At 73.6% G+C, this 45,530-nt stretch carries 36 protein-coding genes and 1 pseudogene; 21 read left to right on the top strand and 16 right to left on the bottom strand.

Annotated features, from left to right (window positions below):
• Positions 1-202: 202 nt before the first annotated feature.
• From KJS59_RS22795 to KJS59_RS22775, 5 genes are all read left to right on the top strand, one after another.
• On the top strand, positions 203-358 hold the full coding sequence (locus KJS59_RS22795; RefSeq protein WP_213455004.1) for a hypothetical protein: 156 nt from the start codon (positions 203-205) through the stop codon (positions 356-358).
• The gene (locus tag KJS59_RS22790; RefSeq protein ID WP_213455003.1) at positions 355-822 is read left to right on the top strand and encodes a RidA family protein; all 468 of its coding nucleotides are present in this window, start codon (positions 355-357) and stop codon (positions 820-822) included. Before KJS59_RS22795 ends, KJS59_RS22790 begins: the two co-directional genes overlap by 4 nt.
• Before the next feature lie 132 nt (positions 823-954).
• Complete coding sequence (locus tag KJS59_RS22785) at positions 955-1,749, top strand: MBL fold metallo-hydrolase (protein ID WP_213455002.1); 795 nt, start codon at positions 955-957, stop codon at positions 1,747-1,749.
• A complete protein-coding gene (locus KJS59_RS22780) occupies positions 1,746-5,441 on the top strand; it encodes an adenylate/guanylate cyclase domain-containing protein (RefSeq protein WP_213455001.1) in 3,696 nt (1,231 codons plus the stop codon). The genes KJS59_RS22785 and KJS59_RS22780 overlap by 4 nt, the downstream gene beginning before the upstream one ends.
• 2 nt (positions 5,442-5,443) lie before the next feature.
• On the top strand, positions 5,444-6,988 hold the full coding sequence (locus KJS59_RS22775) for a serine/threonine-protein kinase (RefSeq protein ID WP_213455000.1): 1,545 nt from the start codon (positions 5,444-5,446) through the stop codon (positions 6,986-6,988).
• Positions 6,989-6,998: 10 nt separating this feature from the next.
• On the opposite strand, the gene KJS59_RS22770 is transcribed toward KJS59_RS22775, so the two are convergent.
• The 5 genes from KJS59_RS22770 to KJS59_RS22750 all read right to left on the bottom strand — a co-directional run bounded on the left by KJS59_RS22770 (position 6,999) and on the right by KJS59_RS22750 (position 14,091).
• Positions 6,999-9,020 (bottom strand): acetyl/propionyl/methylcrotonyl-CoA carboxylase subunit alpha, encoded by a 2,022-nt coding sequence (locus KJS59_RS22770; protein ID WP_213454999.1) that lies wholly within the window; start codon positions 9,018-9,020, stop codon positions 6,999-7,001.
• 7 nt (positions 9,021-9,027) lie between these two features.
• Positions 9,028-10,608: an acyl-CoA carboxylase subunit beta gene (locus KJS59_RS22765; protein ID WP_213454998.1), complete on the bottom strand. Its 1,581-nt coding sequence runs from the start codon at positions 10,606-10,608 to the stop codon at positions 9,028-9,030.
• Between the two features lie 199 nt (positions 10,609-10,807).
• Positions 10,808-11,929: a S8 family serine peptidase gene (locus KJS59_RS22760; protein WP_213454997.1), complete on the bottom strand. Its 1,122-nt coding sequence runs from the start codon at positions 11,927-11,929 to the stop codon at positions 10,808-10,810.
• Complete coding sequence (locus KJS59_RS22755) at positions 11,926-13,077, bottom strand: hypothetical protein (RefSeq protein WP_213454996.1); 1,152 nt, start codon at positions 13,075-13,077, stop codon at positions 11,926-11,928. Before KJS59_RS22755 ends, KJS59_RS22760 begins: the two co-directional genes overlap by 4 nt.
• Before the next feature lie 336 nt (positions 13,078-13,413).
• The gene (locus KJS59_RS22750; protein ID WP_213454995.1) at positions 13,414-14,091 is read right to left on the bottom strand and encodes a Crp/Fnr family transcriptional regulator; all 678 of its coding nucleotides are present in this window, start codon (positions 14,089-14,091) and stop codon (positions 13,414-13,416) included.
• Between the two features lie 229 nt (positions 14,092-14,320).
• On the opposite strand from KJS59_RS22750, the gene KJS59_RS22745 reads away from it, so the two are divergent.
• From KJS59_RS22745 to KJS59_RS22715, 7 genes are all read left to right on the top strand, one after another.
• Positions 14,321-15,019 (top strand): adenosylcobinamide amidohydrolase, encoded by a 699-nt coding sequence (locus KJS59_RS22745; RefSeq protein WP_306345193.1) that lies wholly within the window; start codon positions 14,321-14,323, stop codon positions 15,017-15,019.
• 82 nt (positions 15,020-15,101) lie between these two features.
• Complete coding sequence (locus tag KJS59_RS22740) at positions 15,102-16,295, top strand: CapA family protein (protein ID WP_213454993.1); 1,194 nt, start codon at positions 15,102-15,104, stop codon at positions 16,293-16,295.
• 123 nt (positions 16,296-16,418) lie between these two features.
• Positions 16,419-17,171: an endonuclease III gene (gene nth / locus KJS59_RS22735; protein WP_213455008.1), complete on the top strand. Its 753-nt coding sequence runs from the start codon at positions 16,419-16,421 to the stop codon at positions 17,169-17,171.
• 209 nt (positions 17,172-17,380) lie between these two features.
• On the top strand, positions 17,381-17,995 hold the full coding sequence (locus tag KJS59_RS22730; protein ID WP_213454992.1) for a TlpA family protein disulfide reductase: 615 nt from the start codon (positions 17,381-17,383) through the stop codon (positions 17,993-17,995).
• Complete coding sequence (locus tag KJS59_RS22725) at positions 17,992-18,651, top strand: NUDIX hydrolase (RefSeq protein ID WP_213454991.1); 660 nt, start codon at positions 17,992-17,994, stop codon at positions 18,649-18,651. Before KJS59_RS22730 ends, KJS59_RS22725 begins: the two co-directional genes overlap by 4 nt.
• Before the next feature lie 116 nt (positions 18,652-18,767).
• On the top strand, positions 18,768-19,946 hold the full coding sequence (locus tag KJS59_RS22720) for a MarP family serine protease (protein ID WP_213454990.1): 1,179 nt from the start codon (positions 18,768-18,770) through the stop codon (positions 19,944-19,946).
• Positions 19,937-20,167, top strand: coding sequence for a hypothetical protein (locus KJS59_RS22715; protein ID WP_213454989.1), 231 nt, complete (start codon positions 19,937-19,939; stop codon positions 20,165-20,167). Before KJS59_RS22720 ends, KJS59_RS22715 begins: the two co-directional genes overlap by 10 nt.
• On the opposite strand, the gene mycP is transcribed toward KJS59_RS22715, so the two are convergent.
• Entirely contained in the window at positions 20,164-21,483 is a 1,320-nt protein-coding gene (gene mycP, locus KJS59_RS22710; protein ID WP_249714733.1) for a type VII secretion-associated serine protease mycosin, read from the bottom strand. The genes KJS59_RS22715 and mycP overlap by 4 nt on opposite strands.
• Before the next feature lie 76 nt (positions 21,484-21,559).
• Positions 21,560-25,439 (bottom strand): annotated as a pseudogene (eccCa, locus tag KJS59_RS22705) (type VII secretion protein EccCa).
• A gap of 111 nt (positions 25,440-25,550) precedes the next feature.
• Between eccCa and eccD the strand changes: the two are divergent.
• On the top strand, positions 25,551-26,873 hold the full coding sequence (gene eccD, locus KJS59_RS22700; RefSeq protein WP_213454988.1) for a type VII secretion integral membrane protein EccD: 1,323 nt from the start codon (positions 25,551-25,553) through the stop codon (positions 26,871-26,873).
• Here the strand turns inward: eccD and KJS59_RS22695 are convergent, their stop codons facing one another.
• Complete coding sequence (locus KJS59_RS22695) at positions 26,874-27,377, bottom strand: inorganic diphosphatase (RefSeq protein ID WP_213454987.1); 504 nt, start codon at positions 27,375-27,377, stop codon at positions 26,874-26,876. It lies immediately after the preceding gene.
• Positions 27,378-27,599: 222 nt separating this feature from the next.
• Between KJS59_RS22695 and dacB the strand changes: the two genes are divergently transcribed.
• From dacB to folE, 7 genes are all read left to right on the top strand, one after another.
• Positions 27,600-29,333 (top strand): D-alanyl-D-alanine carboxypeptidase/D-alanyl-D-alanine endopeptidase, encoded by a 1,734-nt coding sequence (gene dacB / locus KJS59_RS22690; protein WP_249714731.1) that lies wholly within the window; start codon positions 27,600-27,602, stop codon positions 29,331-29,333.
• A gap of 45 nt (positions 29,334-29,378) precedes the next feature.
• Positions 29,379-30,443 carry a zinc-dependent metalloprotease gene (locus KJS59_RS22685; protein WP_213454985.1) on the top strand — a complete coding sequence of 355 codons (1,065 nt, stop codon included), beginning with the start codon at positions 29,379-29,381 and terminating at the stop codon, positions 30,441-30,443.
• A gap of 10 nt (positions 30,444-30,453) precedes the next feature.
• The gene (tilS, locus tag KJS59_RS22680; RefSeq protein ID WP_213454984.1) at positions 30,454-31,437 is read left to right on the top strand and encodes a tRNA lysidine(34) synthetase TilS; all 984 of its coding nucleotides are present in this window, start codon (positions 30,454-30,456) and stop codon (positions 31,435-31,437) included.
• A gap of 1,177 nt (positions 31,438-32,614) precedes the next feature.
• The gene (locus KJS59_RS22675; protein WP_376771240.1) at positions 32,615-33,166 is read left to right on the top strand and encodes a C39 family peptidase; all 552 of its coding nucleotides are present in this window, start codon (positions 32,615-32,617) and stop codon (positions 33,164-33,166) included.
• A 148-nt stretch (positions 33,167-33,314) separates the two neighbouring features.
• Positions 33,315-33,887, top strand: a complete 573-nt coding sequence (hpt, locus tag KJS59_RS22670; protein WP_213454983.1) for a hypoxanthine phosphoribosyltransferase — start codon at positions 33,315-33,317, stop codon at positions 33,885-33,887.
• Positions 33,888-34,374: 487 nt separating this feature from the next.
• Positions 34,375-36,414, top strand: coding sequence for an ATP-dependent zinc metalloprotease FtsH (gene ftsH, locus KJS59_RS22665; protein ID WP_213454982.1), 2,040 nt, complete (start codon positions 34,375-34,377; stop codon positions 36,412-36,414).
• A gap of 190 nt (positions 36,415-36,604) precedes the next feature.
• Entirely contained in the window at positions 36,605-37,222 is a 618-nt protein-coding gene (gene folE, locus KJS59_RS22660; RefSeq protein WP_249714735.1) for a GTP cyclohydrolase I FolE, read from the top strand.
• Positions 37,223-37,335: 113 nt separating this feature from the next.
• Here folE and KJS59_RS22655 read toward each other — a convergent pair whose 3' ends face one another.
• The 6 genes from KJS59_RS22655 to KJS59_RS22630 all read right to left on the bottom strand — a co-directional run bounded on the left by KJS59_RS22655 (position 37,336) and on the right by KJS59_RS22630 (position 43,529).
• Positions 37,336-38,556 carry a hypothetical protein gene (locus tag KJS59_RS22655; RefSeq protein WP_213454980.1) on the bottom strand — a complete coding sequence of 407 codons (1,221 nt, stop codon included), beginning with the start codon at positions 38,554-38,556 and terminating at the stop codon, positions 37,336-37,338.
• Entirely contained in the window at positions 38,553-38,858 is a 306-nt protein-coding gene (locus tag KJS59_RS22650; RefSeq protein ID WP_213454979.1) for a hypothetical protein, read from the bottom strand. Before KJS59_RS22650 ends, KJS59_RS22655 begins: the two co-directional genes overlap by 4 nt.
• 13 nt (positions 38,859-38,871) lie before the next feature.
• Positions 38,872-39,969, bottom strand: a complete 1,098-nt coding sequence (locus KJS59_RS22645) for a hypothetical protein (RefSeq protein WP_213454978.1) — start codon at positions 39,967-39,969, stop codon at positions 38,872-38,874.
• Between the two features lie 111 nt (positions 39,970-40,080).
• On the bottom strand, positions 40,081-40,341 hold the full coding sequence (locus KJS59_RS22640; RefSeq protein WP_213454977.1) for a hypothetical protein: 261 nt from the start codon (positions 40,339-40,341) through the stop codon (positions 40,081-40,083).
• Positions 40,342-40,357: 16 nt separating this feature from the next.
• Entirely contained in the window at positions 40,358-41,011 is a 654-nt protein-coding gene (locus tag KJS59_RS22635; protein ID WP_213454976.1) for a hypothetical protein, read from the bottom strand.
• Between the two features lie 79 nt (positions 41,012-41,090).
• The gene (locus KJS59_RS22630) at positions 41,091-43,529 is read right to left on the bottom strand and encodes an FtsK/SpoIIIE domain-containing protein (RefSeq protein WP_213455005.1); all 2,439 of its coding nucleotides are present in this window, start codon (positions 43,527-43,529) and stop codon (positions 41,091-41,093) included.
• An 868-nt stretch (positions 43,530-44,397) separates the two neighbouring features.
• Between KJS59_RS22630 and KJS59_RS22625 the strand changes: the two genes are divergently transcribed.
• Positions 44,398-44,898: a hypothetical protein gene (locus KJS59_RS22625; RefSeq protein ID WP_213454975.1), complete on the top strand. Its 501-nt coding sequence runs from the start codon at positions 44,398-44,400 to the stop codon at positions 44,896-44,898.
• Here the strand turns inward: KJS59_RS22625 and KJS59_RS32330 are convergent.
• Both KJS59_RS32330 and KJS59_RS22615 read right to left on the bottom strand, forming a co-directional pair.
• Positions 44,828-45,181 carry a group II intron maturase-specific domain-containing protein gene (locus KJS59_RS32330; protein ID WP_213454974.1) on the bottom strand — a complete coding sequence of 118 codons (354 nt, stop codon included), beginning with the start codon at positions 45,179-45,181 and terminating at the stop codon, positions 44,828-44,830. The genes KJS59_RS22625 and KJS59_RS32330 overlap by 71 nt on opposite strands.
• The coding region (locus KJS59_RS22615) for a reverse transcriptase domain-containing protein (RefSeq protein ID WP_249714727.1) at positions 45,129-45,530 on the bottom strand (402 nt) is incomplete at its 5' end. The genes KJS59_RS22615 and KJS59_RS32330, both read right to left, overlap by 53 nt.

The raw sequence follows: 45,530 nt of genomic DNA, 5'->3' as shown, positions 1-45,530 counted from the left end.
GGCGAACAGATTTGTCGGGGGCGGATGGGGCCGGCAGCCCCCTGTGGATGTGGGTTGTCCTAGATCAGAGCAGCTGCGCGATTCTCGCGGTATCGCCCTATCCGACCCCATTCAACCTGCGGAAAGCCGAGTCGATCTTGGGGGCAAAGCCGGCAAAGCGGGCGGCGATCACCCCCTTCGGCGGTCACGCTAGGGTGCGCTCATGCAGAAGTGGGAGTACGCCACCGTGCCGCTGCTGGTGCACGCAACCAAGCAGATCCTGGACACCTGGGGCGAGGACGGCTGGGAGCTGGTCGCCGTGGTGCCGGGGCCCGGCGCGGAGCAGCTTGTGGCCTATTTCAAGCGGCCGAAGTCATGACGGCGGTCGATCCGTTCGGGCGCCTCGAGGCGCTCGGTCTGCGGCTGCCGGAGGTGGTGCCGCCGGTCGCCGCGTACGTGCCCGCGGTGCAGTCCGGGAACCATGTCTACGTTTCCGGGCAGTTGCCCATGATCGAGGGGAAGCTGGCCGCGACCGGCAAGGTCGGCGCGGAGGTCGACCCGGACCGCGCCCGCGAGCTGGCCGCCACCTGCGCCCTGAACGCGCTCGCCGCGATCGACGCGCTGGTCGGGCTGGAGCGGGTGGTCAAGGTCGTCAAGGTGACGGGCTTCGTCGCCTCGGCGTCCGGCTTCACCGGTCAGCCCGCCGTCATCAACGGCGCGTCCGAGCTGTTCGGCGAGGTGTTCGGGGAGGCCGGCCGGCACGCCCGCAGCGCCGTTGGCGTCGCTGAGCTGCCGCTCGGGGCGCCGGTCGAGGTCGAGGTCATCGTCGAGATCGGCGACTGAGGCCGGCGACTGAGCTCGGCGGTCCGGCGCCGCGCGGGTGCGGAACCGACCGGTGCGGGCGCAGGGCGTACCGGGCCGGGTCGGGCGGCCGGCCGAGCCGGGTTGTCACCCCCCGGCCGTACCATCGCAGGCATGGTGAGGAGCGGGGGGCCGGCGCACGTCACGGCACCGGCGGCGGCGCTCGCCGACCAGCTGCCCGGTTGGGTCGAGCTGGTGCGCGCCCCCAATCCCGGCCCGATGACCCTGGACGGCACGAACACGTGGGTGCTGCGCGCGCCCGGCGCCGCCGGCGCAGTGGTGATCGACCCGGGTCCGCTCGACGAGGGGCACCTGGCCGCGGTCGCCGCCCGCGGGCCGGTGCTCGGCGCGCTGCTCACGCACGGCCACCCGGACCACGCCGAGGGCTTCGCCCGGTTCCTGGAGCTGACCGGCGCCGCCACCGACCGGGTCGCGGGCTCGGGGCTGGCGGTCGAGGTGCTGGATACGCCCGGGCACACGGCCGACTCCCGCTGCTTCGCGGTGACGGTCGGCGGCGAGCGGGTGATCTTCACCGGCGACACGATCCTCGGCCGGGGTACGACCGTGGTCGCCCACCCGGACGGCGACCTCGGCGCGTACCTGGCCAGCCTGCGCACGCTGGGCCGGTACGAGAACGTGCCGGCGCTGCCGGGGCACGGCCCGGCGCTGGCGGACTGCGCCGCGGCGGCGCGGTTCTACCTGGCGCACCGCGAGGCCCGGCTGGAGCAGGTGCGGGCGGTGGTGGCGGCCGGCGTGACGGGCGCCGCCGAGGTGGTCGCCCGGGTCTACGCGGACGTGGACCGGTCGCTCTGGCCGGCGGCCGAGATGTCCGTCGCCGCCCAACTCGCCTACCTGGAGTCGGCGGAGCGGGAATTCCCCGGCCCTCCGGTGAGTTGGGACACACCGTGACCTGCCCCGTGTGCGGAACCGTGCTCGTGCCCGGCGCGCGGTTCTGCCACCACTGCGGCGCCGCGCTCCAGGCGGCCGCGACCCTGCCGGCGACCGAGCGTCGGGTGGTCACCGTCCTCTTCGGCGACCTGTCGGACTTCACCGCCTGGGCCGAGGATCTGGACCCGGAGCGGGTCGGCGCGGTCACCGACCGGGTCATGGCGGCACTGGCCGGCGCGGTCAAGACGTTCGGCGGCCACGTGGACAAGCTGACCGGCGACGGCATCATGGCGGTGTTCGGTGCGCCGGTCGCGCACGAGGACGATGCCGAGCGGGCGGTCCGGGCGGCGCTGTCCATGCAGCGGGCGGTCCGCCGGGTGCTGGACGACGAGCGCGGCGGCGGTGCCCCGCTGGGCCTGCGGGTGGGGCTGAACACCGGTGACGTGGTCGCCGGGGTGCAGGCCGCGCTGGAGTACACCGTCATCGGGGACACGGTGAACACGGCCGCCCGGCTGGCGGACGCGGCGGCGATCGGCGCGGTCTACGCGGGCGCGCGGACCAGCGCCGCCACCCGGCACGTCGCCTCCTGGCGGCAGTTGCGGCCGCTGCGGCTGAAGGGCAAGCGGGCCCCGGTCGAGTCGTACGAACTGCTCGGCCTGCACGACGCGCCGGGCACCCGGTCCGGCCTGGGCGACGAGGCGCCGTTCGTGGGGCGCGAGGCGGAGCTGGGCCGGATCGCCGGCCGGCTCGCCGAGGTGATCGACCGGGGCGAACCGCAGGTGCTGCTGATGACCGCCGAGGCGGGGATCGGCAAGACCCGGTTCGCCGCCGAGGTGGAGCGCTTCGCCGCCGGCTACGACACGGGCGCCGGGCGGTACGCCGCGCACAGCGGCGCCCGGGTGCTGTCGGTCCGGTGCGCGGCCTACGGCGAGCGCCGCCGGCTGGCGCCGCTGGCCGACCTGGTCCGCACCGCGATCGGCCTGCCGGCGGAGGCGGCCAGCGGCGGCCGGCAGGTGGCCGAGGAGCGGCTGCGCCGGCTGGCCCAGCGGCTGTCCCGCTCCGGCCCGGACGCCCCGCCGATCGCCGTCGACCTGCTGCTGGCCCTGCTCGGGTACGGGGAGCTGCCCACCACGCACGCCGGGCCGGGCGCCGCGCTGGAGTGGACCGGCACCGGCCCCGCGCCCCAGCCGGACACCGAGGCGGTGCCGACCGCCGTCGCCGACCTGCTGACCGGCCTGGCCACCGAGGCGCCGACGCTGGTGGTCGTCGACGACCTGCACGACGCCACGATCGAGACGGTCAACGCGCTGGGCGTCACCCTGGCCAAGCTGATCGGTCCGGTGCTGGTGCTGCTGCTGGGCCGGCCGGAGCTGGTCCGCACCGCCGGTGCGCTGACCCGCCTGGCCGACGCCGAGGTGCTCGCCCTGCAGCCGCTGCGCGGTGCCGACGCCGCGCGGCTGCTGACCTCGTACCTGTCCGGCGGCCGGCTGTCCCAGTCGGACGAGGACCGGCTGCTGGCCACCGCGCAGGGCAACCCGTTCTACCTGGCGGAGCTGGTCACGCTGCTGCTGGAGCGGGGCGCGCTGACGCCCGCGGTCGGCGTCACCAAGAGCGGGCAGTGGCGGCTGGCGCCCGGCTCGCTCGGCAGCCGCCTGCTCTCCCGGGACCTGGCGGCCGTGCTCGCCGCCCGGATCGACGCGCTGCCGGTGGACGCCCGCTCGGTGCTGCGGGACGCCGCCGTGGTCGGCGACACCGTGCCGGCCGGGGCGCTGGAGGCGCTCCGCGAGCGGCGTGCGGGTCGCGGCGGTCGCCCGGCCGCGGTCGCCGCCGTGGAGCTGGAGCGCGCCCTCGACGAGCTGCTCCAGCGCCGTATGCTGCACCGGGTCCGCGGCGGGTACGCCTTCGCCACCCCGCTGATGCGGGAGGCCGCCTACGCCGGCATCGGCCGGGCCGACCTGGCCGATCTGCACGCGTTCCTGGCCGGCTGGGCGGCGCAGGCCCGCCACGGGGACCGGGCCGACGCGGTCCCGACCGTGCGCACCGCCGCCGCGCCCCCGCTCACCGCCACGCCGCCCCGCCAGCTCTGGGACGCGTTCATCGCCGAGCACGTCGAGCGGGCGGCCAAGCTGGCGGACGCGGTCGGCCTGCGCGCCGATGCCGAGGCCCGGGCGGTGGCGCCGCTGGGGGTCGCGGCGCTGAGCCGGGCGGCCCGGCGGGCGGTGACCGCGGGCGAGCCGGCGCTCGCCGTGGAGTACGCCGAGCGCGCCGCCAAACTGGCCGGCGAGGCGCTGCCGGCGGCGGACCGGCTGGTGCACGCCCAGGCGCTGCTCCAGCACCGGCGCCCCGCTGAGGCGCTCGCCTTCGCCGAGAAGATCAATGCGAACGCCGGGGACGATCGGCTGATCCGGGCCCAGGCGCTGATCGTGGCCGGCCAGGCGCACTCCGTCGTGGGCGACCAGCCGCACGCGGTCGCCGCCTGGACCGAGGCCCTCCAGGTCGCCGCCGACGCCGACCTGCCGGCCGAGCGGGCGGACGCGATGCGTCGGCTCGGCATGGCCGACTACCTGGCCGGGCGGCTGTCCGAGGCGGGCGGCCGGTTCGCCGAGTCGTACCGGGTGGCCTCCGAGGTGGGGGACCGGCGCAGCCAGGCGTGGTCGCTGCAGAACCTCGCCTGGGTGACCACGGCCCGGGGCGACTTCGCGGGCGCGGACGCCGCCCTGGGGCGCGCCGCACGGCTGTTCGCCGAGCTGAACGACCCGATGGGGCGCGCCTGGCTGCGCGGCACGACCGCATTCACCCGGCTGCTGGCCGGCCGGCTCGCCGAGGCCCGGCGGCTGGCCCGGGTGTTCCTGCCGTTCGGTGAGCGGGTCGGGGAGTCGTGGGCGGTGGGCACGCTGCGCGCCGTGGAGGCGTTCGCCTCGGCCGAACTGGGCGAGCTGGCCGAGGCCGACCGGGAGGCGCGGCGGGCGTACCGCGAGTTCGTGGCCGCCGCGGACGACTGGGGTCGAGGGCTGGCGCTGGTGGTGCGCGGCTTCATCGCCCGCGGGCTGGCCGAGCCGGAGCACGCGATCGACCTGCTCACCGACGCGCTGGGGCACAGCGAGCGCACCGGGCACCCGCTGCTGATCGGGATGGCCCGCACCGCGCGGGGGCTGGTCAACCTGGAGCAGGGCGCGGTCGAAGCCGCGGAGGCGGAGGCGCAGGCGGTGCTGTCCGTGGTGCAGCCGCACGAGGTGCTGGCCGCCACCCAGGTCGGCCCCCGGGTGCTGCTCGCCGGTGCGCGCCTGGCCGCCGGTGAGCCGGGCGCCGCCGTCCGGCTGCTGGCACCGATCGCCGAGCAGGCCGACGGTCCGTCCATGCTGTACCCGCGCCGGCAGGCGGTCGCCGCGTACGCGGAGGCGCTGCTGGCCGACGGCCGGGTGGAGGAGGCGGTGGGCTGGGCCAGCCGCGCGGTGCAGGCACCGGCGGAGGACGTGCGCAGCCGGGTCCGGGCCTGGCGGCTGCTGGCCGAGACCCGGGCCGCCGCCGGGCTGGGCGAGCAGGCCAGGCAGGCGGCGGGCGAGGCGGTGCGCCTGGCGTACGCCACCGAGCAGGTCTGCGAGCGTGCGGCGGCCGACGCGGTGCTGGCGTCCCTCGGCGGTTGCCGGGCCGGCGACTCGGGCAGCGTACCCATCGAGACAGTGGTCCGCCTCGACGGTGAAGTACCTTCGTAACCGTGAGCGGTGAGCCCCCGAGCCTCCGGCGACCGGCCGTGCCCGGTCTGTCCGGGCTGTCGGTGCTCGCCCGCGGTGGGTACGCCACCGTGTTCCGCGCGGTGCAGGAGTCGGTCGGCCGCGAGGTCGCGGTCAAGGTGGAGAATCGGACCCTGGACAGCGAGCGGGACCAGCGCCGTTTCCTGCGGGAGGCCCGGGCCGCCGGTCGCATGTCGTCCCACCCGCACGTGGTGGACCTGTTCGACGCCGGGGTCACCACCGACCAGCACCCGTACCTGATCATGGAGCTGTGCCGGGGCTCGTACGCCGAGCGGATGCGCACCCGGCCGCTGGGCGCGGCGGAGACGCGCGACGTCGGCATCAAGATCGCAGATGCGCTGGCCGACGCGCACGCGCTCGGCGTCCTGCACCGGGACGTGAAGCCGGCGAACATCCTCTACTCCAACTTCGGCGAGCCGGCCCTGGCCGACTTCGGCCTGGCGATCCTGGCCGAGGCCCGGGACGCCTCGATCACGCTCGAGGTGCTCACCCCCGCGTACGCGCCGCCGGAGATGTTCGGCCACAGCGACCCGTCGCCCTGCGCCGACGTGTACGCCCTGTCCGCCACCCTGTACGCGCTGATGCGTGGCAAGCCGCCGCGCTGGAACGACGACCGGGCGCCGAGCCTGATCACGCTCATGGAGATGTTCAAGGAGCCGATCCCGGACCTGCCCGGCGTCCCGCCGGAACTGCTCGACGTGCTGCGCGCCGGCATGGCCAACGACGCGGATGCGCGCCCGACCGCGGAGCAGTTGCGCGACGCGCTCGTGGGCCTGCCGCTGGAGCCGTTCCCGGCGCCGCCGGCCTCGGGGCCGCCCGGGCCACCCGTACCGTCCTACGGCGGCCAGCCCGACGACCCGGCGATCCCGAATCATCCGACCCGCCCGCTGAACGTCGCCGCACCGTCGCCCGCCACGCCAGTGGAGCTCGGGGGCGGCAGCGCATGGCGGATGCGGCTGCGCTGGTTTCTGGGCGGCCTGGGCGCGGTCCTGCTGCTCGCCGCGGCGGCCGGCGGCGGCTGGGCGGTCGGCGTCAACGCCAACCGCGGCCGCCCCACCCCGCCCACGGCGCTGGCGACGCCGAGTCGCGCGCCCACGGGCCGGGCCGGCGGGCTGGCGGCGCCACTGCCCGGTTGCCTGGTCGCGCTGCCGTCGGGCGTCCGCTGCCCGTCCACGGTCGACTGCTACGACGAGGTGGCGGTCGCCGGCGGGGTGGCCCGGGCCACGCCGGTCCGCTGCGACAGCGCGCACACCTGGGAGGTGTTCGCGGTCGGCGACCTGCCCGCCGGCATGCGCTCGATGGCGGTCGCGGCCGTGCACGCGGCGACGCCGGTCACCGAGGCGTGCACCCGGCAGACGTTCCTGCTGACCACCCTGCAGATGAGCGAGGGCTGGAGCTTCGACGTGCTGCCGCCCACACCGGAGGCGTACGCGGCCGGCGACCGTCTCTTCCGCTGCCTCGCCGGCCGGGGTCCGGGCTCCCTGACCGCCCCGACGCTGGCTCGCTGAGCGCCCCCGATCAGCGGGCCTCGCCGGCGAGGACGACGAGGACGGCGCCCGCGTCGACCAGCGAGCCGGGCCGGACCGGCAGGTCCGCGACGACGCCCGCCGCGGGCGCCTGGATCGGGTGCTCCAGTGTCATCGCCTCAACGGTCATCAGCACCTCGCCGGCACCGACCCGCTGGCCGGGCGCCACCATGATCCGCCCGACCGCGCCGGGCAGCGGCGCCCGCAGCGGGCCCGGTTCCGGCGCCGGGCGGGGGAAGCGGGGCAACTCGGTCAGGGCCATCGACCCCTCCCGGCTGTCCACGTAGGAGACCGCACCGACCCGGTGCACGTTGAACGCCAGCCGGATGCCGGTCACGTCCAGCACCACCCTGTCCCGCTGCGCGGAGACCACCGCGACCGGCGGGTGGTCGTCCGTGGGTTGCACGTGCCCGAGGCCGGCGAGGTCCAGCTCGTCCGGGTCCACGGCGCGGACCCACCAGTGCGCCAACTCGCCGGCGCGGTCCAGCCGGTACCCGACCTCGACGGGGCCGGCGGGTCCGTCGTACACGGTGGTCTGCGAACCGGCGGGCACATTGCGCCACCCCGACGGCAGTGACCGCAGGACCGGCGCCGTGGCCCGCCGCTCCGCCGCGCCGGAGAGGGCGGCGGCCAGACACGACAGCCGGACCGCGTCCACCGAGGACAGCAGCGGCGCGTAGACCTCGGGGTGCCGGTCGAGGAACGCGGTGTCCACGTCGCCGGTGAGGAAAGACGGGTGGCGCAGCACCCGGACCAGCAGGTCACGGTTGGTGGCGACGCCGTGCACCTCGGCCCGCACCAGCGCACCGGAGAGCAGCCGGGCCGCGTCGTACCGGCTGGGCGCCCAGGCGATCAGCTTGGCGAGCAGGGCGTCGTAGTGCACGCCGATCACGTCGCCCTCGCCGACCCCGGCGTCCAGGCGCAGCCCGGGCTGCGGGAGCGGCCGGAACTCGCCGGCGATCTCCGGCACCGAGAACCGGTGCAGCACCCCGGTCGCGGATCGCCACGCGTACGCCGGGTCCTCGGCGCACAGCCGTACCTCGATGGCGTGGCCGCGCATCGGCGGCGCGGCCGGGTATGGCAGCGGTGAGCCCTCGGCGACGAGCAGCTGGAGCCGGATCAGATCGACGCCGGTGACCAGCTCGGTGACCGGGTGTTCGGCCTGGATGCGGGTGTTGAACCCGGAGAGGTAGAAGTCGCCGGCCGGGTCGAGGAGGAATTCGACCGTACCGACGCCGACGTACCCGACCGCGCGGGCGGCGGCGACCGCGGCTGTGCACAGCTGCTCGCGCAGCGCGGGCGGCACCACCGGCGACGGGCTCTCCTCGACGATCTTCTGGTGCCGCCGCTGCACCGAGCACTCCCGCTCACCGAACGTGAGCACGCTGCCCTGCGCGTCCGCGACGACCTGCACCTCGATGTGGCGGGCCCGGTCCACGTACGGTTCGCAGTAGACGGTGCCGTCGCCGAACGCCGCGGCCGCGTCCCGCCGCACCGCCGCGACCGCCTCCGCCAGCGTCTCCGGCTCCCGCACCAGCCGCATGCCGCGCCCGCCCGCCCCGGCCGCCGCCTTCACCAGCACCGGGTACTCCTCGACCAGTTCGGGCTCCGGGTAGCCGGGCAGCACCGGCAGGCCGGCCTCGGCCAACCGTGCCTTCGCCTCGATCTTCGAACCCAGCGCCGCGATCACCTTCGGCGGCGGCCCCACCCAGGTCAGGCCGGCGTCGGTCACCGCCGCGGCGAAGTCCGCGTTCTCGGCCAGAAACCCGTAACCCGGGTGGATCGCGTCCGCGCCCGACTTGCGCGCCGCGGCCAGGATCAGGTCCCCGCGCAGGTACGTGGCTGTCGGCGAGTTCCCCGGCAGGTGGACCGCGTAGTCGGCCTCCGTCACGTACGGCGCGCGCGCGTCGGCGTCCGAGTGGACGGCCACCGTCTCGATGCCGACCGCGCGGCAGCTGGCGAAGACGCGCCGGGCGATCTCGCCCCGGTTGGCTACGAGCAGGCGTCGAATCACGATGACCTCACATCCGGAGGACGCCGTACCCGCCAGCGCCCTCGATCGGTCCGCTGGCGATCGCGGACAGGCAGATCCCGAGGACCGTCCGGGTGTCCCGCGGGTCGATCACGCCGTCGTCGTACAGCCGCCCGGACAGGAACAGTGCCCCCGACTCGGCCCCCATCCGCTGCCGGACCAGCGTGTCGGAGCCCGGCTCCCCGCCGTCCCGTCCGGTGTCCTGGGACAACGCGGAGAGGAGGGCGGAGACCTGGTCGGGCGGCATCGCGGCGGTCCGTGCGTTCGGCCACCGGAACAGGAACCGCGGCTGGAACGACCGCCCCGACAGCGCGTAGCTGCCCACCCCGTACGCCGCCCCGACCTGCACCGCCAGGTGCGGCACCGTCGAGTTCGCCACCGCGCTCAGCAGCAGCGCACCGTGCTTGACCGCTCCGCGCCGCTCCTGTTCCGCCCCGGCCAACTGCCCGGCCGAGTTCTGCAGGAACAGCAGCGGCGTCTCCGACGCGTTCGCCAACTGCACGAAATGCGCCGCCTTCTGCGCCTCCGCCGACCCCAGCAGCCCGCGCGCGTTAGCCACCACGCCCACCGGATACCCGTGCAGTTCGCCCCAGCCGGTCACCATCGCCTCCCCGTAGCCGGGCTTGAACTCATCGAACTCGCTGCCGTCCAGCACCCGCGCCAGCACCTCCCGCGGGTCGAACGACGTCCGCAGATCCGCGCTCGCGATGGCCAGCAACTCATCCGGGTCATACTTCGGCGGCTCCGGCAGCGGACTCCGCGGCCCCGGCCCCAACTTCCGCCAGTTCAGCCGCCGCACACACTGCCGTGCCAGCCGCACCGCATCTCGCTCGTCCTCCGCCAGAAAATCCGCCAGCCCGCTCGTGTTCGCGTGCATCTCCGCCCCGCCCAGCGACTCGTCATCCGGCCGCTCCCCGGTCAGCGCCGTCACCGTGGCCGGCCCCGCGAGCGACACCTTCGCCTGGTTCCGCACCATGACCGTGCAGTCCGCCACCCCGGGCAGGTACGCGCCGTCACCCACCGCATTCCCGAACACCACCGCCACCGACGGCATCCGTGCCGCCGACAACCGCGCCACATCCCGGTACAACCCACCCACGGGCACGTACGCGTCCAGGTCGGCCGGCGCCTCTCCGTCGTCGGACTCCACCAGCGCCACCAACGGCAACCGGTTGGTCAGCGCGATCCTCGCCGCCCGCCGCACCTTCGCCGCCGCATACGGATTCGCCGCCCGACCGGGCACCGTCGCATCGTCGGCCACCACGACGCACTCGACGCCCTCGATGACCCCCAACCCGGTCACCACCCCGGCCCCGACCGGGTACCCGGTACCCCAACCCGTCACTGGTGACAGCTCCAGAAACGGCGAATCCCGGTCCACCAGCAACTCGATCCGTTCCCGCGGCAACAACCGCCCCCGCGCGTGATGCCGTGTGACGTACCGCTCCCCGCCCCCGGCCCGGGCCGCCTCCAGTGCCTCCGCCAGCTCCGTCAACCGGTGCGACATCGCGGCCGCGTTGTCCGCAAAAGATGGAGTGCGTGGGTCCACGGCCGTGTCCAGGACCGTCATCGCCAGTCTCCCCACCGCTGTCCGCTGAACGTGTTCATGATCCCCATCGGGCCGCTGCAGATGATCGCCACTGGCGTAACGAGCGGTTCCCGCCAACCGACACGGATCTTCGTCAGCACACCGCGAAGTCCCAGCTCACCGCATTGCTGTGCGGGCGGAGACGCAGCCTGCGACCGCTCTCTCGCGTTGCTTGCGAGGCCTAAGCGCGGCGGAAGTAGAAGATTGCAGCCGCTGCGGCGGTGATGGTGAGCAAGGCGCAGCCGGCGAGCAGGATCATCAGCGGACGGGGCCGCGCGGGCCCGGCATCGGTCTCGGGCGGGGGCGCTACCGCGGCGGTGGGTGCTTGCGTGGGCAAAGGCGGGACGGTGGCGGTCAGGGCAGCGACGAGGTTGAGGGCGCCGTAGCCGTATTGGTCATCCCGGCCGGGTGGTCCCTTGTCTATGGCGGTTGCCGTGAGGCGATGGACAACCTCGGCGGCCGGCATATTGGGGTATCTGGATCGTATGAGAGCGGCGGCGCCAGCGATGATAGCGGTGGCGTCGCTAGTGCCCGTACCTTGTCGGTAGCCACCGCCGGTGTCGGTTGAGACGATGTCAACCGCCGGCGCGGACAGGACTACGGCTGTGCTGGTCACGGATATGGAAGCGTGGTTGCCCTTCCGGTCAAGGCCTCCTGCGGCGAGGACGCCTGGATATGCAGCCGGAAAGCCGGCATGGTCAAACATTGGCCGATTTCCCACGCCAGCGACGACCACAACGTTCGAACTGATGGCATCTGTAATGGCCGTACGAAGGCTCTCATCTGACTGCGAGTCGGCCATAGCAATGCATAGCACCTGGGCGCCCTGAGCAACTGCCCACCGGATTCCAGATTCCAATCCCGTTCCGCCAAGATCGATTCCATGCACCTTCACCCGGACGGGGAGGATTCGGGCGTCAGGGGCGATGCCAAGGACCCCCTTGTCAGAGCTAGGGTTGCCGCCGGCAATCAGACCGGCCATCGCGGTGCCGTGACCGTCGAGGTCATTTTGTCCTCGACCTTCACTGGTCGTGTCGCCTGTAAGATCGATTCCTTGAAGGATTTTGCCAAAAAGGTCCGGATGTTTGGCGTCGACGCCAGAATCAACGACGGCTACGGTTATTCCAGCGCCACGGTTAAGTCGGTGAGCATTTGTCACGTCGAGGCTGCGTAGATGCCACTGTTGGTCACGTACCCAATCGGCTTTGGCGGGCAAGCCGGAGACGCCAATCAGTCCTCCGGTCAGGGTAACCACAAAAGACGCGGCGAGCGCGAGTCGGATGATCTGGCGTCGATACTTCAATGATCGATGCCTATCACGCTGGGTCCCGGGCCGTGGTATGGCTCATCAATACTCGGTTCGATCACTGGCGGTACGCCTTGCCGGGTTGTCCATTCCTCCTCTATTCGAACCCGGTGGCGCCTGCGTTGGTTCCCTCTCCCTGTGCTCATTCCGTTGATTGGGCCGCCGCTAATCGAATCTCCATGCGCGCCTCGCGTATTGGGAACATCACCTATCGGTTCAGTGATACGTGCACTGCCTATCGGCCGGTACTCTCTTGGCTGGGCAACTTGCTTGACGATCGAATGATTCGGCCTGATCGTCGCGCCGTCAAACTTGGTGCTTCTTCCCAAAGCGGTCGATGGTGACCATCCGTCAACGGCATTGGGGTTCCGGGAGCTGTCAGGGGCGGGAGGGTTGTTGGGTGCTACGGGATGATTGGGGGCAGAGGGGCTTCCCGCCAATGCGGGACCCGCGTCCTGCCGTGAATTAGGGACGTCTCCTGGCGCGAGCGGGGCGGGTGGATCGTGCTGAATTGGTGGAAGCGAGTTGGTGTAGGTACCTCTGATCTGGCCACCACCTGAACCGGCATTTGCGGCGTCGCTGTCTCCGTGATTATCGCCCATACGCGGAGGCGGATCCAGAGGCGTCCCGCCGTCGATCCTTGAGGGTTCTCGGTACTTCTGAGGGATCCGGATCATGGCGGCATAATCGATGATTTCTCGGTCCGTGTTTGTCATGATCGCTCGGGCTTGCCGGTTGAGTGGTTCCTGGTCCTTGAAGAGGAACTCGGGCTTCCAGTCGTTGGCGACTCGTTGCCACTCTTCGTGGATCGGCTCGATCTGTGCCTTCGCCCGTGCGAGCGCGTGCATGATCCCGCTCAACCCGCGTGCTGTGCTTGCCGCAGCCTTGGCGGTCTCGTCCATCGAGTCGATCAGGCCGCTCAGGTACTCCACGAACAGGCGGGCGGCTTCGCTGTGTGTCGGCGGCCACCTGTGTTCGAGTGATCGCCGGCACTCCACCAGTCGTTCTCGCTGCGCGTCGGTCGCCGACTGGAGGCGGTACCAGGCCGTGACCTGGGCCCAGCCGCGTTCGTCGTTCTCCCCGGCGACCATCTGCCAGATTCGTGGCACGTCGTAGACGCCCCAGTTGATGCACTCGACAGCCACTGCGTACCTCCCCAGGACACCGGCCCGAGCAGGCAGAAGGTTACCGTCCCACCACGCACCGCAACAGCCCCTGTGGCTAACGCAGCGGGAGCGGTGCATAGAGGTCGCGCCGGGGCAGCCGACGACGCGGGGCCACGGGTGCGGTTCCTGTCCTTCGCCTTGGCGGGGAGTGTGGGTCGGGTTACCTAGCGCTGTTTCAGAGGGGCATGGTCGGCCGCGCCGGCCGCAGACGACGATCTGTGGCGTTGCCGGATTACCCGGACATAAGACTGTATCCGGACAATCCGCCGCCTAGGCGGTCTCCCGCGGCTCGACCAACCCTTCGGAAGCAGGGCGCTAGACGCGGGCGCGGCGGGCGAGGCGCTCCGGGTCGAGGATGATGATGGACTTGCCGTCCAGGCGCAGCCAACCGCGGGACGCGAAGTCCGCCAGCGCCTTGTTCACCGTCTCGCGGGAGGCGCCGACGAGCTGGGCGATCTCCTCCTGCGTCAGGTCGTGGGTGACCCGCAGGACGCCGCCGTCGCGGGTGCCGAAGCGGCCGGCGAGCTGGAGCAGCGTCTTGGCGACCCGGCCCGGTACGTCGGTGAAGATGAGGTCGGCGAGGTTGTCGTTGGTGCGGCGCAGCCGGCGGGCCAGCACGCGGAGCAGTTGCTCGGAGATCTCCGGCCGGTTGTGCAACCACGGGCGGAGGGCCTGCTTGCGGAGGCGGGCGAGGCGGCTGTCGGTGACCGCGGTGGCGGTGGCGGTGCGCGGACCCGGGTCGAACAGGGACAGCTCGCCGAGCATGTCGGACGGGCCCATCACGGAGATGAGGTTCTGCCTGCCGTCGGCGGCCCGGCGGCCGAGCTTGATCTTGCCGGACAGGACGATGTACAGGCTGTCGCCGGGCTCGCCCTCGTTGAAGAGGACCTCACCCTTGCGGATCTCCAGCGTCTCCATGTCCTTGGCGAGCGCCTCGGCTGCCTCGGGCTCCACACCCTGGAAGATTCCGCTGCGGGCCAGTATCTCGTCCATAGCCGCACCTCCACCTGCGCATATTCCGCGCGTTGTCAGTCTAGGCGCATCCGGTGCGGTACCGATCGGCCACCCCGCTGTCCCTCGCAGCCGCCCGTGCCCCAATTGCCGACCGAAGGGTACGTCGTGGATCCGGCGGTTGACGAGGCGTATGGCCGTAGGCTCTGCGGCCATGCACACCCTGGTGCCGCAAATAAGGTATCGCCCGGAGGGTGTTCGCTCCGCGCCGATGCTGATCTGGCGGCTGCCGCGGCCGCGGTTGGCGATCGCCTCCGGGCCGTTGGGGGGCGGCCTGGGTCTCCGGTACTGGGTGCTGAACGCGACCGTGCCCATGTCGTACCGGCGGGACGACCCGGCGGTGCACCTGGCGGAACTGGCCGACGGCCTGGGGTTGCGCGGGCCGGGCGCCGGGCTGCTCACGGGCGTCGACGTGACGGAGGTGGTCACCATGGCGGACGAGGGCGTCACCGCCTGGGCGACCGTTGGCCTCGGCCTCCCGACCTGGGCCGCCGAACCCGCCACCCGCCTACCGCGGCCCGGCCGGAGTCTCGACGTGGGCGAGCGCGTCGCGGGTGGGGCCGCCGAGGGCGAGGCCGCCGCCAATTCGGCCGCTTCGATCGGGACCCATCGGATCGGGACGATCAACGTGGTACTGGACATTCCGGCGCGACTGGCGGACGCGGCGCTGGTCAACCTGGTGGCCACGGTGGCTGAGGCGAAGGCGCAGGCGCTGCGCGACTTGGATCTACCCGCCACCGGGACGCCCACCGACGCGGTGGTGATCCTGTGCGACCCGGACGGCCCCCGCGCCGAGTACGGCGGGCCACGGTCGGTGTGGGGGGCGCGGGTGGCCCGGGCGGTTCACCAGGCAATCGTGGCCGGCGATGGCACGGTCCCCTGGTCGGAGAAGCAGACCGTAACGAACTAATCGGTCAGAGGTTGCGGCCGCTCCGGTGAAGTGTCGGACTATGGGCTGCCGGGGCGGGCGTCCCACATGTATCGTCGCGGCGATGTCCCAGGGGGTTTACGCGTCCAATCGCCACCGGTCCGCGGTCCGGCGACGCCTCGTCGTGGTCGGTGCGGTGCTCGCGATCCTGGTCGGTACGGCGGTGGCCGGGTACGCGGCGGTGATCCGCGGCGACGGAGGCCCCGGGCATTGGCAGGCCGCGCCGACGGACGCGCCGGGCGGTACCGGCGGCGCCACGCAGGCCGCGCCGACCGAGGATGCCGCGCCGGACCAGGTGATCACGCTCTCGGCCACCGGCGACATCGTGATGGGCAACGCCCCGTCGCGGTTGCCCCCGAACGGCGGGCAGGGCTTCTTCGACGCGGTGCGCGAGGCGCTCAAGTCGGACCTGCCGATGGGGAACCTCGAGGAGCCGCTCACCAACGACACCGGGGTCCGCAAGTGCGGCGCGAACTCCACCGCGTGCCACCAGTTCCGGGCGCCGCCGGAGTACGCCAAGCACCTCAAGCAGGCCGGGTTCAAGCTGCTTAACCAGGCCAACAACCACGGGTACGACTATGGCGCGGCCGGGTACGAGAACACCCAGCAGGCGCTGGAGGCGCAGGGCCTGAAGCACACCGGGGCACCGGACCAGATCACGGTCGTGGAGGTCAAGGGCGTCAAGGTGGCGGTGCTGGGGTTCTCCTCGTACCGGTGGTCCAACAGCCTGATCGACCTGGCGGCCGCGAAGCGCGTGGTAGCGCAGGCGGCCAAGCAGGCGGACGTGGTCGTGGTCCAGGTGCACATGGGCGCGGAGGGCTCCGACAAGACCCGCGTCAAGCGGGGCACGGAGATGTTCTCTGGGGAGAACCGGGGTGACCCGATGGCGTTTTCCCGCGCGGTCATCGACGCCGGTGCGGACCTGGTGGTCGGGCACGGGCCGCACGTGCTGCGGGGCATGGAGTTCTACAAGGGCCGGCTGATCGCGTACAGCCTGGGCAACTTCGCCGGCGGCCAGGGCACGCTGAGTAACAGCGGGCGGCTGGCCTGGGGTGGAGTCCTGCACGTGTCGCTGCACTCGGACGGTACCTGGGCCGGTGGCGAGTTCCGGTCCACGTACATGAACGGTTCCGGGCGCCCCACGCCGGATCCGGACAACCGCGGGCTCAAGGCGCTGCGCGACCTGTCCCAATCCGACTTCGGGGGCAGCGCGGCGACGTTCGGAAGCGACGGGGAGATCAAGCCGCCCGCCGCCTGAGACCGGATCCGGCGCGGCGCCGGGGCGTCGGTGGCGCGACGTAGGCTGATCGTCGTGAGCCGTACCCCCGCCGCGGTCTATGCCGCCGAGACGGACCTGGGCCGCAAGCGGCGCGCGCGCCGGATGGCCCGGGTCCTGGCCGAGACGCATCCCGACGCGCACTGCGAGCTCAACCACGGCAACCCGCTGGAGCTCGCGGTCGCCACGATCCTCTCCGCGCAGTGCACGGACCAGCGGGTCAACGAGGTCACACCGAGACTGTTCGCCCGGTACCCGGCCGCCGCCGACTACGCGGGCGCGGACCGGGCCGAGATGGAGGAGCTGATCCGGCCGACCGGGTTCTTCCGGAACAAGACCGACTCGCTCATCAAGCTCGGGCAGGCGCTCACCGAGCGGTACGACGGGCAGGTGCCCGGCCGGCTGGAGAATCTCGTGACCCTGCCGGGCATCGGGCGTAAGACGGCCAATGTCATCCTTGGCAACGCGTTCGGGGTGCCCGGCATCACCGTGGACACGCACTTCTCCCGGCTCGTCCAGCGCTGGCGGTGGACCGGGGAGACCGACCCCGTGAAGATCGAGTTCGCGGTCGGGGCGCTGATCGAGAAGCGCGACTGGACGATGCTGTCGCACCGGGTGATCTTCCATGGCCGGCGGGTGTGCCACGCCCGCAAGCCGGCCTGCGGCGCCTGCACGCTGGCCTCGATGTGCCCCGCCTACGGCACCGGGCCCACCGAGCCGGCCGCCGCCGCCAAGCTGCTGCGCGGCCCGCGCCCGGGTGAACTGGCCGCGGCCGCCGGCATCGACCCGGCCCTGGCCCCCTCGCCGGCCGTAGCCGCCCGCGCCGAGACGCCATCCGCCGAGGTCGCGACGCCGTGAACCGCCTTCGCCACCTACGCCGAAGCCCCGGCCGTGGAGGCGCCGGAGATCTCCCCCCACGCCGAGATCGAGGCCGCGGAACCATGCACCGCCGGCTTCGCTACTCGCGCCAAGATCCCGGCCGCGTTAGCGTCCCGAATCTGCTCCGCCGCGATCCCACCGCCCTGGATCCCGGCCGACGGGTCGGCAAACGGTTGCGAGGGGCCGCCTTGCTGGCGGTCGTCGCGTTGGTCGCCGGCTGCACGGCGGAGGCGGGTGGGAGTCCTTCGGCCCAGGCCACCGGGGCGAGCACGACACCGGCCGCGCCGTTCGCCGCGTGCGACGGGCTCACGGCGGTACCGCCCGACGCCGGGCGGGATACGGCCGGTGCCGACGCGCCCGGCGGCGGGCCGACACAGCCGCCCAGGCCCCTTCCGGCGGTCGAGTTGAATTGCTTCGCGGGTGGGCCGGCGGTCCAGGTCAGCGCGGTGCGCGGGCCGGCCTTGATCAATTTGTGGGCGTCGTGGTGCTCGCCCTGCCGCCGGGAGCTTCCGGTCTTCGAGCGGTACGCCAGGCGCGCGGCGGGTCAGGTGCACGTCGTGGGGGTCGACACCAAGGACGACCGGGAGGTCGCCGAGGATCTCGTCCGCGAGCTGGGAATCACGTTCCCCACCCTGTATGACCGGGAGCAGCGCCTGCTGTTCGCGATGTCGCGCACCGCGCTGCCGGTGACGCTGTTCGTGGACCGGTCCGGCCAGGTGCGCTTCGTGTACGCCGCCGAGGCGTTGGACGAACCCACCCTGGCGCGGTACGCGAAGCAGTACCTCGGGGTCGTGGTGCCGTGACGGCTCCGAAGCTGCCGGCCTGGTGGGAGCCCCTGCTGGGTCGCGTGCGGGGCGCCAGCGCGGAGGAGTTCTTCCGGGTGCGGGCGCCGGACCGGGCGGCCCGGCCGAGCGCGGTGCTGGTGCTGCTCGGCGAGGAGGACGGGGCTGGACCGGACGTGCTGATGCTCCAACGGGCGGCGACCCTGCGCACACACGCCGGCCAACCCGCGTTCCCCGGTGGCGCCCGCGACCCGGGCGACGCGGACGCCGTCGCGACCGCGCTGCGCGAGGCGTACGAGGAGGTGGGCCTGGACCCGACCTCGGTGACCGTGCTGGCCACCCTGCCGCCGCTGTGGATCTCGGTGAGCAACTTCCTGGTGACCCCGGTACTGGCCTGGTGGCACCGGCCGCACCCGGTGCACCCGCGGGAGCCGGCCGAGGTGGCGCACGTGACCCGGCTGCCGGTCGCCGAGTTGGTCGACCCGGCGAACCGGCTGCGGGTGCGGCACCCGAGCGGCTACGTGGGCGCGGCGTTCCAGGCGCGGGGGATGCTCGTCTGGGGCTTCACCGCCGGCGTGCTCTCCGCACTGCTTGACATGGCCGGATGGAGCCGGCCGTGGCCGACCGACCGGGTCGAGGATCTACCGCCGCAGCCCGAGCCAACCCCGACCCCCTGACGCCCCGCCGGGCTGCCGCGACGGTCGCCGCGGAGCCACCGGGGCCGGCGGAACCACCCCCGACCCCGTGACCCGGTGCCGGGCCGTGATCGCCGGGCGCCCGTACCCTAGGTCGCGTGTCCATCGTCGATGCGGCCCTCGTGCTGCTGATGCTGCTGTTCGCGGTGACCGGCTACCGGCAGGGCTTCCTGGTGGGTGCGCTGTCCTTTCTGGGGTTCTTCTCGGGCGCGCTGATCGGCCTCCAGGTCGGGCCGCTCGTCGCCCGGCAGTTCGCCGACGAGGGGATCCGGGTGGTGGTATCGCTCATCGCGATCTTCGGCCTGGCGGTGCTCGGGCAGACGCTCGCCGGCTGGCTGGGTGCCCGGATGCGGCACGCCATGCACAGCCGCGCGTTGCAGACGGTGGACGACATCGGCGGCGCGCTGGTCTCCCTGCTCGCCGTGGTCCTGGTCGCCTGGCTGGTGGCGGTGCCGCTGGGCGCTTCGTCGCTGCCGTGGGTGGCCCGGTCGGTCCGGGACAGCGCGTTGCTGCGCGGCATCGACACGGTCATGCCGACCCAGGCGCGGGCGCTGTCCGAGGCGCTGCGGGACACGGTTGACACGCGCGGCTTCCCGGACGTGTTCGGCGGCCTGACCCCGACCCGGGTGCCCAACGTCGAGGCGCCGGACCCGCGCCTGGCCAACTCGCCGCTGGTCCTCCGGGCGCGGCAGTCGGTGGTGAAGGTGCTGGGCAACGCGCCGAGTTGCTCCCGGCGCATCGAGGGGTCTGGCTTCGTCTACGCGCCCGGCCGGGTCATGACGAACGCGCACGTGGTCGCGGGCACGGAGGACGTCTCCGTCGAGCTGAACGGCGACCGGCACGGCGGGCGGGTCGTGCTGTACGACCCGAAGCGCGACCTGGCGGTCATCCACGTTCCGGGCCTGGACGCGCCGGTCCTGCCGTTCACCAGCCAGCGCGCGGACACCGGGGACGACGCGGTGGTGGTCGGCTTCCCGCTGGACGGGCCGTTCAACGCACAGAGCGCGCGGATCCGGGACGGGCGCCGCATCACCGGTCCGGATATCTACGACTCGACCAACGTGACCCGGGACATCTACACCATTCGTGCGCTCGTCCGCAGCGGCAACTCGGGCGGCCCGCTGGTCGGATCCGGCGGCTCGGTGATCGGAGTGATCTTCGCGGCGGCCGCGGACGACCCGAACACCGGCTTCGCGGTGACCGCACAGGAGGCGGCGCCGGTGGCCACAGCCGGCCGGGAGCGTACCCGCGAGGTCGCCACCGGCAAGTGCGCCTGATCCCGGCGCCGCACCCGCGCCCCGCTCACCGCGCCGCCGCGCCGCACGACCGCGCCGCGTCGCGCCGCACCACCGCACCGCCGCGTCGCGCCACCGCGTGGCACCGCACCGCACCGCGCCGCGTCGCGCCGCACCAAAGCATCGCGGCACCGCCGCGCTGCGCCACCGAGCCGCTGCGCATCGCGGCACCGCCGCCGCGCACCAACAACCGGGCCAGCTAAGGGCGCAGGGGGCGGCGGAGGGCCAGGTAGCCGCCGGCCGCGATGAGGCAGATCAGCGCCACGCCGAGCAGGCCACGGCCCGTGTCGTGGCGCTGCTCGGCCGCGAGGTGGTGCTCGGCGCCGGCGCCGGACGGGTGCTCGACCGGGGCGGCCGGATCGGCGGCGTGCAGGGCCGCCGAGGTCGGGTCGGTGGCGGCGACGCCGGGCGCCGGGCCGAAGCGGGCCACCCCGGGCGGCGGTTCGGTGTCCAGCGGGTTCCCCTGCACCGCGGGGACCACCTCGGTGAGGGCGGCGACCGGGTCGACCAGCCCGTAGCCGTACGTGGCGTCCCGGCCCACCGCCCCGAGGTCGCGCGCGGTGCTGATCAGCCGGTTGATGACGTTGCCGGCGGACATCTGCGGCCAGCGCGCCCGGACCAGCGCGGCGGTCGCGCTGACCAGTGGCGCGGCGAAGCTTGTGCCCTGTACCCGCCAGTACCCGCCGGGCCGGGCACCGGTCAGGCCGGTCGCGGGGGCGGCGAGGACGGTCTGCGGGCCGGTGATCGCGCTGCTCCACAGGGACGCGCGGGGCCCCTGGTCGAGGCCGGTGACCGCGATGACGCCGGGTTCGCGGGCCGGGTACCAGATCTCGGTGTCGGCGGCGCTGGTGATGTTGCCGGTACAGGCGACGATCACCACGTCCTTGGCGAACGCGTAGTCGATGGCCTCGGCGAGCGCCGCGCTCTGCCCGAGCCCGCCGAGGGAGAGGTTGAGCACCCGGGCGCCGTGGTCGACCGCCCAGCGCACGCCCTGCGCGATGATCATCGCGTCGTCGTAGCGGTTGTCGGCGTCCAGTACCCGGACCGGAAGGATCTTCGCGTCCGGGGCGAGGCCGACGATGCCGTCGTCGTCGTCCCGGCCGGCGATCAGCGAGGCGACCGTCGTGCCGTGGCCGACCGGGTCGCGCCGGCCGTCGACGCCGCCGCTGACCAGGTCGACGCCGGGGAGCACCTGGCCGGCGAGGTCGGGGTGGCGACCGTCCACCCCCGAGTCGAGGACGGCGACGGTCACGCCGAGGCCGGTCGAGTGCCGCCAGGCGGTGCCGGCGTGCAGCAGCGTGAGCTGCCACTCCGCCTCCCGCACCGCGTCGGCGCGCAGCCGCAGCCCGCCGGAGCCCGCGAGCGCGCCGACCCCGCCGGGAGGCGGCGCGGGCGCCGAGGGCGTGGCCGGCGCGGGCGACCCCGGGCCGGTCAGGGCGCCCACAGTGACCAGCGCCGCCACGGCAAGCCGCGCGGCGCTGCGACGAAGATCCGGTGGCCGATCCGATAGCCAGGTCACGCCACGACCGTTCTCATCTCGTCATCGGGTGCGCAAATACGGTACTACTCATTCCGCCCGTCCGGGCCGGCACAACTCACGGCGCGGGCCGGTAACCGAGTTGGATCAGCCGGTTGCCCTCCTTGCGGGTGACCAGCCAGCCGCGTCCCGGCGGCAGCGGCACCGGGCGGACCGAGCCGACGAGCGCGCCCTCGTCCCGGTCCCCGGACAGGACCAGGCCGGCGGCGGACAGTTCGCGCAGGCGCTGGATGACCGGCTCGTACAGGGCGCGGGCGGCCCCGCCGCTGCGCCGCGCGACGACCAGGTGCAGGCCGATGTCGCGGGCCTGCGGGAGGTACTCCAGAAGGGGGAGCAGCGGGTTGGCCGGCCCGGTGGCGACCAGGTCGTAGTCGTCGACCAGGACGAACAGCTCCGGGCCGGTCCACCAGGAGCGTTCGCGCAACTGCCGGGCGGTCACGTCCGGGCCGGGCAGGCGCTGCTCCAGGTACCCGGCGGCGGACTCGATCAGCTCGGTGGTGTGCGCGGCGCTGGTCCCGTACCCGATCTGGTGCTCGGATTCGACCGCGCCGAGCAGGCTGCGCCGGAAGTCCACCACGATCAGCCGCGCCCGCTCGGGGGCGTTCTGGGCGGCGATGGCCCCGGCCAGCGCCCGCAGCAGCGAGGACTTGCCGGACTCGGCGTCCCCGAAGATCAGCAGGTGCGGCTCGGCGGCGAAGTCGAGGGCGACCGGGCCGAGGTCGGACTCGGCGATGCCGATCGGCACGGTCAGCCCCTCGCCGGGTTCCAGCTTGTCGGAGGGGAGTACCTCGGGCAGCAGACGCACGGCGGGCGCGGGCGGCCCTGCCCAGGCCGCGGCCACCTCCGCCACCAGGTTCGGGGACCCGGACAGGCGGGGCTGGGCGGCGAGGAAGTGCAGCCCGTCCGTGGTCAGGCCGCGTCCGGGCGTCCGTTCGGGGACGTTGCCGGCGGCGCGGCGGCCCACCTGGGAGTCGGACGGGTCGCCGAGGCGCAGTTCCAGCCGGGAGCCGAACAGGTCCCGCAACGCGGGCCGGAAGTCCATCCAGCGGGACGCCGCGGCGATCACGTGGACGCCGTAGGACAGCCCCCGGGTCGCGATGTCGGTGACCATGGACTCCAGATCCTCGTACTCGCCGCGTAGCGTGGCCCAGCCGTCCACCACGAGGAACACGTCACCGTGGCGCTCCTCGGGCGGCCGGTCGGCCCGGTACGCGGCGATCGAGTCCACGGCGTGGGCGGCGAAGCGGCGCTCCCGGTCGGCGAGGACCGCGGCGACCTCACCGACCGTGCGCCGGACCTCGGTGGCCGCCTGCCGGCCGCAGACGCCGCCGACGTGCGGCAGGTCCCGCAGCGCGCCGAGCGAGCCGCCGCCGAAGTCCAGCACGTACGCCTGGACCTCCGCCGGCGTGTGGGTGAGCGCCAACCCGGCGATGATCGTGCGGATCAGGCTGGACTTGCCGCTCTGCGGCCCGCCGACCACGGCGACGTGCCCGGCGGACGCCTCCAGAGCCAGCCAGAGCAGCTCCCGCCGCTGGTAGAGCGGCTTGTCCACGAGCGCCACCGGCACCTGGAGGGCGCCGTGCAGCTGCGGGTTCGCGACCGTCAGCCCGCGGTCCGGCCACGGTGCCGGCGGGCCCAGCAACTCGTCCAGGGCCGGCGCCTCGGCGAGCGGGGGCAACCAGACCTGGTGCGCCGGCAGGCCGTGCCCGGCGAGCCGGTCGACCACGGTGTCGAGCAGGCTGGCGGCGGATTCGGTATCCCCGGTAGCCGGCGCCGGGCCCACCGGTACGAGGTCGGTACCGAACTCGAAGACCCGCCGCCCGCCATCCGCTGCCCCGGTCGCCGCGCCCGACCGCCGCCGGAAGCGCCCCGACACGTACGCCGCCTTGAAGCGCACCAGCGGCTCGGTCCCGTACTTGAGGTAGCCGTGCCCGGGCGAGCGGGGCAGTTCGTAGGCGTCCGGTACGCCGAGTACCGCCCGGGACTCCAGCGCGGAGAAGGTGCGCAGCCCGATCCGGTACGACAGGTGGGTGTCCAGGCCGCGCAGCCGGCCCTCTTCCAGGCGCTGGGAGGCGAGCAGCAGGTGCACCCCGAGCGAGCGCCCGACCCGGCCGATCTGCACGAACAGGTCGATGAAGTCGGGCTTGGCGGAGAGCAGTTCGGAGAACTCGTCGCAGACGATCAGCAGGGACGGCAGCGGCGCCAGCGGCGCGCCGCCGGCGCGGGCGTGCTCGTAGTCGCGGATGCCGGCGAAGTTGCCGGCCCGGCGCAGCAGTTCCTGCCGGCGGACCAGCTCGCCGTTGATCGCGTCCACCATCCGGTCGACCAGCGGCAGGGCGTCGGCGAGGTTCGTGATGAGCGCGGCCGTGTGCGGCAGCCGGTCCAGCGTGGCGAAGGTGGCGCCGCCCTTGAAGTCGATGAGCACGAAGTTCAGCATCTCGGACGGGTGCGTCGCGGCCAGCCCGAGCACGAGCGTGCGCAGCAGCTCCGACTTGCCGGAGCCGGTAGCGCCGATGAGCAGCCCGTGCGGGCCCATGCCGTCCTGGGCGGACTCCTTCAGGTCCAGTTCCACCGGGGTACCGGCGGTGCCCACCCCGATCGGCACGCGGAGCCGGTCGCGGGCCGGGGCGGGCGGCCCACGCGGTCGCCGGTTCCAGCCGCTCCGGGTCGGCGACGCCGAGCAGTTCGGCCGGGTCCAGTTCGGCGGTGAGCGGCGCGTCGGCCGGGGCGGCCGAGGCCAGCCGCAGCGGCGCCAGCCGGCGGGCCAGCGCCTCGGCGGCGGCCGGGCCCAGCGCGTCGGGCACGCCCGCGTCGGCCGGGCCGTCCAGCGAGTCGGTGTGCAGCCGGCCGTCCGCGGTGACGGTGAGGACCACCGTGGAGCGTTCGGGGAGCCGGGGTGGCGGGCCGTCCAGGTCGAGCAGGGTCATGCCGGCGATGCCGCGGTCCGCGCCCAGCCGGCCCGCCGCGCCCGGTTCGGCGCCGTCCAGGACCACCAGCAGGTGCGGTACCTCGGTGCCGGACGGCGTGAACCGGGGCCGCTGCGCGATCAGCGCGCCGATCAGGCCGGTCAGCTCGGCCGCCGAGCCGGCGACGAGGCGGACGCCGCCCAGCGCGTCCACCCGGGTGGGGTGCTGGGCGTGCGGCAGCCACTTCACCCATTCCCAGGCCGGCCGGCGCGCGGCGCCGGCGCAGACCGCGACGACCAGGTCGGTGGGGGCGTGGAACGCCACGAGCTGGGCGAGCAGCGCGCGGGCCAGCGGTCGGGGATCGCCATCGGGGCCCTCGGCGCGCAGGTGCACCCGGGCGAAACCGCGCAGCGACAGCGCCACCGGCAGGTCCGGCACCACCGAATGCACGTCCAGGAAGCGTCGCAGCGCGCCGGCGGTGAGCGGCTCGAGATCCTCCCAGGGGCGGGTGACCGGCGCGACCAGCGGGGTGGCGAGCCGCTGCGGACCCCGGCCGACCCGGACGACGGCGAAGTCGCCGTCGGTCGGGCGCCGCTCCCAGAGCCGGTGACTGGCCACCGTGGACCACAGCTGCCCCGGCTCTGGGTGCCGGTAGGCGAGCCCGGTGCGCTGGCGTTCGGCGGCCCGGCGGGCCCGGCGGCGCACCCCGGACAGGTGCCGCAGGTACTCGCGCCGCGCCGCCATCATCTCCGAGCGTTTCGGTGTGCCGCCGGCACCCCAGGAGGTGGCCAGCATCGCCACCGAGGAGATGCCGAACAGTCCACCCACGACGTACGCGTAGGCGCCGCCGCCCTGGCCGAACATCAGCGCCATCGCGAGCGTGCCGCCGAGCATCGGCAGCGCCATCAGCGCCTGCGCCCACCGGCTGCCCGTGATCGCCGGGATCTCCGGAGGCGGCTCGACGCCCAGCTCGCCCTCCGGCAGCTCGGGCGCGGGGCGGCGCGCAGCGCGCCGGACCGGCACCGTACCCATCGCGGACCTCCCCAGGCCGTACCCGCACGGGTCATCAGATCTGGCCCATCGTAGGTAGAGTGCGTGCGCTGTGCCACGCCCCGTTCACGGACAGATACCGGAGGTGGGGTCATGACCGCGCTCGCTCGGCTCACCGTGCACGGCCCGCGACGCCGCGTCGATGTCGCGCTGCCCGAACACGTCCCGCTCGCCGAACTGCTGCCCGAACTGCTCGGCCACGCCGGGGCGGGGCTGCCGGACGAGGGCGAGCGGCACGGCGGCTGGCTGCTGCGCCGCACCGACGGCGCCCCGCTCGCCCCCGAGCTGGGCCTGTCCCAGCAGGGCGTCCGGGACGGCGAGGTGCTGCACCTGGTACCGGCCTGGCAGGGCTGGCCGGAACTGGAGTACGACGACGTGGTCGAGGCCATCGCCGCGGCGGCCCGCCGGCGCGGCGCCGTCTGGGGTCCGCGCGGCACCCGGGTCGCCGCTCTCGTCGTGGCCGGGCTGGTTGCCGGCGCGGCGCTGCTCGCGGTGGTCCGGGCCGGCGCCGGGCCCGCCGGCCTTGCCGTGGCCGCGCTGCTCACCCTCTGCGCCGCGCTCGCCGCCCGGGGGTACGGGGACGCCGTCGCGGGCGCCTGCCTCGGCGGGTACGCGATGCCGTTCGCCTTCGCCGGGGGAGCCCTGCTCACCGGGGGCGGTGCCGGGGTGCCCGCCGCGCTGGCCGGCTCGGCCGCCCTGCTGCTGGCCGCCGCCCTGGGCGCCGCCGGGGTGGCCGCGTACCCGGCCGTGTTCGCCGCCGGGGTCACGGCCGGCCTGCTCGGCACGGTGACCGCGCTGATCGGGTACCGGGTCGGTGCGGCCGGCGCCGCGGCGACGCTGACCGCCGCCCTGGTGTGCGGGGTGAGCGCGCTCCCGCTGGTCGCCGTCCGGCTGGGCAGGCTGCCGGTACCGGCGGTCGCCGAGGAGGGCGCCCCGGAGTCCGAACCGGCGCGCCTGCCGGCCGCCGTGGCGCGCACCGACGACCTGCTCAGCGGCCTGTTCGTCGGGCACGCGACGCTCACCGTGGTGGCCGGCGCCGTGCTGGTCCTGACCGGCGGGGTCGCGGGCCGGCTGCTCGCCGGGCTGGCCGCGCTTGCCGTGCTGCTGCGGGCGCGACTGTTCGCGCCGGTCCGCCAGCGGCTGCCGCTGCTCGGCGCCGGCCTGGCGGTCCTCGCCGCCCTGTCCGCCGCCCTGGTGCTGGCCGCGGACCGACCCCGGCTGCTGGCCCTCGCCGCCGTCGGTGTCGGGCTGGCCCTGGCGGTGGTGGCCGCCGGCGGCGCCTGGTCCCGTCGGCCGCCCTCGCCCTACCTGGGGCGCGCCGCGGACCTGCTGGAGGTGGCGATCGTGGTCTCGGTGGTCCCGGTGGCCTGCGCGGTGCTCGGCGTCTACGCCGGCATCCGCGACCTCACCGCGTGATCAGTCCTCGGGCGCGTGCTCGTGGGTCGCCTCGTGCCGGCGGATCGAGGCCCGGATCTCCGCCTCGGCTTCCACCCGGCCCGCCCAGGTCGCGCCCTCGACCGACTTGCCCGGCTCCAGGTCCTTGTAGACCGTGAAGAAGTGCTGGATCTCCAGCCGGTCGAACTCCGGGACGTGGTGGATGTCCCGCAGGTGCTCCTGGCGCGGGTCCTCGAAGGGCACGCAGAGGACCTTGTCGTCGCCGCCCTTCTCGTCGGTCATCCGGTACATGCCGATCGCCCGGCAACGGATCAGGCAGCCGGGGAAGGTCGGCTCCTGGATGAGCACGAGCGCGTCCAACGGGTCGCCGTCCTCGCCGAGTGTTCCCTCGATGAACCCATAGTCGGCCGGGTACTGGGTAGCCGTGAAGAGGGTCCGGTCGAGCCGGATCCGGCCGGTCACATGGTCGACCTCGTACTTGTTACGGTGACCCTTCGGGATCTCGACCGTGACGTCGAAGTCCATTCTCGCGCTCCCTTGGCTCGCCCAGGCTGACCGGCGGCAACTAGTGTCGCGTAGGCCGTTTGACGACGGGATAGGAGGGGCCGGGTGGGGAGGGAATATTCACACTACGGTCCGGGTGACGAGGGCGCGCCGGATTCCGGGTCGGGCGTAGGGCCACCCCATGAATCCAGGCAGAACGGCCCATCCGGGGGCTTCGAGGGCCAGTCCCGGGGCTACCCGCGGATGACCCGGCGGGACGACGCCCCGGGCGGGCCGGCGCCCGGCGGGTCACCTCCTAGGGGTGAGCCCGGTAACCGGCCGCAGGGCTCGCCGCCCCCGTTCGGCCGGGCGCAGGTGCCACCGAACGCCGCCCAGCGCCCCCGGCCGCCCGAGCCGCCCTCGGCCCCACGCGCCTCCCGGGTACCGGGCCCACCGCCGCCCCAGGTCGCGCCGCGCAAGCGGCGGCCGGGGCTGCTGGTCCTCGGCGTGCTGGTGCTCGTGCTGGCGGTGGCAGCCGGCGCGGTGGCGCTCATCCGTCCCGAACCCGTGCGCCGGCTGTTCGGGTCGAACCCGGTGCCGGCGGCGAGTGAGGCCGCCGGGCTGACCGGCGACCCACCGCCGGGCGAGGTGCTCCCGCCGGCCAGCGCGGACGCGCCGATGCCCACCCCCGCCGGCGTCGCCAGGGCGGTGGACCCGCAGATCAAGGGTGGCCTCGGCAGCCACTTCGGCATCTCCGTCATGGATGTGGCTACCGGGCAGACCCTCTACGGCAACAACGCGAACGTCCCGGTCACCCCCGCGTCGACCACCAAGCTGGCCACCGCGGCGGCCGTGCTCGCCTCGGTGGACCCGTCCCGGCGGCTGCCCACCCGCGCCGTCGCCGGCGACCGCGCCGGCGAGGTGGTGCTGATCGGCGGCGGTGATCCCACCCTCTCCGCCGGCCGGGAACAGGCGTACCCCGGTGCCGCCCGCCTCGACCAGCTTGCCGACCAGGTCACCAAGGCCCTCGGCGGTGCGCACCCCACGTCCGTGGTGGTCGACTCCACCCTGTTCACCGGCCCGGTCTACGGCCCCGGCTGGGACTCGGACACCCCGGGCGGCGGCTTCGCCTCCGCCACCGTCGCGCTGGCCACGGACGGCGCCCGGACGGACCCGCGCAGCGGATCCGGCGGCACCCGGTATCCGAAGCCGGACCTCGCCGCGGGGCAGGCGTTCGGGCGGCTGCTCGGGGTGGCGCCGTCCGCCGTGCGGCTGGGCAAGGCGCCCGCCGGCACCGCGCCGGCCGAGGCGGCGGCCCCCGCCGGCGCCGCGTCCGGGGCGAGCGGCGGGGTGGCCCCCTCGGCCAACGGCTCACCCGAGAACGCGCCGGTACCGCCCGACGGGGCCGGCCGGCCCCCGGCGCCCGGCACGGAACTGGGGCGGGTGGAGTCCCCGCCGATGCTGCGCCTGGTGGAGTGGATGCTCTCGATGAGCGACAACGTGATCGCCGAGGCGCTCGCCCGGCAGGTGGCGATCGCGCGCGGCCAGCCCGCCTCGTACGACGGCGCCTCGGCCGCGATCCGCGACACGCTCGCCGGGCTGGGCCTGCCGGCCGGCGAGCTGTCGGCCGCGGACGGCAGCGGGCTGTCCCGCAGCAACCACTTCACCGCCGAGGGTCTGGCCAAGCTGCTGGCGGTCGCGGCGAACGGGTCCCAGCCGAAGCTCCAGCCGATCTTCAGCGGGCTGCCGGTGGCGGCCTGGTCGGGCACGCTGGCCAACCGGTACCGCGGTGCGGACTCCGGCAAGGCGGGCGCCGGCCTGGTCCGGGCGAAGACCGGCACCCTGACCAAGGTGAACGCGATCGCCGGCGTGGTGGTGGACGCGGACGGCCGGCTGCTGTCCTTCTCGATGCTGGCCGACAAGGTACCCAACGGCTGGCTCGCCCCGATCACCATGGACCGGATCGCCGCCGAACTGTCCCGCTGCGGCTGCCACTGAATCCTTCGCCGGGGCGGGCGGGACAGGCCCGGGTACGGTGGGGTGATGGCGCAGTTCGTCGACTGGGACCTGGCCGCCGCGACCGCGGGCACGCTCAGCAAATCCGGCCCGAGGGTGGGTTACGACGAGGCGGTGGCGGTCGTGGCCGACCTGCGCCGGCTCACCGACGAGGCGGCCGGCCACGTGTCCGCGTACACGGGGCTGGTCGCGCAGATGGAGCATCCGCCGGTGCGGGTGGTGGACCGGCGCGACTGGGCGGCGGTGAACGTCGCCGGCCTGCGCGACGTGATCGCCCCGCTGCTTACCCGGATCACCGGCGACCGGCAGCCCGGCCCGATCACCGACGCGATCGGCTCCCGGCTGACCGGCGTGCAGGCCGGCACCGTGCTGGCGTACCTGTCCGGCCGGGTGCTCGGCCAGTACGAGGTGTTCAGCGGCGAGCCGGGGCAGTTGCTGCTGGTCGCCCCGAACATCGTCGAGGTGGAGCGCAAGCTCGGCGCCGACCCGCGCGACTTCCGGCTGTGGGTCTGTCTGCACGAGGTGACCCACCGGACGCAGTTCACGGCGGTGCCCTGGATGCGTGGGCACTTCCTCGGCGAGGTCCAGGCGTTCGTGGACGCCTCCCAGATCGGCGGCGACCAGTTGGCGGACCGGTTGCGGCGCGGCGTGAGCGCGCTGGCCGACGCGGTCCGCGACCCGGAGAGCCGCACCTCGGTCCTGGAACTGGTGCAGACGCCCGCCCAGAAGGCGGTCCTGGACCGGCTCACCGCGCTGATGACCCTGCTCGAGGGGCACGCCGAGTTCGTCATGGACGGGGTGGGCCCGGAGGTCATCCCCTCGGTCGAGGAGATCCGCGCCCGGTTCAACCGGCGCCGGGAGGCGGGCAACCCGCTGGAGAAGGCGCTCCGCAGGATCCTCGGGATCGAGATCAAGATGCGCCAGTACGCCGAGGGGCGCAAGTTCGTGCACGGCGTGGTGGAGCGGGTCGGCATGGCCGGCTTCAACAAGGTCTTCTCGTCGCCGCTGACCCTGCCCCGCCTGGCGGAACTGGGCGACCCGGACGCCTGGGTGGCCCGGGTACACGGCCCGGTCCCGCCGGCGGCCGGCTGACCCCGCCGCGATGGCCGCCCTCGCGCCGCCGGTCGCCGCGGTCCGTGGCGCCGTCCGGCACGCCCTGGCGCCGCTGGCGCAGGCCGGCGGCCCGGTGCTCGTCGCGTGCTCCGGCGGCCCGGATTCGCTGGCCCTCGCCGCCGCGACCGCGTTCGTGGCCCCCCGCCTCGGGCTGCGTGCCGGGCTGGTGACCGTCGACCACCAGTTGCAGGCCGGCTCGGCCGAGCGGGCCAAGGGCGTCGCCGACTGGGGCTTCGCGAACGGCCTGGAGCCCGTGGAGATCGCCACGGTCGACGCCACCGGCCGGGGCACGGGGCCGGAGGCGGCCGCTCGCGAGGCCCGGTACGCGGCGTTGGGGGAGGCGGCCCGGCGGCTGGAGGCGGTAGCCGTCCTACTCGGCCACACCCGGGACGACCAGGCGGAGACGGTGCTCCTGGCGCTGGCCCGGGGCGCCGGCCCGCGCGGGCTGGCCGGCATGCCGCCGAGCCGGACGGTCGACGGGGTCACCCTGCTGCGCCCGCTGCTCGACGTCGGCCGCGACGAGACCGTCGCCGCCTGTGCCGCACTCGGCCTCAAGCCCTGGTCCGACCCCCACAACACCGACCCCGCGTACGCCCGCTCCCGGGTCCGGTCGGCGGCGTTGCCGGCCCTGGTGGCGGCGCTCGGCCCGGCCGTGGTGGACAATCTCGCCCGCACCGCCCGGCTGCTGGCCGCCGACACGGCCGCCCTCGACGCGCTCGCCGGGCAGGCGCTGGCCGGTGCCCGGTCGGGCGACGGCCTTTCGGTACCCGCGCTGGCGGCGCTGCCCGAGGCGGTCCGCACCCGGGTCCTGCACGCCTGGTCCCGTGAACTGGGGGCCAGCGGCGCCGCCCTGGCCCACCGGCACGTCGCCGCGCTGGACGCGCTCGTCACCGGCTGGCACGGGCAGGGGCCGGTGCACCTGCCGTCTGGGGCGTTGGTGGTGCGCCGGGGCACGCTGCTGCGTCCCGGGTGATGAAACTGGATAGGTGGACGCGCACGGATGCCGCTGTGTGCGGCTGAGGCTGCCGTGGCGACCAGTCACCCCCTGGCGGCCGCCACCGGTCTGCACACGCTGCGCCGCGGCGGTACGGCTGTGGACGCCGCCGCCATCGCGCTGACCATTCTCCAGCCCTATCACGGCGCTGCGGCGGCAGCGCTGGCCTCGTACGCGGAACGGACCGGTGGCCTGCTGACCGCGGCCGATCTCGCGGAGCACGCCTCGACCTGCCACCGCCAGGGCCCTGGCTGCGTTGCTCGCGCTCGGCATCCTGGACAGGGTGGAGCCGGCTGAGATTACGGACGATCCGGGCGCATTCGGGTACGGTCCACCCATCTGGCGGTTACCGGACAGTGGTGTACGTTGCCGGCTCTGAACCACGGGCAGACGGCGCCGTGCTCGGATACTGACCCCCGAACACCGAGGTCATTGGGGCCTCTGGTGCGCATGTGGCCCTTGAGAACGGCATGCCGGAATGCCATGGGGGCCCGGGTCGTTACACATACGGATGCCCGAGCAGTAGTCACCGGGCGTTTTCCAGACGGTGTACCCGGCCTCTGAACGCCGGAATGTCGGGTGGCCGCCCGTCGTTACACCCCCGGATGCCCCGCGCCGTCGCGCTGGGCGTCTTGTCTGCGGGGCTGGCGTCGCCGGAATGCTCGGCCGCCGCCCGTCGTTACACCCCCGGATGCCTGCGCGGTCGCGCTGGGCGTCTTCTGTGCGGGGCTGGCGTCGCCGGAATGCCCGGCCGCCCCCCGCGGTTACACCCCCGGATGCCCGTGCGATCTTCCCGGGCGTTCTCTTCCGCGCGGTTGGCCAAGCGAGTCACGGATGGGTCCCCGCGCTTCGCTGCTGAACACGCCGTTCCGAGTTCTTCGGGCGGGCGTGTCGCAGCGACTCCCGAACCCCCTGCGATCCCGCGGGCGGGGTCTCTTCCCAGCGGGCGTGCCCGGTTAGCGGCGGGCCCGCACCCACGACCGAAGGGTAGCTAAACGTGAAGACCAACTTCCGCCGTTGGCTCCCGGCCATGGCGCAGACCTTCGTGACCAAGAGCGCGCTCGCCACCGCCGGCGTGGCACTCGTGGGCGGCATGGCCGCCGCAGGCGACGCGACGCTGACCCGGCACCACGAGCCCACGACCGGCGCGGGCGTGGTGAGCACCGCCCCGGCGTCGGAGCGCAAGCTCGTCGCCACGCCGGCGAGCAAGGAAGTCCGGTACGAGTACCAGTCGCAGCCGAACTTCTTCTACTGCGGCCCGGCGTCCACCCGAATCGCGCTGACCAGCGTGGGGCACCCGCTGTCGCAGGACGACGTGGCCAAGGCCCTGGGTACGACCGAGGACGGCACCAACTCGGCCGTGGACATCACCCGGGTGCTGAACAGCAGCGGGGGCAAGGACGCCTACGAGACGACCTCGATCCCGGGCCCGGCCGCCAAGCCGGCCGATGTCGAGCGGCTGCAGACCAACGTGACGCAGGCGAACGCGCAGAACCGCGCGGTGGTCGCGAACATCGCGGGTACCGCGGTGGACACCGACGGCATGGCGCACTCGTACGAGGGCGGCCACTACCTGACCGTCGTCGGCTACCGGGACCAGGGGCGCACGGTGAAGATCGCCGACCCGGCCAACCCGAACGTCCAGTCCTACTGGATGAACACCAGCGACCTGGCGAACTGGATCGCCACCCGCGGTTACTCCGCCTGACGATCCGCACAACCACGAGAGGCCAGCTCCCACCGGGGGCTGGCCGCTCGGCGTTTCCCGATCCGTAACCGAGCGTCACCGGTCGGCCCGCCCGCGTTCCGGGCCGCCCCGGCGCCGAGCCGCAACCGTCGTACGGCAGGCTTAGGCCATGGCCGAGGGCAGCTGGTACGACGCCGACATCGCGCGCGTGATCATTAGCGAGGACGAGATCCGCGAGAAGACCGACGAGCTGGCCAAGCAGGTGGCAGCCGACTACGGCGACACCGAGGGGCTGCTGCTCGTCTGCGTGCTCAAGGGCGCGGCCATGTTCATGGCCGACTTCGCCCGGGCGCTGGGCCGGTACGGTCCGCCCGCCGAGCTGGAGTTCATGGCCGTCTCCTCGTACGGCGAGGGCACCACGTCGTCCGGCGTCGTGCGGATCCTGAAGGATCTCGACCGGGACATCGCCGGGCACAAGGTGCTCGTGGTGGAGGACATCGTCGACTCCGGGCTCACCCTGTCCTGGCTGCTGAAGTACCTGGAGTCGCGCTCGGCGGCGAGCGTGGAGGTGGTGGCCCTGTTCCGCAAGCCCGAGGCCGTCAAGGTCAACATCCCGGTCCGGTACGTCGGCTTCGAGATCCCGAACGAGTTCGTCGTGGGGTACGGGCTCGACTACGCCGAGCGGTACCGCGAGGTCCCGTACGTCGGCGTGTTGAAGCCGGAGGTGTACACGCGCGGATGACGCCGTCCGCGACCGGGCCGCGGGGCTGTGCGATGCGTCGCTCAAGTCTCGCTTGAAGACAGGCCCCTCCCATGCTCGCGCGCTGCCCGGGTCGGTCCGTGGCCGCCTACGGGGTTTACCGGCGGTGCCCGCCGCGCCGGTAACCGGCGTGTTACGCCAGCAGCGGAATGCGGCGCTTTGGACGGGGATGACTCAGCGTTCCCACAGCAACCGCAGGTAGCTTTGCCGGCGACCGGGCAGAGCGGCGGCCGGGGACCTCGGCCTCGTGTCCAGTTTGTTGGCATTCCGGGCTCGACGCCGGATACCGCAGCCGCCGCTTCGCGGATACGGTGTACCTTCGAATGACCGATGGCGCCGTCTCGACGACGCCCGGTGCCACGATGGTTTACCAGCCAGCGCGGCGGCCGCCACCCTCCGGGGGCGGTTACCTGTAGAGACGGTCGGACATCGATCAGGAGGATCCGGGCGCCAAGCGCTCGACAACAGCATGGAACGTACGCGTTTCTTCCGCCGGCCGGTGGTCTGGATCATCCTGGTGATCATCGGTGCGATAGCGCTCAGCTCCCTCTTCACCGGTGGGCCCAGCTACCACCGGGTGGAGACATCGGTGGCCCTGGAGCAGCTTGCCAAGGGCGGCATCACCAAGGTGGTCCAGCAGGACAAGGAGCAGACGCTCCAGATCGACCTGAAGGACCCCGCCAAGTTCGGCGACACCACTACCAACCGGATCCAGGCCCAGTATCCGTACGAGGTCGGGCAGAATATCTGGAACACGGTGCAGGAGGCCAAGGCCGCGGGCCGGATCAGCGGCCCGGTCGACACGAAGGTGTCCCAGGACAGCGTCTTCCTCACCCTCCTGCTGAACCTGCTGCCCATCGCGGTGCTGGTCATCCTGCTGCTGCTGTTCATGTCGCAGATGCAGGGCGGCGGCTCGCGGGTGCTCAACTTCGGCAAGTCCAAGGCGAAGCTGATCTCCAAGGACATGCCCAAGACCACGTTCGCCGACGTGGCCGGCGCCGAAGAGGCCGTCGAGGAACTGCACGAGATCAAGGACTTCCTGCAGAACCCGGCGAAGTACCAGGCCCTCGGCGCCAAGATCCCGAAGGGCGTGCTGCTGTTCGGCCCGCCCGGTACCGGCAAGACGCTGCTGGCCCGCGCGGTCGCCGGCGAGGCCGGGGTGCCGTTCTACACGATCTCCGGCTCGGACTTCGTCGAGATGTTCGTCGGCGTCGGCGCCAGCCGGGTTCGCGACCTGTTCGAGCAGGCCAAGGCGAATGCCCCGGCGATCATCTTCGTCGACGAGATCGACGCGGTCGGCCGGCACCGCGGCGCCGGCCTGGGCGGCGGCCACGACGAGCGCGAGCAGACGCTCAACCAGCTGCTCGTCGAGATGGACGGCTTCGACGCCAAGGGTGGTGTGATACTGATCGCCGCCACGAACCGCCCGGACATCCTCGACCCGGCGCTGCTGCGCCCCGGCCGCTTCGACCGGCAGATCGCCGTCGACCGGCCGGACATGGAGGGCCGCAAGGCCGTCCTGCGCGTGCACGCCAAGGGCAAGCCATTCGCCCCCGACGTGGACCTGGACGCCGTCGCCCGCCGCACCCCCGGCTTCACCGGCGCCGACCTGGCCAACGTCATTAACGAGGCGGCCCTGCTCACCGCCCGGCAGAACAAGCGCGCGATCTCGAACGACGCCCTGGAGGAGTCGATCGACCGCGTGGTGGCCGGCCCGCAGCGCCGCACCCGGGTGATGAGTGACCACGAGAAGAAGATCACCGCGTACCACGAGGGCGGGCACGCCCTGGTGGCCTGGGCGCTGCCGCACGCGGCCCCGGTGCACAAGGTGACGATCCTGTCCCGTGGCCAGTCGCTGGGGCACACCCTGGTGCTCCCGGTGGAGGACAAGTACACCCAGACCCGCGCCGAGATGATCGACACCCTGGCGTACGCCCTGGGCGGCCGGGCCGCCGAGGAACTCGTCTTCCACGAGCCGACCACGGGCGCCGGCAACGACATCGAGAAGGCGTCCGGGTTGGCCCGGGCGATGGTCACCCAGTACGGCATGAGTTCCAAGCTCGGCGCCGTCAAGTACGGCACGAACAACGACGAGCCGTTCCTGGGCCGCAGCTACGGCCACGAGCGGGACTACTCCGACGTCGTCGCCGCCGAGATTGACGGTGAGGTCCGTTCGCTGATCGAACTCGCGCACGACGAGGCGTGGGAGATCCTGGTCGAGTACCGGGACGTGCTGGACACGATCGTGCTGGAGCTGATCGACAAGGAGACCATCTCGCAGTCGGACATGGCGCGCATCTGCGCGCGGGTGCAGAAGCGGCCGCCGATGGCCCCGTACAACGGCTTCGGCAAGCGCCGCCCGTCCACGGACCCGCCGGTGCTCACCCCGGCCGAGAAGGAGAAGCTGAAGGCTCAGGCCGCGGCGGACGGGGCCGAGGCGACGGTCGGTGGCACGGGTAACGGACAACAGTCCTCGAACCCCAGTGCCAACTCGGATGGCCCGCACTGAGCGGGACACCGGTAGCAGGATGAGCCCGAAGAACTCAGCGGACCGGCCCGCGCCCTTACCCAACGGGGCGCGGGCCGCGTCCGGCGGCGGCAAGCGCCGCAGCGGCCTGGCCACCGGCGTGGACGAATCGGCTCCGGCGGCGTCGTGCACGGAGCCGGACGGCGACGACGACGAGCCGGAGCTGGACTACCTGGCGGCGCGCCTGATCGACGGCAAGCTGACCGGCGGCCCGGTGGAGTCGGTCGTCGACCTGGCCCGCATCGAGCGGGCCGTCCGGGAGATCCTCACCGCCGTCGGTGAGGACCCCGACCGGGACGGCCTGCGCCGCACCCCGGCCCGCGTCGCCCGCGCCTACGCGGAGCTGTTCGCCGGCCTCCGGGTCGACCCGGCGAAGGTCCTGGAGACCACGTTCGAGGCGAACCACTCGGAGCTGGTCCTGGTGCGCGACATCGAGGTCATGTCGCTCTGTGAGCACCACCTCCTCCCGTTCCGGGGCGTGGCGCACATCGGATACATCCCGGGGTCGCACGGTCGCATCACGGGCCTGTCGAAGCTGGCCCGCCTGGTCGAGGTCTACGCCCGCCGTCCGCAGGTGCAGGAGCGCCTCACCACCCAGATCGCCGACCTGCTCATGGAGCAACTGGAGGCCGGTGGCGTCATCGTGGTGCTCGAGTGCGAGCACATGTGCATGGCGATGCGTGGCATCCAGAAGGACGGGGCGAGGACCATCACCTCGGCGGTGCGCGGCATGCTGCAACGGGACGCGAAGTCCCGCGCCGAGGCGATGGCCCTCATGGGCCGCCCCTGACCCTGGCGCAGTGCGCCCGGGCGGGCGGCCTGTGCCTATGGGCGGCGCGGCGGCCGTGGTGCTCGGAGAGGCCGGCCCTTTGCCGTGCCTTTTGTTCGCAGAGGGCTTGGCTCTCAGGGGTCGCGTTGCTCGGGGGGTGCGACGTCCTCCCTGGCGGGCGTGGCGGCCGGCGGGGGCGGAGGTGGTAGTTCGGAGCGGGGCTTGGGCTGCCACGGCCGGCCGAGCCGGTAGTAGTAGAGCCTGCGCAGCAGTGCCACATGGATGCCGAGCAGGACCGCCACGATGGCCGGATAGGTGACGTACCACGGCGGCGCCGAACCGGTCATCGCCAGCAGGAGCGGCAGCACGCCCAGCGCGGCGACGAACGACATGATCCCGGCCGTTTCCCACATGGCGGCGTGACCCCACGTGTTGGTCCGCTCGAACCGCATCGGCCGGGCCAGGGCCTCCGCCCGGATCCGGTCGGCCTTGACGTTGGTGGCGGCCCAGGCCGGCCGGAACCCGCGCGATTCGGCCACCGGCCGCGGCTGGTTGAGCGGCGCGTTGAGGGCGGGCCGCCGGAGTGCCGCCGGTGCGCTCAGCATGGGCCGCCCCCTCCCGTCGTTGCCGATGGTTCCCGACGCCCTCGCCGTCGGCGTCCACGCGATGTCGGCGGCGCGGTGCCGCCGTGCCTGCTCAGCAAGCGGTTCGGCGGGGTTGCGATGGGAGCCGATAGCGGGCTCGCGAGGCCGGCTGGCGGGAGAGCCGGGGTGTTGGCCGCTGACGGAGCCGGTGGGACCCGGGCGCCGGCCGCTGATCGGGCCGGTGGGGACCGGGCGTCGGCCGGCGAGGGCGCCGAGCAGCATCGCCAACAGGTATGTGATGAACCGTGCCCAGGAACCGGCGAGCGGGTACAGCCGTACGACCCAGCCGCCGGTGACTGTGACCGGGCCGTCGCAGATCAGGATGTTGGGGCTCTGCGCGGCGGGGCCGCCCGGAGCACTGCGCCCACGGATCGTGCGTCCCCCGAGAACGCTCGCCAGCACCAGGTCGTACCCACCGATCCTCGCCCGACCCGGGGCGCCCTCCGCCGAATAGGCACACGAGACCTGACCGCCGCGGGCCGTGACGTGCACCGGGCCGGCGCCGGTCCACCGATACGGCAGGTCGCGCGGGACGTGGGTGCCACCCGTCGCGACGTACAGGGCCACGGCGACCGACGCCGCGAGGAGCAGCGTGCCGCAGACCGCCACGCAGTGGCCGAACCAGACCCGCCAGACCCACCGGGGTGTGTGTGCGCTCCCGCGGACGGGCCCCGGCGCCGGGGTGGTCGCCGCGGTGCGGCGGGCGATCATCGGGTCCCCCACGGGCTGGGGCCGGCCGGAGGTCCGTCCTCCCGCGGCGGCGCGGGCAGCGGCGTTGCCGGCGCGGGCCCGCCGGGGATGTTCTCGGTTCCATCGTCCGGAACCGCCAGGGCGGCGGTCTGCAGGCGGCGTAGCGAACGGGCGAGCAGGCCCCGGTACGACGGGTCGGTGAGTAGGTCGCTGGGGCGCAGCACGCCCTGCCCCAGTTGATCGCCGATCTCGCGGAGCAGCGGATCCTCCTGCTCGGTCAGTCGTGCGTAGGTGCGCTGGCGCGATTCCTCGTATGCGGTCATCGTCTCCGCCGCCTCACCGCTGCACCGGCAGGGCGGGCAGGTGTGCCTCCGCCTCGACCAGTCCGAGGTGGGACAGCACAGCGTCGCCGTTCTCCACCGCGAGCCTGAGCTGGGCGATCTTGTCGGTCACCGTGGTGACCGCGTCGTACACCCGCCGCAGGTCCGCCAGGACGTGCCCCGAGTACAGCAGCATCCCGGCGCCGGCCGTCTCGACCGACAGGAGGGCGTCCACGACCCGGTCGAGCAGGTCGACGATCGCGTACTCGATGACCTCCTCGAGCTTGCGCACGTCCTCCACCACGGTCAGGTAGGCGGCCGCGAGGCGGGCGAGCGCGTCGGGTGCGACGCGGAGCGCGTCCTCGGTGCGGTGCAGCACGTTCCAGCAGGCGTCCGCGGCGTTCCCGAGCCAGCAGCCCTCCACCCGCAGGCCGATCCAGGTGCCGTTCGCCGCGAGGATCTCGGTGGCCGACTTGAGGTTGGTCAGGGCCTCGCCGCACGCCCGCAGACCGGCCCAGTCGCCGACGAGCGGCAGCGTCCACTCGTCTAGCGGGTCGTAGGGCCGGTCGCAGATGCCGAGCTTGGCGCCCAGCGCGGTCATGCCCCACACCGCGTCCCGCGCCAGCGAGGCCGGGCTCAGCAGGTCGGCCCACCGCGGCTCGTACGGGTACTCGGCGCGGTAGTCGGGCAGCGGCTTGAGCGCGTCGCGCGGGTGGCCGCGCTCCACGATCCGCACCTGCTCCCACTCCGGGTGCAGAACGGGCTCCCGCCGCCACTCGGGGTCGAGCGCGGTGGGCGGGATCATCGCGTCCAGGGTGCCGGCGACGGCGGTGTCGCTCGTCTCGTACCGGCGGACGGAGGCGGCGACCGCGTCGCGCTGGCCGGCGGCGACCCGCTCGGCGTCGCCGAAGAAGGTGTGCACCTCACGCCGGATGCGCGCGTGGTTGCCGGCGAGGACGTTGATGAGCCCCGCCCTGAAGTTCGGTCGGCCGGCGGCGTCCAGCCGGCCGTAGACGTCTTCCGTGTACGTCGCGCACGCCGCCGCGTCGCCGGACAGGCGGTTCAGCATGTCCGGCACCTCGCGCAGGGCGGGCAGGATCACCTTGAAGCCCAACGTGCCTCCCCAGGTCGGTGTGGGCTTGTTCCCTCACCCGTTGTACGGAGGCCACCACCACAGCGCAATGAGATCTTGGTGGCTGTGGATATCTTCCGGCGAACCGGACATTTAGATCAGGGCGCGGTACCGGTTGGCCGCCTCGACCGCGCCGCCGACGTGCGTCTGCGCCTCGTCCAGGCGCGCCTTGGCCTGCTCGAGCTGCGCCACCGCGTCCAGCAGCGACGGGTGCGCCGTGCCGGCCGCCGTCAGCCGTAGCTGGGCCAACGCCTCGTCGAGCTGGTCACCCACGCCCCGAATCGCCGCGCCGGCCCGCTCGACCACGTCCACGGCGCCGGCGACGTACACCTTGAGCTCCTCCACGCTGGGCACGGGTCCCCCTTCGCTCCTACCTGAAGACCGACAGAGCACCGAAGAGCGCGCAGGTCAGCAGCGTCGGCGCCAGGCAGACGAGCGCGCCGAACAGCGGCGTCCGGCGCACCGGCTGCCGGCCGCCCCCCGGTGCCCGCTCGTCCGGGAAGGCCAGCCCGATGGCCAGCCAGCCGAGCCCGAACGCGGCCAGCGGCATGGCCAGCCCACACAGCGCCGCTGGTACCGAGATCTCGTCCACGACCAGGTACAACGCCACCTGGATGACGAGCACGACGAACGCGAACGGCCCGTACACGGCGAGGTTGCGCAGCCACAGCGGCGCCGCGCCGAGCCCGCCGCCCGGCGCGCCCGGGCCGCCGGAGACGAGCGCCGCCGCAGCGGCGTCCACGGTGGACTGTGCCCGCCGCAGCGTCTCGCGGACCGCGACCGGGCCCGCACGCAGGCCGGCGCCGGCGGCCGCGATCTCCTCCTCGGTGGGAGCGAGTTGCTCCGCCGGTACCCCCGCCTGGACGAGCCGCGCGTGCTCGGCCCGCAGCCGCTCGCGCACCAGGGCCAGTTCGCTCTGCGCGGCCTGCGCGGCTCCGGCCTGCTCGGCTACGGCGGCGGCCGCGCCGCGGCGGACGGCGTCGAGCCGCTGCGCTGCGCCGGTGTACTCCTCCCAGGCGCTCACCGTCCCGGCCTTTCGTACGTTCCCGCGCCCCCGGCCCCCACCGCGCCCGCCTTCCGTACGTTCCCGCGCCCCTGGCGCTTCACCGCTCCGCCTCCGGCCGAACGAACGGCACGAACACCGCCGTACGGTCGGCGTGCCGGTCGTGCAGCAGGGCCCGGTTCGGGCGGGGGCGCCAATCCACCGGGGCGCCGAGCAGCAGCGCCGCGTCGGTGGCCGGGACATTGAGCAACACCAGACCCGCCACGTCCTCCCGGGCCGAGCCGCCGACCTCCTCGGTGAACCGCCGCGGACCGCGCCACCAGGCCAACAGGTGCACACCGCGGGACGGCCCCTCGCGCAGCAGCGCGCGCAGCCGCTCGCCCGGCAACCGGCCACCGGCATCCATGCCGAAGACGATCAGGTACCCGGGATGGTCCGCGGCCAACGCCTCGACCATGCCCGCCGCGTCCACCAGCCGGGTTTCATGCTCGCGACCGACATCCTCGGCGAGCCGGGCGGCCACCGTGTCCCCCGCGTCCACGAGGGAGGCGATGACGAACCGGGTGGTGCCCGGGTCGTGCTGCGCCGCGAGGCCGCGGGCGGCGGCGTCGAGCAGGTCGGCCCCCAACGGGCTGGGGCCGAGGATCGCCAGGTGCCGGCCGGGCGACGTGTCCAGCGGGAACGCCGCCGTGTTCAGGTCCACGTCGATGAGCCGGCCGAGCAGGACGGTGTGCCGACCCCGCCGCCCCTCCACCGCGGCCCGGTAGAGCACGTCATCCGCGAGGTGCTGGTCGGCGTACCCCTGAAAGACCCGCGGCGGAGGTGAACCGGCCGGGCGGGCCTCCCACAGGCGGTGCCGCAGCCGGTCGAGCGCGGGCCGGTCCGCGTGCGGGTCGGGGAAGCGCACCGTCCGCTCGTGCCCCCGCGTCGCCCCGCGCGGGCCGCCGAAGCCGCCGGCCGTGTTCACCACCGCCGTACCCAGCGGCAGACCGGCCGCCGCATCGTTCGTGGGATCCAGGACGTCCCCGCCGCCGGGCAGGGCCACGCGCACCGGGAACTGCCCGAAGATGGAGTCCCGCTTCGCGTAGAGCGACTCCACGCCCCGCACGGTCTGGCTCGCGAGGACGAGATGGATGCCGTACGACCGGCCCTTGCGCGCCAGCGACTCCAGCAGCGCGACCGCCTCGGTCGCGAGCCGGTCGGTCCCCGCGAGCAGGACCTGAAACTCGTCGATCACGCAGACGATCCGCGGCAGGGGCTGGTGCTCCCGCAGGTCCGCGAAGCGGGTGACGCCCGCCTGCTTGTACGCCACCGACCGCCGGGTCATCTCACCGTCGAGGTGGCGCAGCACCGCCAGCCCGTACTCCCGGTCCGACTCCACGCCCACCGCCCGCGCGTGCGGCAGCCAACTCGCGTCCCGCGGCGTCGGGGTGAACTCCGTGAAGGACACACCCTCCTTGAAGTCCAGCAGGTACACCAGGAGCTCATCCGGGCCGTGCCGGGTACACAGGCCGTACAGCACGTTGATGAGGAACGCCGTCTTGCCGGCGCCGGAGCGTCCGCCGACCATCCAATGCGGAGTCAGATCGTCGAACCGGAGGATCAGCGGGCGGTCGCCGTCCCGCCCCACGACGGTGGCCAGTCCATCCTTCGCGTCCTCCGCCCACAGCCCCTGGGTGGCCTCCGGCAGCAGGTCCGTCAGCCGCAGGCGAGCCTGATCCTGTGACCGGGCGGCCAGTTCCCGGCAGACCCGCTCGAACAGGTGCGCGGGCGGATCGTCGTCCAGGTACACCGGGGCGTTCAGCCCGGTGCCGGGGACGTGCTGCGCCGGCGGCGCCGAGAACGAGCCGACGGGCGGGTTTCCGACCAGGGCGTACGGATTCCGCACGGCGATGGCGGTGGTGAGCTGCAACGGCGGCTGCGTCGTCTCCGCCGTCAGCGGAGGTGGGGGCCAGCCGGCCACGATCAGGTGCAGCCCCGCGGCCGGACCGTATTGGGCCAGTGCGGCGATCCGCGCCAGGTCGGAGCCCTCGGTCAGCTCCGGGAAGCTCGCGATGACCAGCAGCATCGTCCTGTTCCGGCGTACCGGCCTGGGCGTTGCGTCGTTCGCCGGCGTGACCTGCTCGGTGGTGGCTGCCGCCACCCGCGCCTGCTGGACCGGGACGGTGGCCTGCCGGTACGGCCCGGCCTGCCCCTGCCCGGCCGGCGGCGGGTTGAGGTGACCGGCCGGAGCGAGCTGATATGCCTGCCCCGTCAGCGGTGGGGCCCCCGCGGCACCATGGTGCTCCGCACCCGATGCCTGACCGCCCGGTGACGGCTGGACGGGCGTGGAGCCGCGACTCGTAGAGGGCTGGCGCGCCGGCTGGACCCACTGCTCCGTTGGCGGCTGGGCGGGCGTGGAGCCGCGGCTGGCTGAGGGCTGGCGCGCTGGCTGGACCCACTGCTCCGCCTCGGCGAGAACCGCGCGCAGCCCGGCCCGGTCGGTCGCCGGCGGCGGCAGCACGCCCGCATCCGCCAGCGGCGCGAACGGCGCGAACATCGTCCCCGCCCCCGCCGCGTCGACCGCCCGCACCAGCAACGACCCGGCCGGCGCCGCCGCCAACAACCGCAGCGCCACCGCCCGGATCAAGCCGGCGACCCGCGGGTCGCGCGCGTCCGCGTCAATGGTCAGATGCCCGCTTCCGAGCAACGGCACGACGACCGGAAAGCGGACGTCGTCCACGGGCTGCGCCGCCCCGATCCGGACGAACCCCGGCTGCTGCACCCCGCCCAGCGGCGCATCCGCTGACACCTCGTCCAGCGGCGCCCCGAGCCACCCCGGCGCCAACACGCCAGCAGCACGCCGCAGCCGCTGCCCCAACTCCACCTGCTCGCCGCGCGTATCCGGCGCCGGGACCGGCCGCTCCAACGCCCGCTCGGCAGCGGCGACCGAGGCCGCGGCCTCGCGGTACAGGGCGGCGGCCTGACTGACCCGCGTCCTGGCGCTCGCCACGGCCGCTCACCTCCCTCGGTCGGAAAGACCGTATCCCAGCCGACCCCCGAAGCGCCGCAACCATCGGCGTGCCTTCCCACGGCCGTCGCATTCGTCGACCTCGGCCATGCGGCGTCTGGCCCGCATCCGGTGATCGGGCCGGGCGTCGAGGCTATCCGCGTCCATGATCCCGGCCTCGGGCAGGGGAAGTCGTCCGGTTCCAGGTCGGCGGTGCCCAGAGAGTGCGCCCGCAGCTGATCGAGCTGTTTCGGCCGGAGACGGCTGCCGGACCTGTCCCTGGCCATGGCAAAGTCTCCGCTCGTGGCCAGTGAATGTCCCCACCTCGCAGGGGATTAGTTGATCTTTTGAGGGTCCTTCGGGGCCGCGAGACTTGCGGTGCCAACCAGCACGTCTGCAAGCCCCGAAGGACCCTCTATTGAAGACTGCGAGGCAGGAGTTGGACATCATCAACGCCTACGAGGAGACCGGGAGCCTGCGGGCCACGGCCGCCCTCTGCGGCACGACCCACAAGACCGTCAAGCGGGTGCTGGATCGCCGCTCGGCCGGGCAGCGGCCGGGCCGGTGGCGGGCGCCGGCGCCGGGGCTGGCCGACTCGTTCACCGATCTGATCTTCGCCAAGGTGAAGGCGACGGACGGGCGGATCACTGCGAAGCGGCTGCTGCCGGTGGTCCGTGCGGCCGGCTATACGGGGTCGGCGCGCACGCTGCGGCGGGCGGTCGCGGTGCAGTGGAGTCGGACCGGGGCGCGGTGCCAGCGTTTCGGCTGGTCCGTTTCCCCGGCCCGCTCCCCGAACCGGACGTGCGAGTTGGCCCCGCATCCGGCTCTCCGCGAGTCCGTGCGGTGGGTTACGACGTTGCGACCGGGGCTGGTGTCCACGGCGTGGGGATCTTCGTTCCTCGGTAGCGGTATCGGGTGACCGGTACCGCTCCGGCGTTGAACAAGGCCGTCTCGCCGTCGGTGGGCCACCACCCTGGTAGGTAGCGGCGTTTGAGCTTCTTCCACGTGATCCGGCGGTGTTTGCGGCGAAGCCATCTCGTGACCCGTTCCCAGGTGTACTGGTGCAGGAACGAGAAGGTCGCCTTGGACACCCCGTGGCGGAAGTAGCTGGTCCAGCCTCGTAGCACCGCGTTGATCTGCCGGAGCAGTTCAGCGAGGGGCTGGTTGGTTCCTTGCCTGGCGATCGTCTTGACCTTGGCCATCGTTGGTCAGCGCCTTACGCGATGGCCAGGTGTAGACAAACCGCTTGTTCGAGCCTCGCTGGTGTTGCCGCTGGATGCGGAACCCCAGGAAGTCGAACCCCTCGTCAATGTGCGCGACGGTTGTCTTCTCCTCTGACAGCCGCAGACCCACGGTGGCCAGCACCTCAGCCACTTCGTCGCGCAGCGCCTCGGCGTGCTCGCGACGTCCGGACACCATGATCACAAAGTCGTCCGCGTAGCGGGCGATCTTGTAGGTGGGCAGCCCCTTGCGTCGCCGGTAGCTGCGGGTCTGGTTGTTCTTGCCAAACGTCGTCCATGCGGCCGTGACGTGTTCGTCCAGGACCGACAA

It is taken from the genome of Rhizomonospora bruguierae (genome assembly GCF_018397995.1).
GTDB classification, from domain to species: domain Bacteria; phylum Actinomycetota; class Actinomycetes; order Mycobacteriales; family Micromonosporaceae; genus Rhizomonospora; species Rhizomonospora bruguierae.
This window is presented reverse-complemented; position numbering and strand designations above follow the sequence as displayed.

Coding starts and splice junctions, on each gene's coding strand:
- tilS (WP_213454984.1), top strand. CDS start 30,454: ATGGCCGCCCTCGCGCCGCCGGTCGCCGCGGTCCGTGGCGCCGTCCGG.
- KJS59_RS22630 (WP_213455005.1), bottom strand. CDS start 43,529: ATGTTCGCGCCGTTCGCGCCGCTGGCGGATGCGGGCGTGCTGCCGCCG.
- KJS59_RS22785 (WP_213455002.1), top strand. CDS start 955: ATGGTGAGGAGCGGGGGGCCGGCGCACGTCACGGCACCGGCGGCGGCG.
- KJS59_RS22765 (WP_213454998.1), bottom strand. CDS start 10,608: ATGACGGTCCTGGACACGGCCGTGGACCCACGCACTCCATCTTTTGCG.
- KJS59_RS22695 (WP_213454987.1), bottom strand. CDS start 27,377: ATGGACTTCGACGTCACGGTCGAGATCCCGAAGGGTCACCGTAACAAG.
- KJS59_RS22655 (WP_213454980.1), bottom strand. CDS start 38,556: ATGATCGCCCGCCGCACCGCGGCGACCACCCCGGCGCCGGGGCCCGTC.
- KJS59_RS22740 (WP_213454993.1), top strand. CDS start 15,102: ATGTCCCAGGGGGTTTACGCGTCCAATCGCCACCGGTCCGCGGTCCGG.
- KJS59_RS22685 (WP_213454985.1), top strand. CDS start 29,379: ATGGCGCAGTTCGTCGACTGGGACCTGGCCGCCGCGACCGCGGGCACG.
- dacB (WP_249714731.1), top strand. CDS start 27,600: ATGACCCGGCGGGACGACGCCCCGGGCGGGCCGGCGCCCGGCGGGTCA.
- hpt (WP_213454983.1), top strand. CDS start 33,315: ATGGCCGAGGGCAGCTGGTACGACGCCGACATCGCGCGCGTGATCATT.
- KJS59_RS22750 (WP_213454995.1), bottom strand. CDS start 14,091: ATGGACGAGATACTGGCCCGCAGCGGAATCTTCCAGGGTGTGGAGCCC.
- ftsH (WP_213454982.1), top strand. CDS start 34,375: ATGGAACGTACGCGTTTCTTCCGCCGGCCGGTGGTCTGGATCATCCTG.
- KJS59_RS22795 (WP_213455004.1), top strand. CDS start 203: ATGCAGAAGTGGGAGTACGCCACCGTGCCGCTGCTGGTGCACGCAACC.
- KJS59_RS22790 (WP_213455003.1), top strand. CDS start 355: ATGACGGCGGTCGATCCGTTCGGGCGCCTCGAGGCGCTCGGTCTGCGG.
- eccD (WP_213454988.1), top strand. CDS start 25,551: ATGACCGCGCTCGCTCGGCTCACCGTGCACGGCCCGCGACGCCGCGTC.
- KJS59_RS22745 (WP_306345193.1), top strand. CDS start 14,321: ATGCTGATCTGGCGGCTGCCGCGGCCGCGGTTGGCGATCGCCTCCGGG.
- KJS59_RS22650 (WP_213454979.1), bottom strand. CDS start 38,858: ATGACCGCATACGAGGAATCGCGCCAGCGCACCTACGCACGACTGACC.
- nth (WP_213455008.1), top strand. CDS start 16,419: ATGGCCCGGGTCCTGGCCGAGACGCATCCCGACGCGCACTGCGAGCTC.
- KJS59_RS32330 (WP_213454974.1), bottom strand. CDS start 45,181: ATGGCCAAGGTCAAGACGATCGCCAGGCAAGGAACCAACCAGCCCCTC.